The sequence below is a fragment of the Bacillus sp. CH_70 genome (assembly GCF_038007045.1).
Taxonomy (GTDB): Bacteria; Bacillota; Bacilli; order Bacillales; family Bacillaceae_G; genus Bacillus_A; species Bacillus_A cereus.
Genome location: NZ_JBBOWL010000001.1, coordinates 2821246 through 2878916, shown reverse-complemented (window position 1 = coordinate 2878916; position 57671 = coordinate 2821246). Strand labels below are relative to the sequence as shown.

Genomic DNA, 57671 nt, shown 5'->3' with positions numbered 1-57671 from the left:
TTCCATATAATGAGAGGTATAGGGGCTATACAGGGGAGTTATGAATGGATAATACTTTAGTTTGTTAATTATTTTGTTTTAATAAAAAAGTAAATTGATTTGGAGTGAAATACATTGGGACAAAATCAGTTTAGATGGAGTAACAAGCAATTACGAGAACATGTAGAAATAATAGACGGTACAAGAAGTCCACACAAATTATTAAAGAATGCAACATACTTAAATTCCTATATACGTGAATGGATGCAAGCAAATATTTGGATTTATGATGACCGTATTATATATGTAGGAGAAAAGTTGCCAGAGCAACTATATAAATGTGAAGTCATTGATTGTGATGGAAAGTATGTCGTTCCCAGTTACATAGAACCGCATGCACATCCATATCAGTTGTATAACCCAGAGACGCTAGCAAATCATGCGATGCAATTTGGGACAACGACTTTTATTAATGATAATTTAACTCTATTTTTCACATTAAAACGTGAAGAATCATTTCGTTTATTAGAGGAATTTAAAAAGATTCCAGCTACTATGTATTGGTGGTGCCGTTTTGATGAACAGACTGAATTGCAAAACGGGGAATCTTTGTTTAATAGTAAAGAAATAATAGAATGGCTGAAACAAGAAGCTGTTCTTCAAGGTGGGGAGTTAACAGCATGGCCAAAATTATTACATGGTGATGATGAAATGTTAACTTGGGTGCAGGAAACGAAGCGATTGCAGAAGAAAGTAGAAGGCCATTTTCCGGGTGCATCTGAAACGACTTTAGCGAAGTTAAAACTGTTAGGTACAGATTGTGATCATGAAGCGATGACAGGGCAGGAAGCTTTCACTCGTCTTATGCAAGGTTACACCGTTTCTCTTAGAAATTCTTCCATTAGACCGGATTTAGAAGTTTTATTAAAAGAATTGTTGGAATTAGGCGTGAAACAGTTTGATAGATTTATACTTACTACAGACGGCTCACATCCTTCGTTTTATGAAAATGGAATGACAAACGTAATGATTTCTACCGCGATAAAACAAGGAGTGCCAGTAATAGATGCATACCATATGGTAAGTTATAATATTGCTCGCTATTATAATATGGAACATGTACATGGTTCGATTGCGACAGGTAGAATTGCTAATATCAATATTTTAGAAAGTAAAGAAAATCCAGTACCAATTAGTGTCCTTGCAAAGGGGAAATGGGTGAAGCGTGACGGTGTAAATACGCATGAAGCATTACATATAGACTGGAGTAAATATAAAGTAACTCCATTATCATTAGATTGGTCAATAGAAAAAGAGGATATGATTTTCTCTAATAAAACGGGGATACACTTGTTAAATAACGTTATTACAAAACCATATACTAGTGAAATCAATATAGACTGTGATGAATTATCCACAGATCATGATGAATGCTTCCTCATGATGATTGCTCGTGATGGTACTTGGCGAGTAAATACAGTTGTAAAAGGTTTTGCGAAAGAATTAGGTGGTCTTGCTAGTTCTTATTCCGGCACAGGTGATATGATTCTCATTGGAAAAAGTAAAGAAGATATGCTTACAGCTTTTCGTAGAGTAAAAGAGCTCGGTGGTGGAATGGTCGTAGCAGAAAACAATGAAATGTTACACGAAATAGCATTACCATTGCTCGGGATTATGTCTAATTTAAAAATGAGTGAATTAATACAGGAAGAGAAACAGATGGTGAAATTACTACAAGAGCGTGGCTACGCGTATGATGATCCAGCATTTACAATTTTATTCTTTTCTGCGACGCACTTGCCTTTTATACGAGTAACACCTATAGGATTATATGATGTGAAAAGTAGTAAGGTACTGGCTTCGCCGGTGAATTTAATAAAGCAATATTAAAAGGAAAGGCCCTATAATAGTCTAAATTATAGGGCCTTTTACATTATTAGTATAAGAATATTGTAAGCCTCAAATGATATAGTATCTAAATCATTTGAGGTGATATGTAAATATGAAAAAAATATTTTACATTTTAAGCATATTTATTCTGTGTGTATCGATACAACACGTTGTACATTCCCAATCAGATGCACCAAGGTTATCTTCGGATTGTCTCGAAGAAAGAAAAGTTCGAGATGAAAAGTATGTGAAGAATATAATACAGGACATTAAATCCACATTTAATTTAAATATTGATGAACATAGTTTTTGGGAAGTAAGTAAAAGAGATCTGGAGGCTGCCCATTTGATGTATGGTGGAAAGGAAAATGATTCTTATTATAATTCGCTAACTAAAATTTATGATAGTGGTGGATTTAGCGAACAGCCCAGCTTATTTGTGAGGGCGCAAGAAGCATTTTTACTTTATAAAGAAAAAGATAATATCAATGTAATGAAACGCCTAAAACTAGACGTTGAAAAAGGGGAATGGCTCGTTATAAAAACGAAAAAGAAGAAAGGGAAAAAAGTGAAATTCAAGCCTTTGCAATGTGAAAAAGATTATATAAAAAAGAGAAATGAATAACAAAATACTTATTCATGCTGTTTTTATTCAACGATATTTTGCTGTTGATTTGAAATAGAAAAAGGTAAACGAACATATTAGCTTTATGGAATATGTTTGTTTACCTTTTTTTGAGAGATTTAAAAATTGGGGATGTTTTTAGTTGGAAATTATGTACTGGCTAATGAACTTATAACATTCAATGAATTTGTTCTTCATAAACATTAGATTTTGTGTCAAATGATTTATACATTGCCGAACCACCTATGTATATTTTATTCTACAGTATTTATAAAAGAATATTGGCCATGCATAAGAAATATGATTGGCACAGTTTTTGCTTGTATTACATGTAAGGAAGGGAGATTGTATGTAAGGAATCTGTACTCGTAATAGTATAAAACAAGCTACTATTGCAGTATTAATCATAGTTGTATTTATAGCGGAACTGTAAATACATACAAATAAGTAGGTTTTTGGTTTAAAAATTCTGAATTTTCTTTTAAATTATTAGGGGGCAATGGTATGGTTAAATATTCGAAAATTTCTAAGTGGATTCTTGGTGTTGGACTAGTGACAATAACATGTAATGGTTTGCAAATTCAAGCAGAGACAAAAGAGAAAAATGTGAAGAACGTATTACAAATGGAGCCGGTAGGAATACAGAAATCTGTTGATGAATTGGCGCACCCTTCAAAAGTACAAGAAAATGCATCTTTTACAAAACGGTTAAAATTAGCGGATTTATCGCAGCGTCCACTAGCACCAAACGATAATATTAAACCGTTAGCTGAAGAAAAAAAGTATTCAATGGCTGAGTTAAATCAATTAAATAATAAACAATTAACTGATCTTCTTGTGACAATTAAATGGTATCAAATTCCAGAATTATTTCAGTTTAATAGTGATAGTCTTAAATTCTATCAAGATGATAGTCGAATGCAAGCAATTATTAATAAACTAGCAGAACAAGGACAAGCTTATACGAAAGATGATTCAAAAGGGATTGAAACATTAGTAGAAGCTCTACGTGCAGCATTTTATTTAGGTTTTTACCATGATGAATTAAGCAAACTAAATGAGCGTAGCTACCATGATAAATGTTTACCAGCTTTAAAAACAATTGCAAAAAATCCAAATTTCAAACTTGGTACATCAGAACAAAATAAAGTAATTGCATCATATGGAAAATTAATTGGAAATGCATCAGCAGATGTTGAAACGGTTTTATATGCAGGTGAAATTTTTAAACAATATAATGATAATCTTGCAACTTTCATTGAAGATCGAACAAAAGGAGACGCTATATATGAGTTGATGAAGGGAATTGACTTTGATATTCAGACGGATATGTACACGACTGGAAAAGAGCCAAAAGATACGATGTGGTTTCGAAATATTGATAACTTTATTAATGAAGTAAATCGTTTTGCACTACTTGGTACAGTAACAAATAAAAACGGATGGTTAATTAATAATGGGATTTACTATGCTGGACGATTGGGCAAGCTTCATAGCACGCCGACAAAAGGACAACAAGTTGTTACAGATGCAATGCGAATTTATCCATATTTAGGAGAGCAATACTTTGTTGCGGCAGAACAAATTACTACAAATTATGGAGGAATAGATGCAAACGGAAAAACTGTAAATTTAGATCAAATTCGAGAAGAGGGTAAAAAGAAATATTTACCGAAAACGTATACGTTTGATGATGGAGCAATTGTCTTTAAAGCTGGGGATAAAGTTAGCGAAGAGAAAATTAAACGTCTATACTGGGCGGCAAAAGAAGTGCGTTCTCAATTTTATCGTACAGTTGGTAGCGATAAACCACTTGAAAGTGGACATGCTGATGATGTGTTAACGATGGTTATTTATAATAGCCCAGATGAGTATCAATTTAATCGTCAACTGTACGGATATGAAACGAATAATGGTGGGATTTATATTGAAGGGACAGGGACTTTCTTTACATATGAACGTACACCAGAGCAAAGTATTTATAGTTTGGAAGAATTATTCCGCCATGAATTTACGCACTACTTACAGGGAAGGTACGAAGTTCAGGGATTATGGGGACAAGGAGAAATGTATCAAAATGAACGTTTAACATGGTTTGAAGAAGGAAACGCAGAGTTCTTTGCAGGTGCAACGCGATTAGATAGTGTAGTACCGCGAAAAAGTATAATTGGTGGGTTATCTAATGATCCTGCAAAACGTTATACAGCATCACAAACATTAAATGCGAAATATGGAACGTGGGATTTTTATAATTATTCGTTTGCGCTGCAATCATATATGTATAATAAGCGCCCTGAAATGTTCGATAAAGTGCATGATTTGATTCGCGCAAATGATGTTTCAAGTTACGATGCATACCGTGCTACATTAAGCAAAGATAATAAGTTAAATGAAGAATATCAATCTTATATGCAAATGCTTATTGATAATCGCGATAAGTATACAATTCCACAAGTATCAGATGAGTATTTAACTCAGCATGATCCAAAATCGCTTTCCGACATTACTTCAGATATTACAAATGAAGCGAAATTAAAAGATGTGAAAGTAACAAAGAATAAATCACAATTCTTTAATACATTTACACTACAGGGGACATATACAGGAAGTGCGGCTAAAGGAGAAGTTGAGGACTGGAAAGTGATGAATGAAGCAACAAATGATATGTTGAAACGTCTTTCAGGAAAAGAGTGGACTGGATATAAAACATTGACTGCTTATTTTGTAAATTACCGTGTAAATAATGCTGGGCAATATGAATATGATGTTGTGTTTAGCGGAGTGAATACGGAAGAAGGTACGGCTGTAGAAAAAGAACCAAATAATTCATTTGAAACAGCAAACCCACTATCTTTGAATATTTTGTTAAGAGGAACCTTGAGCGATCAAGATCAGGGGGATAAATTTGTTATTGATGTAAAGGATCAAAAAGATTTACAAATTTCTGTTACGAACGAACAAAATCTTGGACTGAACTGGGTATTATATTCTGAATCAGATCTAAATAATTATGTAGCTTATGCAACAAAACGTGATGGAAACAAATTGCTTGGAAATTATAATGCAAAGCCAGGGAAATATTACTTAAGTGTATATAAGTATGGTGGTGGAACAGGGAATTATACGGTACAAGTAAAATAGTTTACTATAATTTATTTTGAAAGGAAACTTATTGAATTTTTAGCAAAATAAAGTATGTAATGTTAAAAATTAAACTATATCAATATATCCCTGTTCTAATTATAGAACAGGGATATATTGGCTTTATATTTTTAAATTAAATAATCTCATTGGATTTTGACAAGAAAATAATTAATATAGATTTGAATTCTCATTCGTAAAGAATACTTTAATCTTCTTAATGCTCTTTCATTTTTGTCTCAATGCTTGTTTTCAAATCAGTTGATACTTGATTGAAATACCCCAAAACGATCTCCCTAATATCATCGGATATAACTTTCAAATCACTAGCTAAGTTCTCAGCGAGATGTTCTTTTTCTATCGGTTTTAACTTCGTATAAAATTCACCAGCCTGCGTAAAGTCATTCTGTTTTGTTATAGAAGTTCTTTCAAGTTTACCTTCAACGTATCTTCCGTCACCGCTTGTAATTTGATTAGCGGGTGTCCAATCTTGCTGTTGGTTAATCGTTAATTTGCGAAATTCGGGACCAATTCTTCTTCTTTGTGAATCACTGTAAATGTTAGCGCGCCCTTGCAGCATTTTATCATCTGATAGTTCTGCACCATCCAGTAAATTAGAAGGGGAGAATGCGACTTTCTCTACTTGTTCCATAAAATTTTCAGGATTTTTATTTAATACCATTTTCCCGACTGGTATGAGAGGATACGTCTGTTCATCCCATACTTTTGTGTCATCTAAAGGATCATAAGATAGGTAAGCTTCATCTTTCGGATCCATGAGCTGGACGTATAAACCATACTCCACTGGTTTACCATTTTCAATAGCATCATATAAATCTTTCCCGCTATAATCAGGATTTTCAGCAGCTAGTTTAATTGCTTCTTTATTAGTAATGTACTGTACACCTTCAAATGGGTACCAATGATACTTTACATACTTTCGATTACCTTCCGCATTTCTCCATACATATGTATTAACACTATGTCCTGGAATGTGGCGAAGACTTTTGGCCGTACCATTATTAGAGTATAAACGGACAACAAAATGAATAGATTCAGGTGCTTTAGCGACAAAATTCCAAAATCTATTAGGGTCTATTAAGTTATTTTTAGGTGAAGGCAATAATGCTTGAATCGTTTCAGGGAAACGCATTGGGTCACGAACAGAAAAAACAGGAATGTGATTACATAAAAGGTCGAAAATTCCTTCTTTTGTATAAAATTTTGTAGAAAAACCGCGTACATTTCTAGCAGTATCCGGTGTTCCTTTCGTACTAACAGCTAACGAAAATCGCACCATAACAGGAACTTTCTCATTAGAATTTTGTAAAAAACTTAATTTAGTATGTTCAGACATCGAATATATCGTTTGAAAATAACCGAACGCACCAAATCCTTTTACATGAACAGGTCTTTCTAAAATTTTTTCATGAATAAATTCTTGTAATGACTCATGCAGTACACTATCTTGCTCTAGTACGGGTCCACGTGAACCAACTGTTTGAGAGTGAAGTTTAGCTTGTTCATTACGTTCGTCATTTTCATTAAAGTCTTTCCCTAGTATAGATTGCCCCTGTTTATCATAGTTTTCATCCATCGATATAGCCTCCAAATCTTTTTTGTCCATTGTTACTAAATATGATTCTATAGCCTTAATTATGTATGACACGCACAGTTCAAAGCAGTAACATACCGCTAGATGAAAAAATCACATATGTAGTGGACCTGTTGAAATAGAAGAAATTATGGAAAAATGAATATCGGGAAGAGAAAGCACACGTTTTACTAAAAATGTGGAAGAAAACCACTATTAAAATTTCAATCTTAAAACTTAATTTATAAACGATTATATAGAGAATGAACGTTAAAAAAGGGAAAATAACTAGGAGGAATTTAACATGTCGGATTGGTTTCAATTAGATAAAGAATATATGATGTCTACATATTGTCGTACAGAGGTTGCAATGGAAAGAGGAGAAGGGTGTAAACTGTATGATGTAGATGGTAAAGAGTATTTAGATTTATTTTCTGGCGTAGGAGTAAATGTATTAGGATACAATCATCCTAAAATTGTACAAATGACAATGGAGCAAGTTGCGAAATCGTTGCATTTACCGTTTCATTTTTTAAACCCAGTTGCAATTGAGTATGCAAAAAAATTAGTAGATTGTACTTTAAAAAGCGGAAAAGTCTTTTTTACAAACTCTGGTACGGAAGCGACAGAAACAACGTTGAAATTAATTGATAAATATAGAGCTAATAAGGGTGAAGAACGTGAAGGAATTGTAGTACTGAAGAATAGTTTCCACGGGCGTACGTTAGGAGCACTTCATTTTACGAGACAGGAAAGTGTATATCAAAATTTCCCTAAAACATCTATTCCTGTATATGAAGTAGAGCGCGAGAATATAGACCAATTAGAAGAAACCATTATTAAAGAAAATCCAATTGCGATTATGCTAGAGCCTGTTTTAGGTAGCGGGGGGATTTATCCTTTATCAAGTAAATATTTACATGGTGTTCAAAATTTATGTGAGAAATATAATGTACTACTGATCGTCGATGAAGTACAAAGTGGTATGGGGAGAACTGGTAAACTATTTGCTTATCAAAATTTCAATATTACACCGGATATTATTCAAATTGGTAAAGGTGCAGGAGGCGGGATACCGCTTGGCGGAATTATTGTAGGTGAAAGGTTATGTGATGTATTTTCACCAGGAGATCACGGGACAACATTTGCTCATTCATCAATGGGAACAGCTTTAGGTTTAACTGTATTAAATACATTACTTGATGATGGGTTAATGCAAGAAGCTTATGAAACGTCACTATATTTGAATGACAAACTGCAAGATATTCAGAAAGAAAATGCTTATTATATTCAGGAAGTACGTCATGCGGGGATGATGTTTGGGATAAGTGTGAATGACACGAATGAAAATGTGAAGAAATTACAGATTGAGTTAATGAATAAAGGGATGTTAGTCGATCTAACACAAGGGAATATTATTCGATTACTTCCGCCGTATATTATTACGAAAGAGGAAATTGACGCATTCACTTATGAGTTTATTTCCTGTGTTCATAACATAGCTGCTACAGCAAGTATTTAAAAAATATAAAAAATATAAAAAGCTGAAGAAGCCGCTATGTTAGCGGCTTCTTCAGCTTTTTAAAATAGTAAATTACTTAACCTAGAGAGCATCTCATTGGACAAATAATTAATTATGTGAAACAATAATAACAGATAAGGAGACGTTAATTTTCCTTAAGTGCTTCGAATTAATTTTATTCAATAAGAGAAGGTGTGCTTAAAGAAGTTAAATTAAAAAGGAGCTGTTTTATTATATGCAACAAAATAATGATTTAAATTTTGAACCTCAAGACGTTAATATTGTCAATCCTAAACAAGCCAGGAAAGCAGTAATTGCTACTGGTATAGGGAACGCAATGGAGTGGTTTGACTTCGGATTATACGCGTATTTAGCGGTTATCTTAAGTCAATTATTCTTCTCAGGTGTTGATAATAGTGGATTGCAACTTGTACTTACATTCGGTACATTTGCAGCAGCCTTTCTCGTTCGACCAATCGGAGGTGTATTCTTTGGTAGAATAGGAGATAAGTACGGCCGAAAAATCGTGTTAAGTACTACTATTATTTTAATGGCACTTTCTACATTATTCATCGCATTACTACCAACCTATGAACAAATTGGTGTATGGGCACCAATACTACTTTTAGTTGCCCGAATGATTCAAGGCTTCTCTACAGGCGGCGAATATTCAGGAGCAATGGTTTATATCGCAGAATCTTCTCCAGATAAAAAGCGTGGTATACTCGGTAGTGGTCTTGAAATTGGAACACTCTCAGGTTACATTGCTGCATCGGTAATTGTTACCATTTTGACGTTATTGTTAACAGATGAGCAAATGCTCAGCTGGGGATGGCGTATTCCGTTCTTAGTAGCTGCACCAATTGGTTTGGTCGGTTTATACTTACGCCGTCATCTAGATGAATCTCCAATCTTTGAAGAGATGGAAAAAGCACAAGAGGAATCTGAAGACAATGAACAATTTTCATTTATGGATATTATTAAATATCACAAAAAAGACTTCTTATTAAGCACAGTAATTGTCGCCTTCTTTAATATTACGAATTATATGATTCTTTCGTATATTCCTTCTTATCTAACTCAAGTACTTAAAGTCAAAGAAACAACGGGCTTATTAATTATTTCTATTACGATGGCACTTATGATTCCACTAGCACTATATTTCGGTAAATTAAGTGATAAAATTGGTAATAAACGCGTCGTGCAAATTGGTTTACTTGGTTTAACTGTATTTGCAATTCCAGCATTTTTACTAATAGGTAACGGACATATTGCAGCTATATTTGCAGGTATTTTCGTACTAGGTTTCTTCTTAAGTGTATATGAAGGAACATTACCTTCATTATTACCATCACTCTTTTTCACTGATGTACGTTATCGAGCACTTTCGATTTCATTTAATATTTCTGTATCGATATTCGGTGGAACAACACCGCTCGTATGTTCATACTTAGTTCATGCAACTGGTAACCCGCTTGCGCCAGCATTTTATTTGACGGGTGTAAGTATTATTGGATTAGTTGTATTTAGTGTATTATTTGTTACGACTTCAGGGCGTGCGCTAAAAGGTTCATATCCTACAGTAGAAACGAAAAAAGAAGCACACCTAATCGCTAAAGAAGACCCTGAAGAAACACTTTGGTGGCATGAAGAGTCATTAGAAATTGAAGCAGGGAAGAATGCTTCAATTTAAAAAGCAACGTAGAAGTATAAAAAGACTCCTATGAATATAGGAGTCTTTTTGTTACGTTATTTCTTTCGTTTCTTCAAACTTTTCTGACAGGCATAAAGCTTATGAATCTCTTCCTTAAATTCATGCAGAAGTACAATGCTTTTACCATTTGAATAACGCACCGTATTATAAGCATCTATAATAATATTACTTTGAATATTTACATCTTCTTCATCATTTATTCTTTCTAGCCAAGCCTCAACAGTTTCTCCCCGTTTTCTATTTAAAGGAGGGGTTAACTTACTCTCTAGCTTGAAAATTTCCTTCCGAATTTCGTTATGCGGCGGTTTATTTCGTTTAAAACGATTTTGGTTCGTTCCTTCTTTATTAGTAATGATAGTAGATTCGAAGGCAGGCATATTTGGTAAACTGAATTGTTTTCGTCTTTTTATTATTTTCCAAACAACGTAAATAGCAATGGTTGTACATACTATTATGGTAATGCTATTTATGAGTGTGGGGTCAAAAGCACGCTGTCCAAACACATCCTTAATTTGAGGATCCTTTAAATTCCCTTTATTCGACCAAAAATCATCAGTTTCTTTTAATTCAGCTGCTGAAAATAACGGATTGATAGCGTATCCGAATCCTAATGCAACTGTTTCTATGATATAGGAAAAAATAAGTCGAATGAAAGGAAACACTTGAACAAGTACTATACTCATTACACCAATCGTAATGATAGAAATGAAACGTAATAACTGTTGATTCCGATTTGCCCCAGTTAACCAAAATGTAATCATAATGTGTATAACTAATAGTAACAGCTTCCACAAAGGTGGAAAGGGCGCATAAAATATGGTTGAAATACTAAACCAAACAATACCGCCTAACGATTTTTGAACTGGATATCCTGGTCCGACTACATGTACGATAAAGAAGAAAAGCGGTAACATAATTGTGCCAAATAGAGAGAATGGGAGAAGGAAAGAACAACCAATTATTTGAGTAATGAACAGTATGACAAATCCTGTTGTTTTTTTCTTCATAAATTTATGAAGAAGAAATACGCCTACATAGCCTGTTGCTAAAAATATGGAAATAGCAACAAGGTCATCCCTTTCTGTTAATAATGAAAGGAGGAGAAGCAAAATAAAGTCATTAACGTGATAGAGCCAAGTTTTCAACCGATTCCACCATCCCTTCGCTATTAATGAGGAACGTTGGCTGCGAGAGAAGAGGGAGTTCATTTTTCTGTAAACCAATGTATATCATTGTAGACGAACGTTCTCTCTTTCTCATTACATAATGAAGGAATCCTTGTTTCGGCAGTAACGTACTATCATCTGAAACACGTGCTAATTCTTCTAAAGCTTTTGCATATTGTGTTTGCCCTTCATGTAACGATAAATGTAATGCACCACCTTCTGCTAATACACTAATAAATAATTCAAACGGTATGTGATGCTTCGTTGCATATTGGCAAATGTATGTTGCGAATGAAATTAAATCTTCAACATTATCTTTCCAACCAAATCCACGATCGGCAGCTAAAGAAAGACAAATCGTCCAACTATAATTTTTTACAGGTTCAAATTGCTTCGCTTGTAATTCTTGCATTTTTGCAGATGCCTTCCAATGAATAGAGCGGAAAGACTCACGCTCATATCGCTTTACACCGATAATAGATGTTTCATCATTGTAAAAAGAAAAATTAGTTCGATAAGAACCAGTTAGAAGTTGCTGAAGTTCTTGCAAACCTGCTACTTCTTTAGGAGAAGGATACACAATAATTTCAGTTTTTAACTTATCGAAAACAGGTAAGTGTACATTTAATAAATGAAAAGGATCTTTTAAAACGCATTCGAACTGTTCAATTTGAAACACACCACGTTTCGTTGCGGTTAATGTTAAATCCCATTTTTGCGCCGAATGTGCAGGTTGTGAAAATGGAAAAGAGAATAACGTTTTTGATATTCGTTCAATTCCTTGATCTTTATGCTGTATAAGAGACGAATCTAAATGAAAATAACAAACACCATTAACGAGAGGGATATGTGCACCGTTTTTCAAATGAATAAAAAACTTTCCAGATTCATCAGGGAAAAGCCGAGTTGTTTGTCTCTCGTTTATAACTTCAAATTTTTTCTCTATGTAAGCGACATATTTATAAATGAAAATCGCAAATAAATAATAGGAGAAAAAGAGAAACATTATAATTCGTTGCGGCATAAAAAAGGTAAATAGTATAGCGCCTGGCACAGTTAGTTGAATAATATGGAGTTGAAAAAATAAAGGTACAGTTACTACACGCTGTCCATTCATGCTTGCTCAATCTCCACAGGTACGTCAACTTCTTTTAAAATACTTTGCATTATATCATTTTTAGTCGTGCGCAGGGCACCTTCCATTGATAAGACAATACGGTGATTCCAAACAGAAGGAGTTAAAAATTGTATATCTTCAGGGGTGCAATATTCTCTCCCGCGTAAGAAGGCTAATGCTTGAACTGCGCGCACTAAAGAAAGTGTAGCACGTGGGCTTACACCGTTAGCGATGTAATCGTGATTTCGAGTAGCTTGTGCAAGTTTAATTATGTAATGTTCTAACGGTTCTGATATGAAAATTTCTTTTATTCGTTTCTGTGATTCTAATATATCTTCTAAAGAGATAACAGGTGTGACACGTTCTAGCGGTATATCGTTACGAAAACGTCGCATCATTTGTAACTCATCTTCAGGAGTTGGATAACCAATTGAAATCGTCATTAAAAAGCGATCAAGCTGTGCATCTGGAAGAGGGAAAGTCCCTTGTGATTCAATTGGGTTTTGCGTTGCAATAACAAAGAACGGTTTTGGGAGAGGAGTAGACTGTTTTTCAAGCGTCACTTGTCGCTCTTCCATTGCTTCTAACAAACTAGACTGTGTTCTCGGCATTGCACGGTTAATTTCATCTGCTAGCAAAATGTTTGTCATAACGGGTCCAATTCTTAACTCAAATTCATTTGTTTTTGGGTTGAAGTATTCAATACCTGTTACATCACTTGGAAGTACATCAGGGGTAAATTGAACACGAGAAAAACTACCGCCAATACTTTTTGATATGGTTTTCGCCAGTAACGTTTTCCCAGTACCAGGCACGTCTTCGAGTAGTACATGTCCATCAGCAAGCAGTGAAACAAGCAGTAGATCAATAACATTTTCTTTACCAACAAACACAGATCCTATGTTTTCTTTCAATTTATTTATCATATGTATCATTCCTTTCGGTATAAAAGAGCTAATATTTCTATATTTTAACAAATTATTCAGAAAATTGGTATCATTTTTCAATTCAAAGAAATGGATATTTAATTATTAAATTACTCTTGCATATTTTGGAATATGATTATACAATATCGGTATATGATATATCGTGAGTCGATATATCATGAGGCGATGTATCGGAGGTAGTTATAATGAATGCGAAGGCGCAAAAATATATTCCGTTAACTGAGGCGACATACTACATATTATTGTCACTTGTAAAGCCAATGCATGGTTATGGAATTATGCAAATGGTAGAAGAGATGACAAATGGAGAAGTAAAACTCGGTCCGGGTACGTTATACGGGAATACGACGAAATTACTTAAAGAAAAATTAATTGTTGAAGTTGCCTCTACAGATAGAAAGAAGTGCTATGAGTTAACGCCGTTTGGGAGAGAAGTACTGGAACTGGAGTACAACAGATTACAGCGGTCTGTAAAGAATGGAAATAGTATATTAGGGGAGTGAATGGAAGATGGAGACAAAAAGGGTATTTAAGTTTTTTACGGCATGGAATTTAGAAAAAGAAGAAGCTTTTTTACGAAAGATGCATCAGCAAGGTTGGGCATTACAAAAATATAATTTAATGTATACGTTTCAAAAAACTGAGCCAAAAGATGTAATATACAAAGCTGATTTTAGATTGGTTTATAGAGATTCGAAAGAACAACAACAAGAGTATTTCGAAATATACGAAATGTCAGGTTGGAAACGCGTAACAAGTTTCACAAGATGGAATTATTTTTGTAAGGAAGTAGAGAAGGGAATTGAGTTACCTGACATATATTCAGAGAAGGACACGAAGGTGCAAAAAATGAAGGAATTATTACAATTTTTCGCATTAATTTCAATAACTATATTACCCTCAATGTATAGCGTATTTTTAAGTTCAACAGAATCAAGAGTGCCAATTTGGGCGAAAGTTATGACAGGGCTTGTAGGTTGTATGTATGCTTATTTCTTCATGAGAATTTTTTGGAAAATCAAGAAATTGAAAAGTGAAATATTATAATAAAGATTAGACTCTAGAAGAAGATAATGATGACAATGACATCATTATCTTCTTCTTTAATTTTTATGTAATTCTATTTTGTTAACTATTTTTTATATAATAAAAATATATATTTAATTCATAGAACTAACAGTTACAAAGATAATACCAGTAACAATACCTAAAAAAATCATAAATGAAGAAGAAATAATTAATAATAAAGAATTAGCAATAAATATCACTTTATTAGATTTTTGATTTTTAAAATGGTAATAAAGTAAAAGACCACAAATAGTAGAAACAATCCATATTGTTAGACCGTAAGGAGTCGTTATTTTTTCAAAATCGAAGATCCAAAAGTAAAAGATGACTATGTGGCAAGTTACTAGTAGAAATGTTGATGGAAGCATTATCTTTTTATTTAAAATCATTTGTTATCCCCCCTTTTATGTAAATATTACCAAAAGGGTGTGGGTTTTAATATATAAAAAGGAAGAAATACATCTTTAATTAACTTATTAAATGGAAAAATCCCTTATAGAAAAATCTATTTCTACAAGGGATAATAATGTTTTTATTAGAAAGACTGATTTTGAGCAGGTTTAATAAATTGTTCAGGGTTTTCAACAAGCCCACATACAGCGCATTGGACGCGGTATGTAGGTCCTTGATAGGCCATATGAAAAGCATTCATCGTTTCATTTGTGTATTCTTCTTCTACTTGACCAGTTTGTGGATTTAATTTGACTGGTTTTACTTGTTGTTCAAGAATATTAAAGCGAGTACGGTTCGTTTTACAGCTTGGACATAGCATTGGTTCCATATGTATACACCTCCATTTGTATCATTTCTTAAAATCTTTAATTTTATGCAAGCAAAAAACTTTCTCAATATAAATAGGTGTTTAATGTATTTAAAATTCAGAAAAAATAAAATATAATAAAAGTACGAACTGGTTATGTCCAAACCAAATCTCCTGTTTTATGCCAATAAGCTGGGGGGCCGAGAAATCGGCCTCATTTTTTTTGCTCATTACTACAAGGAACAAGGTTTTTGTGAGACTTTTGTCGAAATTTTAGAGATAGATATAAAGGGGGATGTAAAATGGATTTGAAAATGAAGTACATCATTTTATATGTAGAAAAGTTTGAGGAATGTTTAAAATTCTATAAAGATATTTTACAGTTACCTATAAAAGCAGAGCACGGTACATATATTGAATTTAATACTGGAACTACCATTTTAGCGATGAATACGCGGCAAGATGTGAAAGAATTAACAGGACTACCGCTTACAGAAGGTGAATTACAGTCTTCTCATTTTGAATTAGGATTCGTTGTTGAGAATGTACAAAAAACGATTGAGCAATTTAGAGAACAAGGAATCAAGATTTTAGTTGAACCTATTGTAAAACCGTGGGGACAAACAATTGCTTACATTGCTGATCCAGATGGAAATTATATTGAAATTTGCAGTTCATTAGAATAGAGGGAGAAAGAGAGATGGGATTTCCAAAACTAGAAACAGAACGTTTACTCTTAAGAGAACTTACACTATTAGATGCAGAAACGATGTTCCAATATTTTTCGAAAGAATCAGTTATACGTTATTTCGGAATGGATTCTTTTGAAAATATTGAGCAAGCGAAAACAACGATTCAAACGTTTAACAATCGTTATGAAGAGGGCAGTGTATTTCGCTGGGGAATCGAGAAAAAAGGGACGGGCCAATTAATCGGAACGTGCGGATTTCATTTAATTAATAATATTCATAAACGAGCTGAAATTGGTTATGAATTAGATGATACATATTGGGGACAAGGATATGCATCGGAAGCATTACAAGCGATTTTAGCTTACGGATTTGAAATGCTGCAACTGATAAGAATCGCAGCGGTTGTATATGTAGAAAATAAAGCTTCTCAAAAGTTGTTAATAAAAGCAGGATTTCAAGAAGAAGGATTACTTCGAAAACATATGATTCAAAATGGAGTTGCTCATGATACCATTGTATATTCTTTATTAAAAGAAGAGTGGAAGAAGTAATGAGTACAAACGAACTTATAACGATTATGAAGAATCATAGGGAAAATAGATTCATTTTAGGTATAGATGGTTTAAGTCGTTCAGGAAAAACAACATTCGTAGCAAATTTAAAAGAAAATATGAAACAAGAAGGCATTCCGTTTCATATTTTCCATATTGATGATCATATAGTAGAGCGTAATCGACGCTATTATACAAACCATGAAGAATGGTATGAGTATTATTGTTTACAGTGGGATATTACATACTTGAGGCAGAAGTTTTTTCAGAAGTTACAACATGAGACAAAATTAACTTTGCCTTTTTATCAAGAGGAAACAGACTCATGTGAAATGAAAAAAGTGCAGATTCCTATTGTAGGCGTAATTGTTATTGAAGGAGTTTTTCTGCAGCGAAAAGAATGGAGAGATTTCTTTCATTATATGGTCTATTTGGACTGTCCAAGAGAGACAAGGTTTCTACGTGAGAGTGAGGAGACACAGAAAAACCTTTCAAAGTTTGAAAATAGGTATTGGAAAGCAGAGGATTATTACTTAGAAATGGAATCGCCGAGGGATAGGGCGGATTTAGTCATTAAATGATTTGAACATAGCAGGTGAATAGAATGAATATTTTATGGGATTTTGATGGGACGTTATTTGATACGTATCCTGCATATACAATGTTGTTTTCTGAAATATTAGGTGATTCAGTAGAAAAACAAGAAATATACAAAAACTTAAAAATATCATACTCTCATGCAATTCAGTATTATAATATTTCATGCGAGCAGGAAGAAAAGATTAAAGTTTTGAAGGGAAAATTCACGTCAAAAGATATGAAACCTTTTGCAGGTGTCGAAGAGGTTTTGAAATTTGCAAATAAAAATGTGATTATGACCCATAAACATAGGGAAGGGGTTATGGGCATTTTAAAATATTACGGCTGGGAAAAATACTTCGTAGATATGGTTACAATTAACGATGGCTTTCCTCGAAAGCCAAACTCTTTAGCTTATAATCATCTGCATAAAAAATACAATATTGATTTAGCTATTGGAGATAGAGAATTAGATTTATTACCTGCAAAAGAATTAGGTATTTCAACATGTATGTTTCAAGGTAATTGTGATGTAGCGGATTATTCTTTATCACATTACTCGGAGTTTTTTAAGGTAGTGAGTGATAGAGAGTTTTCTTTATAAAAAAAGTTATTAATAAAGACTGTATCTTTCATTTTAAAGGTACAGTCTTTATTTTTTAGAACTCTTTCATTTTATTCCGCATTAACGGGTAGCCTGATTGGTTCAACTAATAATCAGTGGAGGGTGAACAAAACCTCCACTGATTAAAGTTTCACTTTATTTTCTGTATATAATAATTACTAGAGGTTAAAGAATGATTGTCCATCTTTATTAAGGAAGTAGCCAAGTTAATTGTTAGATAGAAATAAACCAAAAGATAAAGTGATAGCGTCTACTTTATCTTTTTTATATTTTAACCAAATTATGGTTATTCATGCTAATATAAAATCATAGCTATATAGAAGGGGTGGGATTAGTATGAAAACAGAAATAGTTCCTAAAAAGAAGTACAGTATAATAAGCTATATATCTTTACTCATCGGCATTTTGTGTTTTCTATTCGTTTTTATAACGCCAACAAGGATAGCGAATGCAGGTAATATAGTTGGAGATTATATTACAATTGCCCTGACAGGTGTAGGTATCATGCTTTCAATAATCACAATGACGAAAAGAACAGAGAAGAAGGGAATTGCTATTCTTTCATTAATACTGTCCTCATCATTTTTTATATTTTGGATCATAGCAATTATCCTATTGTTTACTGGTCAAATTAGTTTTGCACCGTAATGTGTAATAAAAAGAGTCCATCTCGTATGAAGGACTCTTTTTACTTGGTATCTTCAGGTTGATATTCTAAAATATCCCCGGGTTGGCATTCTAATGCTTTACATATTGCTTCTAAAGTTGAAAAACGGACTGCTTTTGCTTTTCCATTTTTCAAGATAGAAAGGTTAGCCATTGTAATTCCAACCTTCTCCGAAAGTTCTGTTACACTCATTTTTCTTTTTGCTAACATTACATCAATATTAATAATAATTGCCATATTATTCACCTCAGACCGTTAAATCATTTTCTGATTTTATATCTATAGCATCTTTTAATAGTCTTTGGAGAACGGCAGCAAAGACCGCGATTACCATTGAAGCAAAAATCATAATCATTCCGATAATAATAATGCCAGGGGCATCATCTCTCTCTGCCACGAGATAGAAAAGTGGCATACCTAATACATATAATACACTAATTGCCAATGCGCTGTACTTAATATTTTTTAAAGCTTGAACAGATAACTCTGAGAATGCGTTGTTTTTATCAATATAGTTTAAAAGCTTAAATGTTTGGTACAGTGCGAAGTAATAAGGTATTGCTGTTGCGTATAAATTGATAAACACAAGATATTTAATATATGAAATATCTGGATATAATTCTGCGGCGAAATTTCCTATTTTAGGGACTAAAAAAATGCACATAGCAAGAACGGGGATTCCGATCAGAATCACAACGGTCTTTAAAAAGAGTGTGGATCCTTGTTTCATAAAAAGCACCTCATTTATTTAATATCTTATTAATTTAACATGAAATTTATTGTTTAACAATAAAATTTTATTTCTTTTAATCGAGGATTTATTGTTAAACAAGTAATTAATGAATGAATGCTAAATCTTTTTTATAAGATAGATGACACATACCGATATTTAATTAAGGAAAGAAATAGAAAGTAACTATTGTTAGCTTTATGAGAATTGGGAACTAATAAAACATATGTAGGTTGTGGAATGAGAAAGGAAATAAGGTGTATTGAAATGAATGCAAAGTTTATGGAGGAACAATCATGTTGAATTATGGTGTGAAGATGAAAAAGTTACTATTAGTGGGAGCTATAATAGTAAGCGTATTAAGTACGGAAAGTATGATGAATTATCATGCGGCCAAAGCTAAGGTGAAAAAAGTAGAACACCAGCCTAAAAATATAATTATGATGGTTATGGACGGAACAAGTTCAACGGCGACAACATTGGCTCGCTGGTATAAAGGGGCACCGCTTACGTTAGATCAAATTGTAACAGGAGGTGTTCGTACATATTCTGCAGAATCAGCTATTACAGACTCAGCACCAGCAGCGACAGCATTAGCAACTGGAAATAAATCGAATTCAGGATATGTAGGCGTACTACCTTCTACTGTAAATTCACCTAACTTAAAGCCAATAAAAGAAGAGGACAAGTTACGGCCGGTCGCAAACGTATTGGAAGGTGCAAAACGTACTGGCCGTGCAACTGGAATTGTTGCTACATCTGAAATTCAGCATGCTACTCCGGCGGGATTCTCGGCTCACCATGTTAATCGCAAGCAATTTGACGTAATTGCGAAGCAACAAGTATATCAAAATATAGATGTCGTATTAGGCGGGGGAAAAGCGGCGCTGCTACCTATGAAAAGTAATGGAATCCGAAAAGATGGTGAAAATTTAGTAAAGGTGATTCAAGACAAAGGATACGATTTTGTTGAAACGAAAGATGCGTTATTGAACTCCAAATCTAATAAAATTTGGGGCTCTTTCTCAAATCATGCTCTTGCGTTTGATATAGATCGTATAGCAACAAATCCAGAACAACCAACACTTTCTCAAATGACAGAAAAAGCAATTCAAACATTATTAAAAGACAAAGATGGTTTCTTTTTATTCGTAGAAGGTAGTAAGCCTGATTGGGCAGCTCATGCTAATGATCCAATTGGGATGATTAGTGATGTATTGGCATTTGATGAAGCGGTAGCAAAGGCGTTACAATTTGCGAAGAAAGATGGGGATACGATGCTCATAGCTTTAACTGATCATGGTAACAGCGGTATCTCTATAGGGAATAGAAATACGACAAAAGGATACAATACTACACCGGTTTCTGCATACATTGATTCATTGAAAAAGGCGAAAATGACACTTGAAGGAACTATAAATAAACTGAAATCTGATTTATCAAATGTAGAAGATGTAGCTAAACTATACGGTTTGGATAATCTAACTCATGATGAAAAAGAAAAATTAAAAGCGGCAAAAAAGAAAATGGATGTAGGACGAATTCTTACTACATTATTGGCTAATCGTGCAAATATCGGCTTTACGACAGGAGGACATACAGGTGAGGATGTATTTTTACATTCTTATGGACCTCAAAAACCAGAAGGCTTAATCCAAAATACAGACATTGCGAAGACGATGGCGAAAGCGATGGGCTTTAACTTAGAAGAAGTAACGAATAAAATATTTTTGGAGAGTGAACAAGCCTTTAAGAAAATCGGTGCAACTGTAACAGCCGACAAAACCGAAGGAGCAAACCCGTTACTCGTAGTAAAACATAATAAAGTAGAAGCACAATTATTTGGTAACAAAAATATAATTCGTATCAATGGTAAAGGGTATGAATTAGGAAGTATTATTGTAGAGAGTAATGGAAAGTGCTATGTACCAGAAGAAGCAATTCAACTATTTGTAAAGCATTCTCGTTAAAAAATTGCCAACCAGTTAAGCTAACTGGTGGCAATTTTTTGTGTTTATTCTAAATATAAGGGTTCGGATTGTTTTGGAAAGTTTTCCAGATGAGATTTGTATAAATGTGAAAGGGGAATTATATTTTTTCTTACATTAAAAAATTTCGTTTTGTAGAATAGAGAATTTATACATATAGTAAAGTCTAATGTATTATCAATTAATATTTACGAAAAATATATTAATACTTTAGAATTTCTTTAATTTTCGTTATTTTTTATTTAATATTATTCGTTATATTTATAATGTGTTTATTTCAATTTATCGTATTGAAGCGCAGTTTTATATAATTATAAAGCAATCAACAAAATAAAATCTCCACTAGAGTAAATTTATTATTTTTTTTGCGTCTTATTTATCCCGCTATTTGCCGGACAGTAAGACCCCCACCTCAAAATTAAGCGAAAGCAAAGAAGTTAGGTGGGGGTCAGGCTGCCTGTAAAAACCCGATTGGTGAGGGCTGATTAAAATTTCACTTTATTTACGAAAATTATTATGCAGCTAAGAAAACTGTAATTTATTGAATTAGAGATATATTAGAATTTAGTTGAAGAAAGAGAGAGGGAATAAAATGAATATAGTGCACTTACGTCCTAAACAGCGGTCTAAGTATCGTATTATGCTAGGGAAGTGGTATTACTCTACAAAGAGGTACATTCAGTGGTTAGTAGACGGAAAAACATATGCAAAAAGGCTCCAACAAGAAAAGCTACCTTGTACAGCAATTCAGCACCGAACGATATTACTTCGTAAGCTCAAAGATGTAGATATGTGGTATCAACAGAATAAGGTTGTTAATTTGAAAATTGCTGTTAAAAAACTAAATGGTATCGTCATTAGACCAGGAGAAACATTTTCTTACTGGCGTTTAATAGGTAAGCCTACGAGGAAAAAAGGATATGTAGAAGGTATGGTATTACACTACGGATCTTTTCAAACAGGTATTGGAGGAGGTCTTTGTCAGCTTTCGAATTTAATATATTGGATGACTTTACATACACCACTGACAGTAACAGAACGATATCGTCATAGCTTTGATGTCTTTCCTGATTCGAGGCGAACTCAACCGTTTGGGAGTGGAGCGACTTGTTCCTATAACTATTTGGATTTACAAATTAAAAATGAAACAGACCAACCGTATCAACTTCACCTTTATATGACAGATGAATATTTAGTTGGTGAATGGAGAACAGTCTATCCGCAACTTTATCAATATGAAGTGTATGAGAAAGAACACTCAATTCAACCTGCATACTGGGGCGGTTATATACGACATAATGTGATTCAACGTAAAGTATATAATCAACAGAAACAGTTAATAGAAGATCAATATGTAACGGAGAATCACGCTATAATGATGTATGAACCACTATTAGCTTGTAATAATGAGAATAGTGAGTAATATGATAATCCATAGATTAAATAGTATAGAAAATATTTAATTCTTATTTTTATTAAAAAAATATAAATCTCAGATTTACTGGATTTTGATTGTAACTAAGAACATATAAAAGTTCACTGTTATTTATTGGAGAGCCTGTTTGTTTTTCTATCTTTTGTATTTCACTCTGCATAAAAAAATATTTCTCAACATTTTATTTGTTGAAAAAGATTGAATATTCGTATTATAACGAATATTATGTTGTTATCGGCAAAAAACGATAATTTGCAGACACTGGGGAGGAAATACATTGAAAAAGAAAAAGAAATTAAAACCATTAGCGGTATTAACAACAGCAGCGGTACTAAGTAGTACGTTTGCTTTTGGAGGTCACGCAGCGTATGCTGAGACACCAACATCATCTCTACCAATAGATGAGCACTTAATACCGGAGGAGCGTTTGGCAGAAGCGCTAAAACAACGGGGGGTAATTGATCAATCTGCATCACAAGCTGAGACGTCAAAAGCTGTCGAAAAATATGTTGAGAAAAAGAAAGGGGAAAACCCTGGGAAAGAAATCTTAACAGGAGATAGTCTTACACAAGAAGCTTCTGATTTTATGAAAAAAGTAAAAGATGCAAAAATGAAGGAAAATGAACAGGCACAGCAGCCTGAAGTAGGCCCAGTAGCTGGACAAGGTGCAGCATTAAATCCAGGGAAATTAAATGGAAAAGTACCTACTACATCAGCGAAGCAAGAAGAATACAATGGAGCTGTTCGAAAAGATAAAGTACTTGTTTTACTTGTAGAATTTAGCGATTTTAAGCATAACAATATTGATCAAGAGCCAGGATACATGTATTCTAAGGACTTTAATCGTGAACATTATCAAAAAATGTTATTTGGTGATGAACCATTCACTTTATTTGATGGATCGAAGATTAACACATTTAAGCAATATTATGAAGAACAATCTGGTGGTAGCTATACAGTTGATGGGACTGTAACAGAATGGCTTACTGTTCCAGGAAAAGCATCAGATTATGGTGCTGATGCGGGTACTGGTCATGATAACAAGGGGCCTTTAGGACCAAAAGATTTTGTGAAAGAAGCATTAAAAGCAGCGGTAGCAAAAGGAATCAATTTAGCAGACTATGACCAATTTGATCAATACGATCAAGATGGTGATGGAAATAAAAATGAGCCAGATGGAATTATTGATCATTTAATGGTTGTACATGCTGGCGTTGGTCAAGAAGCTGGCGGCGGTAAATTGAAAGATGATGCGATTTGGTCACATCGTTCAAAACTCGGTTCAAAACCATATGCAATTGATGGCACGAAATCTTCTGTTTCGAACTGGGGCGGAAAGATGGCTGCATACGATTATACAATCGAGCCTGAAGACGGAGCGGTTGGTGTGTTTGCACATGAGTATGGCCATGATTTAGGCTTACCAGATGAATATGACACAAAGTACTCAGGACAAGGTGAACCTGTTGAGTCATGGTCTATTATGAGTGGTGGTAGCTGGGCTGGAAAAATTGCAGGAACAGAGCCAACGAGTTTCTCACCACAAAATAAAGAGTTTTTCCAAAAGAATATGAAGGGGAATTGGGCGAATATCCTTGAAGTAGATTATGACAAACTTAGCAAAGGCATCGGTGTTGCGACATATGTAGATCAAAGTACTACAAAATCTAAACGACCTGGAATCGTTCGTGTTAACTTGCCGGACAAAGATATAAAAAATATCGAATCGGCGTTTGGTAAGAAGTTCTATTATAGTACAAAAGGAAATGACATTCATACAACACTTGAGACGCCAGTATTTGACTTAACAAATGCAAAGGATGCTAAGTTCGATTATAAGGCATTTTACGAACTTGAAGCGAAGTATGATTTCCTTGACGTATATGCGATTGCAGAAGATGGAACGAAGACACGCATTGATAGAATGGGCGAAAAAGATGTAAAAGGCGGCGCGGATACAACTGATGGTAAATGGGTTGATAAATCATACGATCTAAGCCAATTCAAAGGAAAAAAAGTAAAACTGCAATTTGAGTACTTAACAGATATTGCAGTAGCTTATAAAGGATTTGCGTTAGATAATGCAGCCTTAACTGTAGATGGAAAAGTTGTTTTCTCTGATGATGCGGAAGGTCAGCCAGCAATGACGTTAAAAGGCTTTACTGTGTCTAACGGATTTGAACAGAAAAAACATAATTACTATGTAGAGTGGAGAAATTACGCTGGTTCTGACACTGCGTTACAACATGCACGTGGACCAGTATTTAATACAGGAATGGTTGTATGGTATGCGGATCAAAGCTTTACAGATAACTGGGTAGGCGTTCATCCAGGTGAAGGGTTCTTAGGAGTAGTAGATTCTCATCCAGAGGCAATTGTAGGGACATTAAACGGACAACCTACTGTGAAGAGCAGTACGCGTTATCAAATTGCCGATGCGGCATTCTCATTTGATCAAACGCCAGCATGGAAAGTAAATTCACCAACTCGCGGTATTTTTGATTATAAAGGATTACCAGGAGTGGCGAAATTTGATGATTCTAAGCAATATATCAACAGCATCATTCCTGATGCAGGACGTAAGTTGCCGAAACTAGGACTGAAGTTTGAAGTAGTAGGCCAAGCTGAAGACAAGTCTGCAGGTGCGGTTTGGCTTCATCGATAAAATAAGTTAAAACGAAGAGGAGCTGCCACAAGTCGGTGAAACTGACTTATGACAGCTCTTTTCTTCTTGTGAAAAAACTCTCTGTTTTTTTATGTACTTATTGGAAAAATTCGAAGTTTCTTTGATACATAAAATGCTCCGTCTGTCCAATTATAGAAGCTATTTTGGACGTAAGAAATTTGTAAGTAATGAGTAAGAAAAAAGAGATTTTCATAGTATAAAATATTTATTATAGCTACTTTTAACACCTGATACTAATAGTGTGTTATAATATGAATTAGCAACAAAAAGGAAAGGAATTAGAACAATGACCTTAGAAAATACTAAAAATTTAAAAAAACAAGTTGCTCCTTTTGAAAAATCAACGATTAAAAAAAGTGTTTGGCAACTGATCAACACAATCGTGCCATTTATTATTTTATGGTACCTTGCTTATAAAAGTTTGTCAGTTTCTTATTGGTTAACATTAGTTCCAGCACTGTTAGCCGCTGGATTTATGACAAGGATTTTCATTATTTTTCATGATTGCACCCATTATTCGTTTTTTAAAAGTCGACGTGCAAATAGAATAGTTGGAACGTGTATGGGTGTTTTAACATTATTCCCATTTGATCAGTGGGGGCATGAGCATTCTATTCACCACGCTACGAGTGGTAATTTGGATAAAAGGGGTACAGGAGATATTTGGACGCTTACAGTAGATGAATATGTAGCAGCACCATTTAGACTCCGTTTAGCATATCGTTTATATCGCAATCCATTCGTTATGTTTGGGTTAGGCCCGATTTATGTTTTCCTGCTTAAAAATAGATTTAACCGAAAAGGTGCTAGAAAAAAAGAACGTATGAACACATATTTAACGAATATTTTAATCGTTGCTATTATAGGAATGCTTTGCTGGGCAATTGGATGGCAATCGTTTCTTTTAGTACATGGTTCTATATTTTTAATAGCAGGTTCAATAGGTATTTGGTTGTTTTACGTACAGCACACATTCGAGGATTCTTATTTTGAAGAAGATAAAGAGTGGGAATATGTGAAAGCGGCAGTGGAGGGAAGTTCTTTTTATAAACTTCCAAAAATTTTGCAATTTCTAACGGGTAATATTGGATTCCATCATGTTCACCACTTAAGTCCAAGAGTACCTAACTATAAATTAGAAGAGGCACACAACAATACGCTTCCTTTAAAAAATGTACCAACGATTACGCTTGCTACAAGCTTACAATCACTACGTTTCCGTCTTTGGGATGAGAAAAGTAACAATTTTGTTAGCTTTAAAGATGTCAAAAATATAATTAAAAATAATGTTTCTGTTCGAGTGAAATCTGAACTATAATTGCATCGTATATAAAACTCCCCTTAATCATTTTCGATTTAAGGGGAGTTTTTGTTTAAAGAGTAGATGCCAGATAAGAAGAAAATTTACATAATTCAAATTGTAATTGAAGCAGATTAGGAATTGCTCGTACGTAAGTACAAATATAAGATGACAATAAATACACTATGTTAACAAATGGAGTTATCATGAATTTTCCATTACGAAAACTGTTCATAAATCCGAAGAAAATTAATAGCAAAAGGGGAATCGTACAACATTATATCCAAAAATAAGAAAAGACTTGAACGAAAATTCCATTCATTTTTCTTGGTGTTCCGTATTCCATACACTTAAATAGGATGCATATTCTAGTTCATCTGGATTCTCATGTAACATAGAAATGAATTCTAATTTATTTCCATCACAATCTAGAAAGTATACACTTGCAGCGGGCATCCACCTTTGGACAATTGGCTCTTGATTTCCTTTTCCTTGACTTCCTATCACTTCTATTCCGCGTTCCTCTAACCACGCTTTAGAAGTCATTAAAGACTCTAAATTTACACCAAAAGCAAAATGTCTCGGCTCAAAGTCTTCAATGTTATGTACTTCCCATAGTCCAAGCATTTGTTGTTTATTTTCTCCGACCCAAAAGAAAGCCACTCTTCTTTTGGAGAATTTTCTTGCTAACGTTAATCCTAGCTTGTTTTGATAGAAATTTATTGCGTTTTCTAAATTTCTTACATGTAAATGAGTCTCGTATATGTTCTGTATTATTATGATCATTCCTTTCTTTATGGGTAACTACCAATTAAATAGTGAATGTAATTCTAAAGTTGAAATATGTATAAGCCTAGTAATGTACATCTATATCCGATATACCTATTTACTATTATATTGAAATTGGAATGTGATAAATCCCACTGAGGTAGTAAGTGTTTAAATGAACACTCTACTACTTTTGTAGGAGAGGGGATATATCTATTAAATTCAGATGAAATCATATTTAAATAATGAAAAACGCTATTCTTTTCGTAAGAATAGCGTTTTTTTATGTTTTTAAGTTGGTGGCCATAGGGTAGAATTTGAAAAATGAGGATTTACAAAGCTAAGAAGTTTAACTCCAAAAAAAATCGATTTCCTGTGGAGTTAAAGGAATCGACTTTTTTATTTACCTTGATGTATTAACGCAGCTGTTAACTTAATAGTAAATAAGTAGAATCCACTATTTCTCCCAAAGTTCGATCAATCGACCTTCAGGATCCTTAATCCAAATAAACTGTCCAAATTCACTGATTTCTTCTTTCTTCTCAAGAGGTACACCAATATTCTCAAGATGCTTTATAGTCTCGTTTAGATTATGTACTTCGAAATTTAACATCACTTGTTGTTCTTTTGGAAAATAATTGTCATTCTCTGTAAAGAAAGAAAAGATTGTCTCATTTCCTAACTGGGGTTTAATCACAGTTCCATTCCAATCTTCTATATCAAGTTTCAACACTTCACTGTACCATTTTTTTATAACTTCAAGATTCTTAGTTCTCCAAAATATTCCTCCAAAACCTTTTATCATCGTATCTAACTCCTGTCTGTCTTTAAATATATATTAAATATATCAAAACAAAACAGTATTAGTAAGCAGAATTATCAACTTATGAATAGTAAAAATAGTAATTGTTAGTATTATAGTATTTACTACATTAACACTTTCTACAACATCATTAGCAGAACTTGAAATTTCGGGAAAGGTATAGAAATGCTCATTTTTCAACCCAAAGTTCACCTGAGCAATCCAGAACTTAAAGTGTTATAAATAATTCTTTCAATAGTAGGGGGAAATGAGAGAAGGAACGATAAAAGACCACACATGAAGTGAAACGCCATGTGTGGTCTTTTATGTATCGTCAAATATTACGAAGTCTCGCTAATTTTAGTTTCACTATGAGTGTTAGTAGAATTTCTTTTCTTAACTTTAAAGTGATAGTAAGTGTAGCAAAAGATGATAAATGGGACAGTGCAATAGATTCCAAGTCGTTGTTCTGGGATAAAAATAAGACTGATTAATATAATGCCATACAATCCAAAACCAAGAATTGGTACGAGTGGATAAAGTGGCGTTTTAAATTTTAAGTCTTCTAATTTTCCGCCGTCTGCTAAATAATGTTTGCGGAAAAAGAATTGAGAAACACAAATTGACATCCAAACAATAATGGTAATGACTCCGGAAATTGAAATGAGCCATAAGTAAACCGTTTCAGCAGCTACTACGCTTGTCAAAAGAGAAAAAGCAGAAATAGCTATCGTCATGATTAAAGCGTTGAGAGGAATCCCACGTGATGATAATTTCTTTAAAAAGGCTGGAGCCATTTCGTTTTTTGATAAAGACCAAAGCATTCGAGTAGCAGCGTATAGTCCTGAGTTTGCAACAGAAAGAACAGCAGTAAGAATAACAAAGTTCATAATATCAGCTGCATATGGAATACCGATATTATCAAAAACAGCAACGAATGGGCTCTTTGTTAATCCAGCTTCTTCCCAAGGAATTAAAGCAACAAGAACAAAGATTGCTAAGACGAAGAAAAACATTGTGCGCCATATAATATTTCTAATAGAACGAGGTAAAGTTTTTGCTGGATCTTCACTTTCACCTGCTGCGATTCCAACAAGTTCTGTACCTTGGAAGGAATAGTTGACTGTAACCATTGTTAAAAGAATAGCGGCAAGTCCATTTGGGAATAAACCACCATGATTTACGAAATTTGATAATAGCGGAGCGGGTTCGTCACCTTTTAAATCAATAAAACCGAACATAGCGGCGCCGCCAAGAATAATGAAAGCGATAATGGCAGATACTTTTATACTTGAAAACCAAAATTCTGTTTCTGCATAACTACGAGCAGATAATGCGTTAATAGTGAAGATTGTAACGCCAAATATTAAACACCAAACCCAAACAGGAATATCAGGAAACCAGCGCTGCATTGTAATGCCGGCAGTTGTAAATTCAAGACCAGTCGTATTCGCCCAGCTTAACCAATACAACCATCCGATTGTAAAGCCAGTTGCAGGATTGATGAACTTAGTGGCATATTCCTGGAAAGAACCTGAAACAGGCATGGCTACAGCAAGTTCACCAAGACATAGCATAACGAAATACATTAATAATCCACCGGCCATAAAGGCAAGTACGGATCCGCCAGGTCCAGCTTGACTTATAATAAAGCCAGATCCGTTAAATAACCCCGTTCCAATCACACCACCGAGTGCAATCATGAATAAGTGTCTACTTTTCATCGTCCGTTTTAATTCATTGTTTGTATTGCTTACTTGCGCCATTGTTTTCCTCACTTTCATAGTTGATAGAATAAAGTTTGGTGTTTTTCCGTATTATGGAATGTATTCCGTGATGTGAAATCTTGTTATAATTTTCAGATAATTAAAAAGAAAAGTCAATATTTTTTTTGTTTGCGTTTTCAATTCTTTGTTAGTGATATGTTTTTATTATTAGAAAATTAAATAAATAGATTGATTTCATTTCGAATGTTTGCTAAATTGATAGTTAATTAAGCATACTAACATATTACGAGTAAAGTTGAGGCGAGTTATGGTACAGTCCATTGATCGAGCGATAAGTATTATTAAATTATTGAATTCTACAAATGAAAAAGAGTATTGGGCTATTTCTGATATAGCTGATGGAACACATCTCCCGGTTAGTACAGTACATAGATTACTTAACTCTTTAATGGAGCATGGGTTAGTTACACAAATTTCAGAGACAAAACAGTACAAAATTGGACCAATGTGGATGGAAATAGGGTTACGTCAATTGGAGAAGGTAGACTACAGATCTGTTGCAAGAGAAGTGATGAAACGTTTGGCTGCTGAAGTGGAGGAAAGTGTCTATTTAAATATTCCAAACGGAACACATTCTATTATCATTGAAAGAATTGATAGTCCTTTAAAAATTCGAGTTATCGATAATCTAGGGGAACAAATTCCACTTTCAATTGGTGCCGCAAATAAAACGATGCTTGCCAATATGAAAACGAATGAAATGGAACATATTGTAGAAAATTTACTTTCTTCATTACCAGAACAAAAGCAAATTCTTCTTAATCAAATAAAGCAAATAAAAAATGAAGGATATGCTGTCAGTTATGGTGAAAAAACAGAAGGGACAGCTTCAGTAGCTGCACCTATTATCGGATTTAATCATAAAGTAGTAGGAGCATTAAGTGTTGGGTTAATTAGTCATCGTATTAATGATGATCGACTATCTTTTCTTATTAGCAAGGTAAAACAAGCGGCTCATGAAATATCAATAAAAATCGGCAGTACATCAGAACTATAATTTTGATAGCTGTCGTCATTTTTTTATTCATATACTGGAATTAGTTTTCATAATGCGGAAAAATAGGGGGATTTATATGTCAAAGTGGCAATCAAAAGAACAATTGATTCAATTATTAAGCGGTCTTGTTGAAATTCCTAGTATTACCGGTTCAGAAGCTGAAGTAATATTGCCAGACTTTGTTGTGGAACAGTTATCTGATTTACAGTACTTCAAAGAAAACCCGCATCATTTACAAAAAAATCCGACAGGGGACGGACGATATTTTGTTACAGCACTAGTAAAGAAAAGCGATAGTACAAAAAATACTGTAATTCTAGTAAGTCACTTTGATGTTGTAGATGTACAAGATTACGGAGTGTGGAAAGAAGATGCATTTAATCCTAAAAAGTTAACATCTATGTTTTATTCTCATAAAGATGAACTTCCAGACCATGTACGTGAAGATATAGAACATGGAGAATGGCTGTTTGGTAGAGGGACAATGGATATGAAATGCGGCCTCGCATTACAAATGGCAATGATTGAACAAGCATGTGAAGGAAGATTCGATGGGAATGTTCTTTTATTGGCTGTACCAGATGAAGAAGTGAATTCTATAGGGATGAGGGCGGCTGTTCCGAGATTGTTAGATTTAGCAAGAGAGCATAACTTAGATTATAAAACGGTCTTAAACTCAGAGCCTATGTTTTCAAGACATCCTGGTGACCAAAATAAGTATATTTACACTGGCTCTATTGGTAAAGTGTTACCTGGTTTTCTTTGCTATGGAAAAGAGACACATGTAGGTGAACCTTTTGCAGGCTTAAATGGGAGTTATATGGCCTCATTAATAACAGCAGAATTAGAGTTAAACACAGACCTTTGTGACATTGTAGAAGGGGAAGCGAGTCCTCCGCCAACTAACTTACTTCAAAGGGACTTAAAAGAGGATTATTCTGTACAAATTCCGCATCGTGCAGTTACATTATTTAATTTGTTTTTATTAGAAAAATCAATGACAGATGTAGTTTCATTGTTACGTCAAAAAGTAACGAAAGTAGCAGAGAAAATAGAAGAGTCGTATGAAAAACATGCATATCGTTTTTCTAAATATAATCCATTTATACCACCTAATCTCAAAGTAAATGTATTAACTTATGAAGAGCTTATCACATATGCAATTGAGCAACATGGACAAGAAAAAATAAATCATATTCAATCTAATATTATAAAAAATAGAGAAGATAAAGATGATCGTGCGGTAACGATTGATTTAGTAGATAAATTAGCGATTTTATGTAAAGAAAAGGCACCGATGATTGTACTTTTCTTCGCTCCTCCGTACTATCCAGCTGTGAGTTCACGCAACAATCCTTTAATAAAAGAGGTAGTTGTAGAAATGGAAAAGTATGCACACTACAATCATAAGATTACATTTGAAAACCAAAATTATTTTGGGGGGATTTCAGATTTAAGCTATGTAGGCTTGCAGTATCCACTGGATTCAATGAGTTCGCTTGTAGACAATATGCCATTATGGGATAAAGGTTATTCAATTCCGCTTCAGGAATTAGAAGAGTTTGATGTTCCAGTATTAAATATGGGGCCGGTAGGAAAAGATGCACATCAATGGACAGAACGTCTAGATGTAAACTACGCATTTGAAACACTAATAGATATGTTACCGAAATGCATTGAAAAATTATTAGTTTCTAATAAAATTACACAATCATAGTAGGGAATAGGTAAGGGATAAAACAGAACCTTTAAAGAAGATTTGAATTAAATTATTTTAATATAATTAAAAAGCGGAACGGCCAAGCTCAATTTTATATGAGTTTGGCCGTTTATCATGTAGTGAATTTTTAATTAAAATTATGTAAATTCATAGCTAACGTAATCTCTTTTATAGTTTTATTTTTTAGTTTGACCAGATAGTTCAACAGACTTTTGCGTACAACGTTGCATAGCTGAAATAATCGCTGTTCGTAATCCTTTTTCCTCTAATGTTGCTACAGCTTCTATTGTCGTTCCACCAGGAGAACAAACCATATCTTTCAATTCACCTGGATGTATTCCTGTTTCTAGTACCATTTTTGCAGAGCCTAACACAGCTTGAGCAGCGAATTTATATGCTTGATTTCTTGGCATACCATCTAGTACAGCAGCATCTGCCATCGCTTCTATAATCATATATACATAAGCTGGTGAAGAACCACTTACGGATGTGACAACATCCATTAATTTTTCACTTACGATCTCTGTTTGACCAAAACTATTGAAAATGTTTAGTACATCTTCTAAATCTTTTTCTGTCACCATTTCATTCGGGCATAATGCAGACATTCCTTCTCCAACAAGAGCAGGAGTATTAGGCATTACCCTTACAACCTTTACTTTTTTATTAAAGGCATTTTCAGTACTTTCAATACTTTTCCCAGCAGCGATCGTAACGATGATAGCATCGTTTTTGATTACTTCTTTTATTTCATTAATTATTGACGCGTATAGGTCTGGTTTGATTGATAAAATTAAAATATCAGCATTTTTAGCTACTTCATTGTTGTCGGTAGTTGTAGTTAGCCCATATTTTTCACTAGCATTTTTTAAATTAGCAGTGTTTAAATCTGAACAAATAATTTGATTTGAAGACACTATATTTTTGTCTATCATTCCGCCAATCATAGCCATTCCCATATTTCCGCAACCGATGAATCCAATTTGTTTATCCATAATAACTCAATCTTGCTCCTTTTATAATCAATTATATCGGTTTGATATTATTTTCTTAGAATAAGAATAACATCCCTGTGCAATATAAAGAAACATTCTAAGAGAATATATTCCTTTTTGCAACACTAAAAGATAAAAATTAATTATATTCGACATTATGTAAATATATACACTATAATTTAAGGTTTTATGTTTATGAATAGGAGTTAAACTTATATCAATTTGTATTTTCATTCAGTAGGGCAATAATTTCATACAAGTAACTTGTGGCTCTATTTATTTTTTAAGATACCTCTTGACACCGAATCGAACTATATCGCATAATATAAAAAAATTAGATTGAAAATCGTTGAAGGGAATTAGTACATATGTCTTCTTGCGAAAGAGAGTGGAATTCACCGGCTGAAAGATTCCTCGTATAGAATGTATCGAACCTATCCCTGAGTCTTAAATGAAAGTTTAGGCGTTCGCCTGCGTTATAGGCACCAAGTGGATATCTATGTATATCAATTAAGGTGGTACCGCGGAACAATGACCGTTTCGTCCTTTTTATTTTATTAAGGGCGAAGCGGTCATTTTTATTTTGCTCTTAAATAATTCAGTGCAGCATTGATGAGAATAGATATAGTTGCAAAGTGAATGAAGTGTAAATTATAAAAACTTTGATTTTAGACTTGGGGGATAAAAAAGTGAAAAAACAACGAATTGTTGTAAAGATTGGAAGTAGTTCCTTGGCAGATAGTCATGTAGGCATCTCTACAGAACAGCTTTCAGATCACGTTGCCGCATTGGCTCGGTTGAAAGCTGATGGGCACGAGGTTGTGTTAATTACATCTGGAGCCGTTGCTGCAGGGTTTTCAGCGCTAGGATATCCTAGCAGACCTGTAACGATTAAAGGGAAACAGGCTGCAGCAGCTGTCGGACAAAGTTTGTTAATGCAGGCGTACACGGAGGAATTCCGTAAATATGGCATCGTTACTGCGCAACTTTTGTTGACGAGAAGTGATTTTTCTAGAAAAGAACAGTATAGTAATGCTTACGCTACGTTAGGAGAATTATTAAACCGTTCCGCTCTTCCAATTATTAATGAAAATGATTCCATCTCTTTAGAGGAGCTGACGTTCGGTGATAATGATATGCTGTCAGCTTTAGTAAGCGGGCTTGTTTCGGCGGATATGCTTATGATCTTTACAGATGTGAACGGGTTATATGACAAAAATCCTCAGAAAAATGCGGATGCAAAAAAATATTATTTTCTTCCTGAAGTTACGGAAGAAATTTCTTCTCTTGCAGGAGATGCTGGCTCAAAACTTGGGACTGGCGGTATGAAATCAAAAATCGATGCTGCAAAGACAGCACTCTCTCTTGGTGTGAGTGTATTTATCGGAACAGGACGTGGGCAGGAAAAGTTTGTAGATGTTTTGAAGGGTAAGGGTGACGGAACGTATGTCGGTAATGCTCCTCAAAAAGAAATGAAGATGAACAAGCAATGGATTGCCTTGCATTCGCTTGTTAGCGGACAAATTGAAGTAGATGCTGGGGCAGCTACTGCCATCATTCAGCATGGTAAGAGTTTACTTCCAGCTGGTGTTACGAATGTATCAGGATTTTTCCAAGTGGGTGAAGTTGTAGAGGTTGTAACGCAACAAGGGCGCGTAATAGGAAAAGGACAATGCACATATAGTGCAGAGGAACTAAGAGATGTAAAAGGTATGCAAAGCCAAGATATTCAAGTAAGAGGCGAGAGACATAGTTATGAAGTCATCCATAGGGATCATTGGGTTTCACTTTAAAAAGGAGGAAATAAAAATGAATGAAGTGTTGGCAAAGGGGATAAAAGCAAAAGAGGTTGTTAGGGAACTTGTACTAAAATCTACAAATCAAAAAAACGAAGCACTTGCTGCAATTGCAAATCAATTAATAAGTGAAACAGCTTATATTTTAGAGGAAAACAAACGGGATATAGAAGAAGGTAAGGCAAAAGGGTTTTCTGATTCTCTCATTGATCGCCTTATGCTGAATGAACAGCGTATTGTTGATATGACAGAAGGGATTAAGCAGCTAATTGAATTACGTGATCCTGTAGGAGAATGTGTAAGTGCATGGGAAAGGCCAAATGGACTATCTATTCAGGAAATGCGCGTACCACTTGGTGTTGTTGGGATGATTTATGAGGCAAGACCGAATGTAACAGTGGATGCTGCTACAATTTGTTTGAAAACAGGAAACGCAGTCATATTACGTGGTAGTTCTTCTGCTATTCATTCTAATAAAGCGATCGTTGCCGTTATTCACAGGGCGCTCAAACAAACAAGCTTACCTCAAGAAAGCGTCCAGCTTATAGAAGATACAACGCGAGATAGCGCAAAGCAGTTGTTTACAATGAAGGATTATCTAGACGTTCTTATTCCAAGAGGTGGCAAACAATTAATCGATACTGTTGTGAGAGAAGCGTCTGTTCCAGTACTTGAAACAGGTGCGGGAAATTGTCATATTTTCATTGATGAAACAGCGGATAAACAAATGGCATTGGATATTATTATAAATGCAAAAACGCAGCGTCCATCTGTATGTAATGCGATTGAAACGATTGTTCTTCATGAGAAGTGGGCAGAGAAATATGGTAGCGAGTTGTTTTCTTCTTTGAAGGGTAGAGGCGTGGAGCTACGTGGTGATCAAAAAGCATTTGCAATGGATTCTTCAATTGTACTTGCTTCAGAAGAAGACTGGGGGACAGAATTTTTATCTCTTACACTAGCAGTGAAAGTGGTTTCCACTGTTGAAGAAGCGATTCATCATATAAATACGTATGGATCTATGCATTCTGAAGCAATTATTACTGAAAACGAGGAAAACGTCAGCAAGTTTTTTACTTCTGTAGATGCCGCGGCACTTTATCATAATGCATCGACTCGTTTTACAGATGGATCCGAATTTGGATTCGGAGCGGAAATTGGTATCAGTACACAAAAGTTACACGTAAGAGGACCAATGGGGCTTCCAGCATTAACTTCTACAAAATATGTGATTCGTGGAAATGGACAAATTCGAAAATAATAATAAAAGACACTCAATTGGCCTGAGTGTCTTTTATTATAAAAATTATTTACCATACAAATAGCCCAACGAGCATAGCACTTAATAAAGAAACAGCCATCCCGCTAACAAGAAGCTTCCAAACATTTTTACCGATGACTGATGATTTTTCTCCGCCAAATAATGAATTGTAAGTTCCGTAAATCATACCTACTGTACTAAAGTTAGCAAAAGAAGCTAGAAATGTCGTTGCAACCGCAACCGTATGCGGTTGTAGCGACTTTAAGTTTGATTTTAAATCCATCATTGCAACAAATTCATTCGTCGTTATTTTGATCCCCATTAATTCAGCTACGTACATAGCATCACTGCCTGATAAACCGAGTAAAAATGCAAAAGGACTAAAGATAATGGAGAAGATTTTTTGAATTGTTAACCCCGTTACAAAAAAGCCTAAAATCCCATTTAAACATGCTGTTAAAGCTACATATCCAATTACCATGGCTAAAATAACGATAACCATATTCATCCCGACTAACATACTGTTTGAAATAGTAGAAAAGAAATCCTTTTTTTCATGTTTGGAAGGTGTGTAAACAACGTCTTCTTCTTTCGAAACTTCCACAGGATTTAATACATTGGCTAAAATTAATGCGTTAATACAGTTTAATGGGATTGCACTGAAAATATATGTTGCTGGAACCATTGATAAATAAGCGCCAAGAATGGATCCGCTAACGCTACTCATACTCATAATTCCAAAAGTTAATAATCGATTTTCTTTTAAAACAGATAATTGATCACGAACAACTGCAAGTGCTTCGGTGTTCCCTAAAAACATCATTTGAATGGAAAAGAAACTTTCTAACTTTGGCAAACGAGAAATCTTTGAAATAACTGCACCTACTTTATCAATAATCCAAGTTAAGATTCCGAAATAAGATAGAATATCGAAAAAAGTAATAACAAAAATGATAGGAAGTAATGCACTAAAGAAGAAATCAATGTGTGGACTGTCCATAGCGGAAGGAAATGCAAATCGAATACCTTCGTTCGCGCATGCCAGTAGCCAACTGAAAAATGACGCTATTTTATTAATGATAATACTGCCTAGCTTTGTGCCTAACATAAACCACGTAATAAAAAGCTCCAATATGATGAGAATTACAATTGGTCTCCATTTTATATGTTTTTTATTAGGCGAACATAAGAAAACGATTAATATGACAACGAAAATCCCTAACATATTTAATATGAAATGCATGTCAACCACTCCTTGAGCTTTATTATTTGTATATAAAAAAGCTCTTATTCTTCTTAATTTAGAATGAATGTGGTTTAATTTATATTTTTGTAAATTCTAAAAGAATAGAAGGTAAAATTCGATAAAAATAGAATTTAATACATAGCAAACAAGGAGGGGATAAAAATGGAGGTCTATCACATAAAGAGTAAAAAGAGGGAAACATACAACGTTCAGGTGAAATATTCGATACTTTTCGAATGTGCACTTGGCATTGCAGCAATTACTCATAAAAGGTTAATTGATACTCTTGAAAAGACTGAAAGTGAATGGAAAGGAATTAGACAATCATTAACAGATGAGATGGAAGAACACTTGCAGTTTGTAGAAGAACATAATACGTGGAAAGCATTGCTTCAGTTATTGTATGAAGAGGATTTTCAAGAGTTATCGCAGTTTAATTTTAAAATTGATTTACTTTCAGAAGAAGATTTGAAATTTATATGTTTACCGTTTTTAGGGGAGAAGTATGAAGAGAAAAGACGTTTAGCCGCAAGTAGAGATGTAACTGCAATACATGAACTAAAGGAATTAACGCAGGATCATCCGTTTTTTTCTACTTATATTAGCTTTATATGTGATGTAGATGTACAAGTGCTGAAATCTCATTTAATCACTGTAATGACAGGTTGGTATGAGAGCATAATTAAGAAAGAGGAAGAAGAAATACTTTCTATATTAAAACGAGATTATGAAGCAAAAAATGAAATGAATAAAAAGATGAAACCGGAAGAGTTTGTCGAGTGGGCGACTGGCGGAGTGAACTATATGCCAGAGCCAAGTGTTCATCACGTACTTCTTATTCCGCAAATGACGTACAGACCGTGGAATATTGAAGCAGATATTGAAGATACGAAAGTATTTCATTATCCAGTTGCGAATGAAAGCATTCATCCCGAAGATCCGTATGAGCCGAATTATTTTTTAGTTCAAAAACATAAGGCTCTTGGGGATGAGGCGAGATTGCGAATTATAAAAATGTTGTTTGAAAAAGAACGTACTTTACAGGAAATAACGGAAAGATTGCAGCTTGGTAAATCGACAGTACACCATCATTTGAAATTGTTACGTGCAGCGAAGTTAGTTGATATACATGACGGAAAGTATGTATTAAGGAAGAAAGCAGTGCAGTCGTTAGCGAAAGAATTAGATGTATTTTTAAATAGATAATTTACAACGAGAATGTACATAAAGGGAGGAATTTAAGAGAAAAGTTGGTGAGCTATAGTGAAGAGTGTATTGAAAAATCGTTCTTTCTTTTTTATGTGGATTGGTAGTGCAATCTCAGAATTAGGAGGGGCTTTCGGAACGTTATGTAATTCAATTCTAGTATATGAGTTAACAGGATCGGAAATGGCTTTAAGTAGTATGTGGCTATTATATTTCATCCCATCACTCATACTGCAATTAATAAGTGGCCCATTTATTGATAAATGGAGCCGAAAGTGGATTATGATTTTTTCACAATGGATACGATCATCCGTATTCTTATTACCTTTGATGATGCTAGTTACAGGTAGTATAGAAGTTTGGCATATTTATGTTGTTCAAATTGTAGTGGGACTTATTACACCTCTTTATACACCTGCGAGTCAGGCAATTACACCGAGCATTGTAAGTAAAGAACAACTTCAAGACGCAAATGCGTATATTGATGGAATGACTCGTCTCATGATGTTTCTTGCGCCAGTATTAGGTGGAGTAGTAATTCATTTCATTGGAACAGAACTTACATTATCTTTCGTATGCATATGTTTATTTGTTAGTGGCACTTTCTTATTTTATATAAAAGAAATTAGAACGTCGCAACCTATTCGGAAAACGTGGCTAGAACAATTTCTTCACGGTTTTACATATTTTTTCACAAAACCAATCATCGTTTGGCTCGGTATATTTCTTACTTTCGTGCAGTTTGGAGTAGGGGTAACGATGGTCACAAATCTTCCTTATATAAAAGACGAGCTGTCAGCGGGATATGCAGAGTACGGTTATTTCATGGCAGGTTTTCCACTTGGCTACGTAATTGGCTCAGTATTAGTCGGAAAAGTAACATATAAAAGCCGGCGTATACTTATGCTTGGAGGATTGTTTATAGGGGGACTCACATACATTTCATTAGGATTCAATCATAGTATTATCATTGCAATAATAATTGAAGTAATAGCAGGGATTTGTATTGCATTTTTCAATGTTCATAACACGACAATATGCCAACAAACCGTCCAAAATAATATGATAGGACAAGTATTTTCAGTGCGTTTATTTTTTATACGATCCGCTATGCCATTAGGTGTGTTAGTAGGGGGAATATTAAGTGAAATGTGGGGAGTAAGAGCACTATATGTAATCATCGGTGCAATTATATGTGTTACCTCTTTAATAGGAATGTTACTTCCGTATTTCAAATTTTTAGATGAGGCGATAGAAAAGAAATCAGCATAATTCAAAAAATTAAAACTTTACAATTGAAAATAATTATCATAATCAATTATAATAGAAGCATACTAGTATTCGTATTACAAAGAGGGAGTGGGATATATGTTTATCGAAACGAAAACATTTACAGTAAAAGAAGGTACATCAAATATAGTTGTAGAACGTTTCACTGGAGAAGGTATTATTGAAAAATTTGAAGGCTTTATCGATTTAAGTGTTCTCGTGAAAAAAGTAAGACGCGGCGACGAAGAAGTTGTCGTAATGATTCGCTGGGAATCTGAAGAAGCATGGAAAAACTGGGAAACAAGTGAAGAACACTTAGCTGGACATAGAGCAGGCCGTGGTAAACCAAAACCAGATCATATTATTAATGTGGATCACGCAGTTTATTATGTGAAATCGTCGAAATCGGCTTATCAACAGTCGTAATATATAAGTAGAGGATACATGTTGTAGAAGCAAACATGTATCCTCTTTTTTATTACTGGGGGGATGTAAATGATAGGAAATCTTTCATTCATTAAAAAAATGTTCTAGGATATAGAAAAAAATATTAGACTTATAAAGCATAGTCTTAGATGGAACGCTTGAATATCTTGCCTTACATATTTAAGGGTTATGAAAATGAGTCTATATCCCTTCTGTTTAAAAGGAGATGAGTACATGAAGCTGAATCATTTAAATTTATGTGTTGATGACTTATCAGAAGCGAGACATTTCTTTGAAACATTTTTTGATTTTCAATTTTTGGAACAAAAAGGGAAAGCACTTGTAGTTATGAGTGATGAGAGTGGATTTATACTTGTGCTAAGTGATCCAAAAGCATTTAAAGGGAATAAGGAAGTTACGTATCCGGAAGCTTTTCATATTGGTTTTTTAGTGGATACTTCAAATGAAGTTGATCAAGCGTATAATCGTTTAGTAGCAGGCGGCATTGAAATAGATAAGGAACCTTATTCGATGCGAGGTAGTAGTTATGGTTTTTATTTTACAGTATTTAATGGCTTATTAATTGAAGTGTCTTGTCTTGATTATAGAGAAGGTAAGAAAGTTTCAAAGCTTAATAGTAATCACCAAGAGTAATCATTTGAAGGTGTATAAAATTTAAGTATGTATCATATTAGAAGACGAATTAAGAAAGTTTCACTGTAAAGTAAAAAAGACAGACTAATAAATAGTCTGTCTTTTTACATTAATTCTTCACATCATCATAAAGTTCAAGCGCCTCTTTCACATTCAATCTATTCTTCACAATACCATGTATTGCTTGAATCATCGCAGCTGGGTGCTCCGATTGCCATATGTTTCGGCCCATGTCTACTCCGATAGCGCCTTCTTGCAATGCATTGTACGTAATGTTTAATGCGTCTTCAATTGAATCTAGTTTTGGGCCGCCCGCGATGACGACTGGGGCAGGGCATGTGCTCGTTATTTTTTCGAATCCTTCGCAGTAATACGTTTTAATAATATCAGCACCCATTTCAACACATACGCGGGAAGCAAGTGCTAGAAAGCGAGCTTCACGTTTTTGTAATTCCTTTGCGACTGCGGTAATGCCGAGTACTGGTAGGCCGTAATCATGAGCTTCAGAAACTACATTTGCGAGATTTGTAACAGTTTGTGTTTCATAGTCTGATCCGACAAAAACAGAAACGCCAACGCCAATTGCGTTTTGCTTCACTGCTTCCTTCACAGGTGTAACAATTGTTTCATTCGCTAAATCTTTACCGACGACAGTAGCGCCACCGGATACACGCATAACCATCGGTGTGCTGCAGTTTTCAGGAATGCAGGAGCTAAGTACACCGCGTGTTAAAAAGAGGGAGTCTGTATAAGGAAGTAAGTTTTTAACTGTTTCAAGTGGTTGTTCTAGCCCGTGAATTGGCCCTAAAAAGTAGCCGTGATCTATTGCTAACATAACCGCTCTACCATCAGGTAAAATTGTATTTAATCGATTTTTAAATCCCCAAGTCATTCAAAATCACTCCTTCGTTAATGTTGGATTTTCCGTTTGTACCGTATCTTTATTTGGTAAATGTGGTGACTTTATAAAAACAGCTTTAAAAGGTTTGTCAGAATGGTTAATCAGATAGTGAGATTCATGAGGGCGAACTTGCAGGACATCACCTTGTTTAATCGGAACTCTTTCGTTATTTACATAGAAGTCTATTTCACCTTCTAACGCATAAAAAACTTCTTCACACGTTGTATGGTAATGATTTTGAAATTCTTGCCCAGGCTGAATGACAACAAGGCCAAGATCAATATTTGGACCTTGTATTAAATATTTCGGCCCGTTATCACCGAAGCGATAGGAGAAGTCATTTTCATTCGCTTTTAACATACAGTTCACTCCTTTATGTAATGTGTTACAGTGCACCAGGTGCAATCCACATATGTGTTGTAAGTCCTTTATCAGCTAAAGCGAGCTGACTGCTATACACGGTTTTCCATGTTTCATAGAATTCTTTGTATAGCTCGTGATTTTCAGTGACTGGTTCAAATGTATTTTCCCACTGTACAAATTGTTCGGCAGTCTCTTCCATAGATGAATATATGCCAGCGCCAACTCCAGCAGCAATTGCAGTTCCTAAAGCAGCCGCTTCTTTCACAACTGGTACTTTTACAGGAATGCCGAGTACGTCTGATAGAATTTGTGGCCATAGTTTCCCTTTAGCGGCACCGCCAGCAAAAACAACTTCAGAAGGGAATGTACCAGTAAGATTTTCAATTAGTTTTAAGTTTCCAAGTGTAACGAAGGCCGCATTTTCTTCAATAGCACGGAACATTTCCTTTTTTCCGCATTTGTCAGCGTCTAAACTTAAATTTAAGAATGAAGGTGCGGCATGACGCCAAGAAATGTAGTTCATAACGTTTGAAAAAGTAGGGATAATACCATATGAACCGACAGGTACGTCTTTCGCTTGTTCTTCTAATAATTCATAAGCGTCTACACCGAGTTTTTCAGCGAACTTTTTTTCTTCTTGGCAAAAAGCGTCTCGAAACCAACGCATAACGAGGCCAGGGAAAAAGGCAATCGTTTCATATTGCCAAAGGTTCGGAACGACGTGACAATTTACTCGAATTGCAGCATTTGGATCCGTTGTTGACTCTGTAATATTCACTTCCTGTTGCCAAAAGCTGCCGCCGCATATTAAAGTTTGATTTGGCTTTACGACTCCAGTCCCGAGTGCTGCCATTTGAGCATCACCGCCACCAGCGACGACAGGAATCCCTTCAAGTAAACCAGTTAGTGCTGCACACTCTTTTGTAACATTACCAATTACAGTGCCAGCTTCATTTATTTTTGGTGAAAATGGCAACGTTATACCACATTCTTTAGCGACTTCGTTATCCCAATTTCTATTTTGTAAATCAAAGATTCCGGACGTACAACCGTTGGAAGGATCGATTTGCAGTACGCCGCTTAATTTATACAAAATCCAATCATTTAACATCGAAAAGGATTGAATATTGTTGTAGATGTCTGGTTCATGTTTTTTAATCCAAAGTAGACGTGGTAAAGCACCTAATGAAAAAGTTTGCCCAGATTTTCTGTATAAATCTTCTTCAAGATGTGAGCGGATTTCTTTTAGCTCACTAACTTCAGCGGATGCACGGCCATCAACATTTGCACATGCCCATATTTCTTGCCCATTTTTATCATATAAAACAAAACCTTCTCGCATACTTGTAGCGCTAATAGCTTGAATAGAAGAGGGAAGTATATTACTTTTTTGTAGAACTTCTTTCGTACACTGTTGTACAAGTTGCCAGTTTTCTTCTACATCAAAATTCATAGAACCGGGGTAACGAGGATCAGTTTTATGAACCCATTCTTTTTGACTTACTGCAATTTGATTGCCATGTAAATCAAAAAGAACAGCTCGAATGCTTCCTGTACCAGCATCGAAAGCTAATAAAGTAGACATTAAGAATCACCTTCCTTTCTTAATAAGGAGAGCGCAGTTTCTTCATCAGTAATTAATGTATGAATAAATTTCCCTTTTAAAGCCCCATAAATGGCATCTATCTTTTGAGTACCTCCAGCCACACCAATGACATGATTCATGCTGCGAAGAATCGTAAGTGGTGTGCCAATTAGACGATTATGATGCGAGAGCTCTAATAACTCACCATTCGTATTATAAAACTGTCCTAAAATATCGCCCGCTCCGTTTTGACTTCGAATATATGTCATTTCACGTAGCGTTAATTTTTCTTCTTTTACAATCGTAGCGTCTTGAGATAACCCGCCAATACCGACAACTGCCGTATGTGCAAGTGAAGCGACATGAAGCATATCTTTCACACTTGGTTCTGATAAAATACTTTGTGCCATTTCAGTAGAAGATGCTAGAAAAGGAGTAGGAATAATATGAAGATCACCTTGCATGTAGTGTAAATAGTTTTGTTTTCTTGGAAGATAGTGGTTTACTCCGCCTGTTAGCGTTACGAATGAAAGATTAATAGAACTTTCAAAATGAATGTTTTCTAGCATTTTACTTATTGTTTCACCCCAGCCGATGCCGAGTAAATCACCTTGTTGGAGATGAGTCTCTAAATATTGTGCAGCGGCTTTTCCGAGAGAAGTAGCATAATTGTCTATTGGAGTAGGGATAATAAAGGCATCTTTCAAGTGGAACTTTTTCATTAAGTCACGTTCAATGCTCAAGCAATGCAAACCGGTTCCTTTTACGTGAAATGTAACGATACCTTCACTGCGTGCCTTATCTAATAACCGGACGACTTTATTTCTTGAAATATGAAGAAGTGAAGCAATCTCTTGTTGTGTTAATTGATCTTTATAATAGTACCAGGCTACTTTAGTTAATAAATTTTCTTCAAAGTTCAGCTGTGACATACTCTTCATCCCTTTCAACAATTGACCAATGCTTAAACATATGTAGCATATATTTTGTTTATTCCAGTTGAAACGATTAATAGCACATTGAAAAAAGTGTTCTAGATATGAAAAAAGGAATATACAATGCTACAAAACAAGTAGAACAAATAATCATTTTCTCAAAAAATGTTCTGGATAGAGGCAGGTGACATCATGTGGAGAATGTGCCCTTATTACAAGTGAAGAAAATGAGTAAGGCGTTTTCGAATCAACTTGTGCTAAAGGAAGTGAACTTACAAGTAGAGCATGGTGATATATACGCTTTAGTTGGTGGCAATGGCGCCGGGAAATCGACATTAATGAAAATATTAACGGGGTTATATTCGTATGATAGTGGAGAAATGTATGTGAAAGGAAAGAGACAGCAGTTTGTAAATCCAAAAGAAGCACACCAAGAAGGGATTTATTTAATACCACAAGAACCGCTCATTTTTCCGCATATGACCATTGAAGAAAATATATGTATCGGGTTAAAAGAAAAGAAAAAGAAACTAAAAGTACAGATTCAGCAATTGATTAGCAGCTTAGGATGGGATATTGACCTTAATAAACTAGGAGGAACATTATCGATTGCGCAACAACAGTTAGTAGAAATCGTTAGAGGATTAATAAGAGAAGCTGAGATTCTTATTCTAGATGAGCCAACATCGACATTAACAACACACGAAATTAAGAGTCTTTTTGTGTTGATGAAAAGTTTACAAGAAAAAGGAATTGGGATGATTTATATTACGCATCGTTTTCCAGAAATCTTTGAAATTGCCAACAAAGTAGCAATACTACGTGATGGAATGGTTGTAAGCCAAGGTGATGTATGTGACTATACATATGACATGCTGATGGAGGGACTATTGCCAAAAGGATATAAACAGAAAGAGAAAATAGAAGTAGTTCAAGAGACAGCAAGGACGAAAAAAATATTAGAAGTGGTTGATATAAATGGTCACGCATTCGAAAATATATCATTCACTGTACATGCGGGTGAGGTTGTAGGTGTTGCTGGCATTATAGGATCTGGCAGAACGGAATTAGCGGAAGCGATATTCGGATTGAAAGCTATAAAATCAGGTTCTATTTTATTAGAAGGAAAATCAATTGATACATGTTCTTTGCATAAAAGACTAAGTGAAGGGCTCGTTTATGTGCCGGAAGATAGGGCGAGAAATGGAATTTTCTCAATTGCTTCTGTTAAAGAAAATATTACAGCAGCAAGTTTATATCAAAATAATCGCTTTTTTATAAATCAAGAAAAAGAAAGCGCTTTAGTGAAGTCATTTATAGAAAAGTTCCAAATTGTTGTATCAAGTATGAATGAAGAACTTACATCTTTATCGGGAGGTAATCAGCAAAAAGTCGTACTTGCGAAATATCTCGCGTGTAATCCAAAAATCATTATTCTTGATGAACCAACTCGCGGAATTGATGCAAAAGCGAGGCTTGAAGTGTATGAGACGATAGAAAAAATGAAAAGGGAAGGACTCGCCATATTATTAATTTCTTCAGATGTTGAGGAAATTGTCCAATTAGCTAACCGTGTATACGTCATGCGAAATGGTCAATTTGTTTCTCATTTGGAGAAAGAACAAATAAGTGTAGAAGAAGTTACACGTCTTGCATACGGAGGTGTAATGGAATGAAACGTATGTATAAAGTGCACGAAACGTCTATCATACTGTTACTACTAATTTATATAGCTATTGTCGGGATGATAAATCCTAATTTTGTTCAGTTTAACTCATTATCATTAATGATGAAATCAAGCGTTATTTTAGTCGTTCTAGCAATTGGCCAATCGTTCGTTTTATTTACGAAAAATATAGACGTATCAGTTGGCTCAATTATGGGATTAAGCGCGGCAGTTTGCGGGATGTTGTTAACGAACGGGTATAATGCATTCATGTCAATTCTTGCTGCGATAATGCTTGGTGCTATTATTGGTTTCATAAACGGGATTGGCGTTGCAAAGTTTCGGGTACCAGCCATTATTATGACATTAGGGATGCTAGGAATTGTTAGAGGTGCAATGTTAATCTTCACAGGCGGGAAGTGGATTGAAGATATTCCAAACGATTTTAAGCAGCTGTCATCTATCATCATTCTTGGTTTACCTATAACTGTATGGTTCGTCTTTATTATTTTACTACTACTATACTTCTTTTTAAGAAAAGTGCCATTGGGAAGATACTTTTATGCGGTAGGTGATAATGAAGATGGCGCGAGGCTTATTGGTATACCTGTTAATAAAGTGAAGATATATGCGTTTATGATTTCAGGCATAAGCGCTGCGCTCGCTGGTTGCATATTTGTTATGAATATCGGGTTCGTCCCAAATCAAACAGGTACAGGATTAGAATTACAAGTAATCGCAGCCGCTGTACTAGGAGGAATTCATTTAAAAGGAGGAACAGGTTCTATATTTGGAGCCGCATTAGGAGCATTGTTTCTAGAAGTGATAAGCAGCTCACTCGTCTTTTTAAAAATACCAGCATTTTGGAATAATGCCATTTCAGGCTTTTTATTATTACTCATCATCATATTAGATAGTGTTATGAAAAAGTGGAAGGCAAAAAGGAGGATGAATCTATGAAGTATTTATATAGATGGGAAGGGGTTCTAATTGTATTACTTCTTATAGAATTCATCCTTTTTAGTTTTATAAATAGTGATTTCTTAAATATTAGTAATCTCCTTTTTAGTACAAATGATTTCCTATTTATCGCAATTGCGGCGATACCAATGACTTTCGTTATTGTAACAGGAGGAATTGATGTATCGGTCGGATCAATAATGGGGCTCACTTCGATCTTGATTGGTGTACTTTGGATGAACGGAATACCTATTTTGTTTGCTGTCATAATCGCCCTAATAATTAGTTGTTTAGCAGGAGCTTTAAATGGACTCATTATAAAAATGACAGATGTAGAACCACTCGTCGTTACACTCGGAACGATGTTTTTATACGGAGGAATTGCACTCGTCATTTCAGGAGGAGCAGGTGCTTCTGGGTATGAAGGAATAAGCGGTTTACCTGACACATTTGTACAACTGGCAAACGGTAGTTTTATAGGAATACCGAATTTATTATGGCTACTGATCGTATTAACAGTTTTATATACTGTATTATTTCACCGAACTATATACGGGCGCCATGTAAAATTAACAGGTGCGAACGAAAATACAGCAAAATACACCGGGATTAAAACGAAAAAAGTAGTCATTATCGCTTACATACTTTCTGGGTTAGGAGGTGGATTAGGAGGTGCTTTCTTAACTGCATATTTCGGTTCTGCACGTGCTGATATAGGAAGTGAAACAATATTACCAATCATTACAGCAGTCGTATTAGGCGGGACACTTATTACAGGTGGAAAAGGAAGTATTTTCGGTACTGTACTTGCAAGTATTTTTATAGGCCTTATGCAATATGGCCTACAAATGACAGGCTTAACAAATGAACAATCAAATGTCGTAATAGGTATTATCCTTATTCTTTCAGTTATTATGAGACATTTCAAATTACATCAATTTTTAGCGGGGAAAAGACAGAGTTGGCATAAGGGGGAAATGTCATGAAGAGAAAACTGGGGATTGTATTGATTGTATGTATTTGTTTAATAGGTTTAATCGCTTGTTCCAGTCAAACGGCAGATAAGAAAAAAGCGGATGATGTGAAATTTGCATTTATCCCGAAATTAACTGGAGTTGGCTTCTTTACATCGGGCGGTGAAGGAGCAAAGGAGATGGGAGATAAGCTAGGCGTACAAGTGAAATATGATGGGCCGTCTGAAGCGAGTGTATCAGGGCAAGTAAAGTATATAAATAATTTTATTAACCAAAATTATGATGCACTTATGGTTTCCTCTACATCAGTTGATGGTTTATCGCAATCATTGCAACGTGCTAAGAAAAAAGGAATGACTGTCTTAACGTGGGATTCTGATGTGAATCCCAAAGACCGTTCTTTTTATATAAGTCAAGGGACACCAGACCAACTTGCTAACTTATTAATTGAAATGACTTCCAAGCAAATTGGAGATAAAGGGAAAGTAGCGTTCTTTTATTCTAGTCCAACAGTAACGGATCAAAACCAATGGGTAACGAAAGCGAAAGAAATTATTAAAAAGAAATATCCGAACTGGGAAATTGTAACGACGCAGTACGGTGAAAATAATGCACAAAAATCTTTATCCGTAGGGGAGAACATATTAAAAACGTATCCAGATATTAACGCAGTTATTTGTCCAGATGCAACAGCACTCCCAGCCATGGCGCAAGCAGCTGAAAACTTAAAAATGGATAAAAAAGTAGTGGTAACTGGATTTTCTACACCGAACGTTATGCGTGATTATGTAAAACGAGGAACAGTACAACAATTCGGATTATGGGATGTCAAACAGCAAGGTGCGTTGGCAACTTATGTAGCAAATGAGATTGTTGTAAAAGGAAAGAAGTTAAAAGTAGGGGATAGCTTTGAAGTAAAAGGAATCGGAAAAGTGAAAGTAGAGCCAAACTCCATTCAAGGATATGATTATGAGGCAGAAGGAAACGGAATTATCGTATTGCCAGAACGAGTTGTATTTACGAAAGATAATATTGATAAGTATAATTTTTAGTAGACAAAAAAAACGTCCGAATATATCGGACGTTTTTTTTATTTCTTCATTAATTATGAACAGTTTCTTTTTCGTTTAATCCAAGTGTACGACCAGTCGAAGTGTGAAGATCTTGGAACAATCTTGGATTTTCAGTTAGTGAAATGCCATATGAAGGAATCATTTCTTTTATTTTTTCTTCCCATTCTACCATGCGGCTTGGGAAACATTTTTCTAATACTTCAAGCATGACGTGAACAGCAGTAGAAGCACCTGGTGATGCACCTAGTAATGCGGCGATTGAGCCGTCAGCTGCACTTACTACTTCTGTACCAAATTGAAGTGTTCCTTTACCGCCAGCATCAGTATCTTTAATTACTTGTACACGTTGTCCAGCAACTACAATATCCCAATCTTCACTTTTCGCGTTCGGAATGAATTCGCGTAATTCTTCCATACGTTTTTCGTGCGATAACATAACTTGCTGAATTAAGTATTTTGTAAGTCCCATTTCTTTTACACCAGCAGCTAACATCGTTAAGACGTTATTCGGTTTTACAGAACCGATTAAGTCAAGGTTTGAGCCAGTTTTTAAGAATTTAGGTGAGAAGCCTGCGAATGGTCCAAACAGTAAAGCTTTTTTATTGTCTATATATCTCGTATCTAGATGAGGTACAGACATTGGCGGAGCGCCAACTTTAGCTTTACCGTATACTTTCGCATGATGTTGCTCTACAACTTTTTGGTTTTTACATACCATAAATAGTCCACTTACCGGGAATCCTCCGATATGCTTTGATTCAGGGATACCAGTCTTTTGAAGTAGAGGTAGACTACCGCCACCACCGCCAATAAAGACGAATTTAGCAGTATGATGCTCAATTTTACCACTATTCATATCGTGTACTTTTACTTCCCACAAACCATTTTTCGTGCGCTTAATATTTTCGACACTATGCTTGTAGTTTAGCTCGACATTTTTTGTTTTTAAGTAATCAAACAACATACGTGTTAATGCACCGAAGTTAACATCTGTTCCAGAGTCAATCTTCGTTGCCGCCATCGGTTCATTAGATGTGCGGCCTTCCATAATGAGTGGAAGCCATTTTTTTAATGTTTCAGGAGCATCAGAAAATTCCATTCCTTGAAACAGTGGATTTTTTGAAAGCGCTTCAAAACGGTTTTTTAGAAATTCAACATTTTTTTCCCCTTGTACTAAACTCATATGAGGTAGTGGCATAATAAAATCTTGTGGATTACGAATTAATTTGCTCTTTACAAGATATGCCCAAAATTGTCTTGAAAGCTGGAATTGCTCATTCACTTTTACAGCCTTACTAATATCTATAGATCCGTCAGATTTTTCGGAAGTATAGTTCAGTTCGCATAGCGCAGAATGCCCTGTACCTGCATTATTCCATTCGTTAGAGCTTTCTTCCCCGGCACTTGCGAGTTTTTCAAAAACTTTAATTTCCCATTCTGGTGCTAATTCTTTTAGTAATGAGCCTAACGTTGCACTCATAATTCCTGCACCAATTAAGATAACGTCTGTTTTTTGCTGCATGTTGCTCATGATAATCTCTCCATCCCCTATATTGGCAAAAAAGTGTAGGTGTTTTCTATGTCTAAGCCGTAAAAGAGAAACACCGCCTAGGCCCCACCTAGGTGTATACCTTTTTTGTCTCAATTATATAACCATCTCATACTCTATTATAATAATTAATAGACTAAAATATCTAGTGTTATCTGATAATTTTAAACTATTTAACGTTTTATTCGCTAAAAATCTTATTTAACAAGCTCTTTTAAGGTGATAAATAGAAAAAAATTACAGTTTGAAATTATCTCGAAAAAGCTTACGTATCCTTAAGTGACTAAATCGAGTACATTTTTATGGGATTATTCTTTCTGTAATGGTAAGATTATTCTGAAAAATAAAAAGGAGGGACTCTAATGTGTACAAAAGAACAAATTTCAAACTTATTTCGAAACTTTTCAATAAAGGAATGTAAAGGGTCAAGTGATTTATATGAATATTTATCAATGAAAATTGCTGAAGATGAGGAAGTACTTACACTATCGTCCTATGCTCAGGTAGGTCAACCAGTCCCAAACTTACTATTAGGTGCAGTACATTATTTATTGTTAGCAGGGAAAGAACATCATTTAAAAACGTATTATAGTAGTTTAGTTGAAAATGCCGATACAAATTTAAATAAAGCTTTTGATCATTTTAAAGATTTCTGTAAAGAGTACCGAGAAGAAATCATTACATTGTTACAAACGAAACTCGTTCAAACGAATGAAGTAAGACGGTGTGCATACTTATACCCAAGTTTCTGCTACATATTTAACAAAGTGAAGAAGCCGTTAGCGTTAATTGAAATTGGGACAAGTTCTGGGTTGCAACTGTTCTGGGACCAATATAGTTATTCGTACGGGACGGATGAAATGTACGGAAATATAAATTCAAATGTGCATGTAACTTCTGAAATAAGAGGGGAGAATGTACCGCATTTTCTAAAAGAAAGCCCATCTGTCGTAGAAAGAATCGGACTGGACTTACATGTGAATGATTTACATAATGAGGAAGATTATTTATGGTTACGTGCTTTAATTTGGCCAGAACATAAAGAAAGGCTTGAGATGTTTGATCAAGCTGCATCTTTAGTGAAAAATGAATCTGTCCAATTCATAGAAGGAGACGGTGTAGAGCTATTATCATCTATTATTGAACAAATAAGTGAAGAAGCTGTTATTTGTATTTTCCATACACACGTCGCAAATCAAATACCAGAACAAGTAAAACATAAGTTAGAAAAACAAATACAAGAAATTGGCGCAAAACGTGATGTATTCCACCTTTATAACAACATGTGGGATCGTGACCTTCATATTGATTATTATATTAACGGAAACGAATATCGTGAAACGGTTGGAGAAACAGAAGGGCATGGGAGATGGTTTAGCTGGAAGATTGGAAATGAGACGCTTATTTAGATTAATATGGGTGCTCTCACTTGTAAAAGGTTCAAGCATTGACTAAATGACTAAGGAATAAATTTATTAGTACCATACAAAAAATGCTTGGGAGAAATCCTAAGCGTTTTTTGTATTACATTTAAACCCCATAATGGATTATGTACTTCTGTTCTGCTGCGGCTTGTACAATTTTTGAAGCTAACTCATTCAGCTCATCAGAATTTATGAAGAACTTTGAAGATGTAACTGCTTCATAAAATATCTTCGGTTCTTCTTCGTGAAGACAGTTTATTTATCGATAAACTCATCGGGAGCCCAAGTGGCGATTTCATTCCCAGGTGCAGCGACTACAAGCCATTGCTCACATAGAACACCAGATTGCCAACATTCATAATAATCATGAAAACCATTTACAAAAATAATTTGTCCACTCTCTAATGTAATAATTAAATGAGGGCTTTCTAAGCCGAGTCGTATATCGGTAACTTTTTGTCTTCTTATCTTAAATATTCTTTCATATTCTTCTTCCTCAGAATAAACTTCAAATTCATCTTCATTTAATGGGTATCTTTTTTGAGGTTTATTAAATAAACACCATTTGGATTCGATATTGATATATAATTGTCCGTCATAATCAACTGAGTCGTGAAAGTTTGTGAAATGAATCTTTATAGCGGCTGGAGAAATACCAAATTGTAATCCATCAACTTGTGATCCGATGAATAGATTTTTCAACACTTTTTCAGCGTAAATTTTATCCTCTTGATTCATTCTTGAAATCCTCCTTTTCTTAAAAATATACCTTATATTTTTATTGTAATAAATAAATTTTCATGTAAAATAAACCTTTTGTGAAAAACGAGCGAATATAGTGTGAAAGATTACGAGAGGGGAACGAAACTTTGGATGAAGTACAATTAAAAGAATGGCTATATAAAAGAAAGTATGTTGCCCAAAAAAGAGTTTGAGAAAGTATTACTTTGGATTGTTGAATAGAAAAAAAAAAAAAAAAGTAACTAATAATTATATTATGTAAACTTAGTTTATAAAACACCCATTTAAAAAATGGATGTTTTATATTTTGATATATTAGGTGGAATATATAGTTTAAAAAAGCGGAATACTTTGCGGAAAGTTAAAGACATTTTTCGGATCATATTTTGCTTTTACTTCCATTAATCGGTCAAAGTTGCAACTGAAGTATGCATCTGGCCAATTTTTAATGGATAGGTCAGGAGTATTAACATAGACACCTTTTGTAAATGGAAGCATTGCCAAACGGAAGTCTTCAACCCATCGAATACTTCCGCCAGCACCTTCTGGTTGCTCCCAAGTAGCGAATATTGACATGTTTGATAGTGCTTTTCGGTAAAAGTAAGCAGTCGCCTCATTTGGCACCTCAGCAACAGCACCGCCTAATCCGTGGAAAAATACGGAGGTGGTGGAAAAGGGAGGTGCATTATTAATAAAGTGATCGATAATGGATAGTCCTTCTTCTGGTAATAGTTCATATACATATGGACCAACACTTTTAAATGGTAAAGGTGTTGCAGGTTGCTTCTCAGCTATTTTCGTTGCTGCTTCTGCCCATGGTATTTCTTCGATAGTTACTTGCATTGGTGAACCGGCTTTTAGTAATGGCTGTAGTAGCATCTGCAATTCTTGAACAGAACCGAGAAATACACCTTGCATTAATAATGATGGTTCTAATCCTGCAGACATAAAAAGAGTAGTTGTAAGTCGTTTATTAGCGCAAGGTAGCGTATATTCTTGCCAAGAGGTTAATACAGGTTTTAAATCTGATATCCCCCAGCTTATTTCTGCAAATCCTACCGTATTAATTTTATGTGTTCGAAACTTAAACGAAGTACATATTCCAAAGTTACCACCACCAGCACCGCGCGAAGCCCAATAGAGATCGGAGTTACACTTGGCGTTAGCGCGTATTATACAACCATTCGCGTCTACCATTTCTAATTCAAGTAAATGATCGAGAGTTAATCCAAATGGACGAGAGAGAATACTATGTCCGCCACCTAAAGTAACACCTGCAATCCCGGGAGTAGGACAAACACCACTCGGCACAACTAATCCTTCAGCTGCAAGTGTTTCAATTAAAGAAATATTTCTCCATCCAGTCCCGATAGTTACAGTTCCATTATTGTGATCTATTTCTAATTGCTTCATTTCACTTACATCAATTACAAGACCAGCATTACTGACGGATAATGCCTCATAATTATGACGTCCAGAGCGCATGCGTATAGGAACGTTATGTAGCCTTGACCAGCGAACAGCGTTTACTACATCCTGCGTATTTTGAGCAAAAATAATGATTAACGGAAATTTGTTGAAGAATGTATTGAATTCTTCACGCGCTGAATTATAATCAGGATCATTAGGTGTAACGATACGACCAGTAAGTTCAATTTTTTGATTATTCATTTCAGTCATCTCTCCTTGACGTGAAATATTTATAATGTGGAAATACAGAACATAAAGAAGAACTGACAATACTTTATAAGTAAATGAATAAAGGAAAAGGATTATTCCAATAAAGAAAAAGGCAGTGCTACATAAGTAGCACTGCCTTTTTGTAATTATATGTATGTGCTCAAAATTTCCCCAGGTAATCCATCAATCTCACAAACTTTCTCCGATGTAAAACCTACGCTTAGTACAATTTTGCGAGAAGGGATATTATTTGGATCGGTCATTGCTTTTAGTACGTTTACATCTGTTTGCTTCACTATTAAAGCTAGATGTTAATTTTTGATTATGTACGTACATACAATGTGTAATTAAGTGAATGATTAACATAGTAATTACAGAAAAGGGTGAATGAAGCATATGAATCAATTTGAGCAAATGATGTACGTTGGTGTCATCATGTCTATTGTACTATCCGTAATGATTTTAGGGTCCTTATATTATAATCCTCGACTTTCATTAACTGATTATCCGAAAGATATTCAAAAAGTAGTTTTTCCAAAATCGATTCATGAAAAAAAGCAAACCATTTACTTTAATATTGTATACAATGCTATTCTTTTCGGTTGTCCTTTCGTTTCTACATATATATTACATAAGCATGAAAAATTAATGTATATGGATGCTTATTTACATACTTTTGGTATTTTAATGATTTTCAATTTAGTAGATTTACTTATAATTGATTGGCTAATTTTTTGCTGGATTACTCCAAGGTTTGTTGTGATTCCTAGTACGGCAGGTATGAAAGGATATAAAGATTATAAGTTTCATTTAAGAGGGGCTATAGTCGCTACTCAAATTTTAGCAATCGTAAGTTTATTTTTGGCGGGAATTGCAACAACTATTTAGTGTGAAGAAGGGCATGAAGCTTTTATAAAAGATAAGGAGATTTATAATATATAGAATTAGAAATAAGAATTTGTTAGTATTGAAGTGAGGAGTTTTAATAACAGTATATTAAGTCGTATTAATATACTGTTGCAAATGTTTTGATATTATGTAAAATTATACAATTTTACAGAGGCATTTGATAAAATTCAAAAAAATATAATGGAGGCTAATATGAAAAAAGTAATTGGCGCAGCAACAGCAACTATTTTTGGATTGGGGGCGTTTACCACAACTGCTACCGCAGAAACAATCGTAACAGCAGATGTACTTAACGTACGTGAAAAACCGACTACAGAATCAAAAGTGGTCGAAAAAGTAAAGAATGGGCAAGAGTTAAAAGTCATCAATACCGAAGATGGCTGGTCAAAAATTGAATTGAACGGTAAAGAAGTGTTTGTAAGTTCGGAGTTTACAAAAGATGTGTATCATGTAACGGCGAATTTGTTAAATGTACGTACCGAAGCAAACACAGATTCAGAAATTCTTGGCAGACTAAAAAAAGATGATGTAATTGAAACAACGCATCAAGTAAAAGACGGATGGTTGGAATTTGAGTATAAAGGAAAAATTGCTTATGCAAACGTTTCTTTCCTATCAAGTACAGCACCAACTGAAAAGAAAACTGAAGAGAAAACGAAGCAAGTAGCGAAAGTACAAAAATCAGTTAAAGAAAAGAAAGAAGTAAAGACGCAGAAAGTAGCAAAAGCGAAAGAAACAACGAAAGCACAAGAAATAGTAAAGCCTAAAGAAGAAGTAAAAGTTAAAGAAGAACCGAAAGCACAAGAAATAGTAAAGCCTAAAGAAGAGGCAAAAGTTAAAGAAGAAGTAAAAGTTAAAGAAGAAGTAAAAGTTAAAGAAGAAGTAAAAGCACAAGAAATAGTAAAGCCTAAAGAAGAGGCAAAAGTCAAAGAAGAAGTAAAAGTTAAAGAAGAACCGAAAGCGCAAGAAATAGTAAAGCCTAAAGAAGAGGCAAAAGTCAAAGAAGAAGTAAAAGTTAAAGAAGAACCGAAAGCGCAAGAAATGGTAAAGCCTAAAGAAGAAGTAAAAGCTAAAGAAGAAGTAAAAGCTAAAGAAGAAGAAAAAGCGCAAGAAATAGCAAAAGCTAAAGAAGAAGAGAAAGCAAGAGAAATAGCAAGAGCTAAAGAAGAAGAGAAAGCAAAAGAAATAGCAAAAGCAAAAGAAATAGC

51 protein-coding genes, 1 pseudogene and 1 other annotated feature (1 of these 53 running past the window's edge) are annotated in these 57671 nt (G+C 34.7%); of the genes and pseudogenes, 31 read left to right on the top strand and 21 right to left on the bottom strand.

The annotated features are described in order from the left end of the window. The first annotated feature begins 114 nt into the window (after positions 1-114). The 3 genes from N2V79_RS14640 to colA all read left to right on the top strand — a co-directional run bounded on the left by N2V79_RS14640 (position 115) and on the right by colA (position 5635). Positions 115-1869, top strand: coding sequence for an adenine deaminase C-terminal domain-containing protein (locus N2V79_RS14640; protein WP_340719986.1), 1755 nt, complete (start codon positions 115-117; stop codon positions 1867-1869). 112 nt (positions 1870-1981) lie between these two features. Next, complete coding sequence (locus N2V79_RS14635) at positions 1982-2494, top strand: hypothetical protein (RefSeq protein ID WP_000719366.1); 513 nt, start codon at positions 1982-1984, stop codon at positions 2492-2494. Between the two features lie 504 nt (positions 2495-2998). Continuing rightward, positions 2999-5635 carry a collagenase ColA gene (gene colA, locus N2V79_RS14630; protein WP_088022747.1) on the top strand — a complete coding sequence of 879 codons (2637 nt, stop codon included), beginning with the start codon at positions 2999-3001 and terminating at the stop codon, positions 5633-5635. Positions 5636-5852: 217 nt separating this feature from the next. On the opposite strand, the gene N2V79_RS14625 is transcribed toward colA, so the two are convergent. Then, positions 5853-7232, bottom strand: coding sequence for a catalase (locus N2V79_RS14625; protein WP_063547730.1), 1380 nt, complete (start codon positions 7230-7232; stop codon positions 5853-5855). 301 nt (positions 7233-7533) lie between these two features. Here N2V79_RS14625 and N2V79_RS14620 point away from each other — a divergent pair, with 301 nt between their 5' ends. Both N2V79_RS14620 and N2V79_RS14615 read left to right on the top strand, forming a co-directional pair. Next, positions 7534-8751, top strand: a complete 1218-nt coding sequence (locus tag N2V79_RS14620) for an aspartate aminotransferase family protein (protein WP_242806677.1) — start codon at positions 7534-7536, stop codon at positions 8749-8751. A gap of 235 nt (positions 8752-8986) precedes the next feature. Next, on the top strand, positions 8987-10444 hold the full coding sequence (locus N2V79_RS14615; RefSeq protein WP_001186932.1) for an MFS transporter: 1458 nt from the start codon (positions 8987-8989) through the stop codon (positions 10442-10444). Between the two features lie 56 nt (positions 10445-10500). Here N2V79_RS14615 and N2V79_RS14610 read toward each other — a convergent pair whose 3' ends face one another. Genes N2V79_RS14610 through N2V79_RS14600 form a run of 3 tightly spaced genes read right to left on the bottom strand, consistent with a single transcriptional unit; the run spans position 10501 to position 13674 of the window. Next, positions 10501-11610 (bottom strand): DUF4018 domain-containing protein, encoded by a 1110-nt coding sequence (locus N2V79_RS14610; RefSeq protein WP_340719985.1) that lies wholly within the window; start codon positions 11608-11610, stop codon positions 10501-10503. Beyond that, positions 11585-12748: a DUF58 domain-containing protein gene (locus tag N2V79_RS14605; protein ID WP_078400967.1), complete on the bottom strand. Its 1164-nt coding sequence runs from the start codon at positions 12746-12748 to the stop codon at positions 11585-11587. Before N2V79_RS14605 ends, N2V79_RS14610 begins: the two co-directional genes overlap by 26 nt. After that, positions 12745-13674 carry an AAA family ATPase gene (locus tag N2V79_RS14600; RefSeq protein ID WP_078400968.1) on the bottom strand — a complete coding sequence of 310 codons (930 nt, stop codon included), beginning with the start codon at positions 13672-13674 and terminating at the stop codon, positions 12745-12747. The genes N2V79_RS14605 and N2V79_RS14600 overlap by 4 nt, the downstream gene beginning before the upstream one ends. 206 nt (positions 13675-13880) lie before the next feature. Between N2V79_RS14600 and N2V79_RS14595 the strand changes: the two genes are divergently transcribed. Both N2V79_RS14595 and N2V79_RS14590 read left to right on the top strand, forming a co-directional pair. After that, positions 13881-14198 carry a PadR family transcriptional regulator gene (locus N2V79_RS14595; RefSeq protein WP_000991890.1) on the top strand — a complete coding sequence of 106 codons (318 nt, stop codon included), beginning with the start codon at positions 13881-13883 and terminating at the stop codon, positions 14196-14198. Positions 14199-14205: 7 nt separating this feature from the next. After that, the gene (locus N2V79_RS14590; RefSeq protein ID WP_242806683.1) at positions 14206-14742 is read left to right on the top strand and encodes a DUF2812 domain-containing protein; all 537 of its coding nucleotides are present in this window, start codon (positions 14206-14208) and stop codon (positions 14740-14742) included. Positions 14743-14855: 113 nt separating this feature from the next. Here the strand turns inward: N2V79_RS14590 and N2V79_RS14585 are convergent, their stop codons facing one another. Together N2V79_RS14585 and N2V79_RS14580 are read right to left on the bottom strand one after the other, a co-directional pair. Then, positions 14856-15152: a hypothetical protein gene (locus N2V79_RS14585; protein ID WP_098853149.1), complete on the bottom strand. Its 297-nt coding sequence runs from the start codon at positions 15150-15152 to the stop codon at positions 14856-14858. 146 nt (positions 15153-15298) lie between these two features. Then, the gene (locus N2V79_RS14580; protein WP_000433609.1) at positions 15299-15544 is read right to left on the bottom strand and encodes a hypothetical protein; all 246 of its coding nucleotides are present in this window, start codon (positions 15542-15544) and stop codon (positions 15299-15301) included. A 281-nt stretch (positions 15545-15825) separates the two neighbouring features. Between N2V79_RS14580 and N2V79_RS14575 the strand changes: the two genes are divergently transcribed. From N2V79_RS14575 to N2V79_RS14555, 5 genes are all read left to right on the top strand, one after another. Beyond that, the gene (locus N2V79_RS14575) at positions 15826-16209 is read left to right on the top strand and encodes a VOC family protein (protein ID WP_000364502.1); all 384 of its coding nucleotides are present in this window, start codon (positions 15826-15828) and stop codon (positions 16207-16209) included. A 14-nt stretch (positions 16210-16223) separates the two neighbouring features. Next, positions 16224-16766 (top strand): GNAT family N-acetyltransferase, encoded by a 543-nt coding sequence (locus N2V79_RS14570; RefSeq protein WP_340719984.1) that lies wholly within the window; start codon positions 16224-16226, stop codon positions 16764-16766. Then, on the top strand, positions 16766-17347 hold the full coding sequence (locus N2V79_RS14565; RefSeq protein WP_000106123.1) for a kinase: 582 nt from the start codon (positions 16766-16768) through the stop codon (positions 17345-17347). Before N2V79_RS14570 ends, N2V79_RS14565 begins: the two co-directional genes overlap by 1 nt. A 23-nt stretch (positions 17348-17370) precedes the next feature. Continuing rightward, positions 17371-17949 carry an HAD-IA family hydrolase gene (locus N2V79_RS14560; RefSeq protein ID WP_088022733.1) on the top strand — a complete coding sequence of 193 codons (579 nt, stop codon included), beginning with the start codon at positions 17371-17373 and terminating at the stop codon, positions 17947-17949. Between the two features lie 357 nt (positions 17950-18306). Continuing rightward, positions 18307-18618: a hypothetical protein gene (locus N2V79_RS14555; RefSeq protein ID WP_000845550.1), complete on the top strand. Its 312-nt coding sequence runs from the start codon at positions 18307-18309 to the stop codon at positions 18616-18618. Between the two features lie 40 nt (positions 18619-18658). Here the strand turns inward: N2V79_RS14555 and N2V79_RS14550 are convergent, their stop codons facing one another. Continuing rightward, the gene (locus tag N2V79_RS14550; RefSeq protein ID WP_000974620.1) at positions 18659-18874 is read right to left on the bottom strand and encodes a helix-turn-helix domain-containing protein; all 216 of its coding nucleotides are present in this window, start codon (positions 18872-18874) and stop codon (positions 18659-18661) included. A gap of 10 nt (positions 18875-18884) precedes the next feature. Beyond that, positions 18885-19367 carry a DUF2975 domain-containing protein gene (locus N2V79_RS14545; RefSeq protein ID WP_000809125.1) on the bottom strand — a complete coding sequence of 161 codons (483 nt, stop codon included), beginning with the start codon at positions 19365-19367 and terminating at the stop codon, positions 18885-18887. Between the two features lie 296 nt (positions 19368-19663). Here N2V79_RS14545 and N2V79_RS14540 point away from each other — a divergent pair, with 296 nt between their 5' ends. The 4 genes from N2V79_RS14540 to N2V79_RS14525 all read left to right on the top strand — a co-directional run bounded on the left by N2V79_RS14540 (position 19664) and on the right by N2V79_RS14525 (position 26794). Next, positions 19664-21337, top strand: coding sequence for an alkaline phosphatase (locus tag N2V79_RS14540; protein ID WP_242806686.1), 1674 nt, complete (start codon positions 19664-19666; stop codon positions 21335-21337). A gap of 610 nt (positions 21338-21947) precedes the next feature. Continuing rightward, complete coding sequence (locus N2V79_RS14535) at positions 21948-22778, top strand: VanW family protein (protein ID WP_001028244.1); 831 nt, start codon at positions 21948-21950, stop codon at positions 22776-22778. Positions 22779-23067: 289 nt separating this feature from the next. Then, positions 23068-25455 carry an immune inhibitor A domain-containing protein gene (locus tag N2V79_RS14530; RefSeq protein WP_000727446.1) on the top strand — a complete coding sequence of 796 codons (2388 nt, stop codon included), beginning with the start codon at positions 23068-23070 and terminating at the stop codon, positions 25453-25455. A gap of 307 nt (positions 25456-25762) precedes the next feature. After that, positions 25763-26794, top strand: a complete 1032-nt coding sequence (locus tag N2V79_RS14525; protein ID WP_106081960.1) for a fatty acid desaturase — start codon at positions 25763-25765, stop codon at positions 26792-26794. A 300-nt stretch (positions 26795-27094) separates the two neighbouring features. On the opposite strand, the gene N2V79_RS14520 is transcribed toward N2V79_RS14525, so the two are convergent. The 3 genes from N2V79_RS14520 to N2V79_RS14510 form a co-directional block, all read right to left on the bottom strand. After that, complete coding sequence (locus N2V79_RS14520; protein WP_242806704.1) at positions 27095-27553, bottom strand: VOC family protein; 459 nt, start codon at positions 27551-27553, stop codon at positions 27095-27097. 448 nt (positions 27554-28001) lie between these two features. Continuing rightward, on the bottom strand, positions 28002-28349 hold the full coding sequence (locus N2V79_RS14515; protein WP_000589591.1) for a VOC family protein: 348 nt from the start codon (positions 28347-28349) through the stop codon (positions 28002-28004). 338 nt (positions 28350-28687) lie between these two features. After that, positions 28688-30112 (bottom strand): amino acid permease, encoded by a 1425-nt coding sequence (locus tag N2V79_RS14510; protein ID WP_000079995.1) that lies wholly within the window; start codon positions 30110-30112, stop codon positions 28688-28690. 268 nt (positions 30113-30380) lie between these two features. Between N2V79_RS14510 and N2V79_RS14505 the strand changes: the two genes are divergently transcribed. Both N2V79_RS14505 and N2V79_RS14500 read left to right on the top strand, forming a co-directional pair. After that, positions 30381-31130: an IclR family transcriptional regulator gene (locus tag N2V79_RS14505; RefSeq protein ID WP_000250751.1), complete on the top strand. Its 750-nt coding sequence runs from the start codon at positions 30381-30383 to the stop codon at positions 31128-31130. A gap of 52 nt (positions 31131-31182) precedes the next feature. Continuing rightward, complete coding sequence (locus N2V79_RS14500) at positions 31183-32847, top strand: M20/M25/M40 family metallo-hydrolase (protein WP_003274521.1); 1665 nt, start codon at positions 31183-31185, stop codon at positions 32845-32847. Between the two features lie 179 nt (positions 32848-33026). Here N2V79_RS14500 and proC read toward each other — a convergent pair whose 3' ends face one another. Then, positions 33027-33845, bottom strand: a complete 819-nt coding sequence (gene proC, locus N2V79_RS14495; RefSeq protein WP_340719983.1) for a pyrroline-5-carboxylate reductase — start codon at positions 33843-33845, stop codon at positions 33027-33029. Positions 33846-34185: 340 nt separating this feature from the next. Then, positions 34186-34396 (top strand) — a binding site (T-box leader). Between the two features lie 138 nt (positions 34397-34534). Here proC and proB point away from each other — a divergent pair. Continuing rightward, on the top strand, positions 34535-35638 hold the full coding sequence (gene proB / locus N2V79_RS14490; protein ID WP_097822376.1) for a glutamate 5-kinase: 1104 nt from the start codon (positions 34535-34537) through the stop codon (positions 35636-35638). A gap of 16 nt (positions 35639-35654) precedes the next feature. Beyond that, complete coding sequence (locus tag N2V79_RS14485; protein ID WP_001006624.1) at positions 35655-36902, top strand: glutamate-5-semialdehyde dehydrogenase; 1248 nt, start codon at positions 35655-35657, stop codon at positions 36900-36902. 49 nt (positions 36903-36951) lie between these two features. Here N2V79_RS14485 and N2V79_RS14480 read toward each other — a convergent pair whose 3' ends face one another. Further along, on the bottom strand, positions 36952-38145 hold the full coding sequence (locus N2V79_RS14480) for a NupC/NupG family nucleoside CNT transporter (protein WP_000545482.1): 1194 nt from the start codon (positions 38143-38145) through the stop codon (positions 36952-36954). Between the two features lie 165 nt (positions 38146-38310). On the opposite strand from N2V79_RS14480, the gene N2V79_RS14475 reads away from it, so the two are divergent. From N2V79_RS14475 to N2V79_RS14460, 4 genes are all read left to right on the top strand, one after another. Then, positions 38311-39354 carry an ArsR/SmtB family transcription factor gene (locus N2V79_RS14475; protein ID WP_053564147.1) on the top strand — a complete coding sequence of 348 codons (1044 nt, stop codon included), beginning with the start codon at positions 38311-38313 and terminating at the stop codon, positions 39352-39354. A gap of 57 nt (positions 39355-39411) precedes the next feature. Continuing rightward, positions 39412-40626 carry an MFS transporter gene (locus tag N2V79_RS14470; protein WP_197242621.1) on the top strand — a complete coding sequence of 405 codons (1215 nt, stop codon included), beginning with the start codon at positions 39412-39414 and terminating at the stop codon, positions 40624-40626. A 96-nt stretch (positions 40627-40722) separates the two neighbouring features. Then, complete coding sequence (hmoA, locus tag N2V79_RS14465) at positions 40723-41049, top strand: heme-degrading monooxygenase HmoA (protein WP_000469498.1); 327 nt, start codon at positions 40723-40725, stop codon at positions 41047-41049. A gap of 234 nt (positions 41050-41283) precedes the next feature. After that, positions 41284-41703: a VOC family protein gene (locus N2V79_RS14460; RefSeq protein WP_000773084.1), complete on the top strand. Its 420-nt coding sequence runs from the start codon at positions 41284-41286 to the stop codon at positions 41701-41703. Positions 41704-41812: 109 nt separating this feature from the next. Here N2V79_RS14460 and lsrF read toward each other — a convergent pair whose 3' ends face one another. From lsrF to N2V79_RS14440, 4 genes are read right to left on the bottom strand one after another with little or no spacing between them, the layout of a single operon-like run. Further along, positions 41813-42595, bottom strand: a complete 783-nt coding sequence (lsrF, locus tag N2V79_RS14455; RefSeq protein WP_000219785.1) for a 3-hydroxy-5-phosphonooxypentane-2,4-dione thiolase — start codon at positions 42593-42595, stop codon at positions 41813-41815. Between the two features lie 6 nt (positions 42596-42601). Next, complete coding sequence (locus tag N2V79_RS14450) at positions 42602-42964, bottom strand: cupin domain-containing protein (RefSeq protein WP_000909986.1); 363 nt, start codon at positions 42962-42964, stop codon at positions 42602-42604. A 25-nt stretch (positions 42965-42989) separates the two neighbouring features. Beyond that, positions 42990-44552: an autoinducer-2 kinase gene (gene lsrK / locus N2V79_RS14445; RefSeq protein ID WP_242806687.1), complete on the bottom strand. Its 1563-nt coding sequence runs from the start codon at positions 44550-44552 to the stop codon at positions 42990-42992. Continuing rightward, the gene (locus tag N2V79_RS14440) at positions 44552-45502 is read right to left on the bottom strand and encodes a sugar-binding transcriptional regulator (RefSeq protein WP_242806689.1); all 951 of its coding nucleotides are present in this window, start codon (positions 45500-45502) and stop codon (positions 44552-44554) included. Before N2V79_RS14440 ends, lsrK begins: the two co-directional genes overlap by 1 nt. A 179-nt stretch (positions 45503-45681) precedes the next feature. Here N2V79_RS14440 and N2V79_RS14435 point away from each other — a divergent pair, with 179 nt between their 5' ends. The 4 genes from N2V79_RS14435 to lsrB are packed head-to-tail and all read left to right on the top strand — an operon-like array spanning position 45682 to position 50139. After that, positions 45682-47163, top strand: coding sequence for a sugar ABC transporter ATP-binding protein (locus N2V79_RS14435; protein WP_242806691.1), 1482 nt, complete (start codon positions 45682-45684; stop codon positions 47161-47163). Beyond that, entirely contained in the window at positions 47160-48113 is a 954-nt protein-coding gene (locus N2V79_RS14430; RefSeq protein WP_053564152.1) for an ABC transporter permease subunit, read from the top strand. The genes N2V79_RS14435 and N2V79_RS14430 overlap by 4 nt, the downstream gene beginning before the upstream one ends. Next, the gene (locus tag N2V79_RS14425) at positions 48110-49099 is read left to right on the top strand and encodes an ABC transporter permease (RefSeq protein WP_071732043.1); all 990 of its coding nucleotides are present in this window, start codon (positions 48110-48112) and stop codon (positions 49097-49099) included. The genes N2V79_RS14430 and N2V79_RS14425 overlap by 4 nt, the downstream gene beginning before the upstream one ends. Next, on the top strand, positions 49096-50139 hold the full coding sequence (lsrB, locus tag N2V79_RS14420) for an autoinducer 2 ABC transporter substrate-binding protein LsrB (protein ID WP_000823652.1): 1044 nt from the start codon (positions 49096-49098) through the stop codon (positions 50137-50139). The genes N2V79_RS14425 and lsrB overlap by 4 nt, the downstream gene beginning before the upstream one ends. Before the next feature lie 49 nt (positions 50140-50188). Here the strand turns inward: lsrB and N2V79_RS14415 are convergent, their stop codons facing one another. Further along, a complete protein-coding gene (locus tag N2V79_RS14415; protein ID WP_000069161.1) occupies positions 50189-51691 on the bottom strand; it encodes a malate:quinone oxidoreductase in 1503 nt (500 codons plus the stop codon). Between the two features lie 380 nt (positions 51692-52071). Here N2V79_RS14415 and N2V79_RS14410 point away from each other — a divergent pair, with 380 nt between their 5' ends. After that, positions 52072-53118: a DUF2332 domain-containing protein gene (locus N2V79_RS14410; RefSeq protein ID WP_069355817.1), complete on the top strand. Its 1047-nt coding sequence runs from the start codon at positions 52072-52074 to the stop codon at positions 53116-53118. 270 nt (positions 53119-53388) lie between these two features. On the opposite strand, the gene N2V79_RS14405 is transcribed toward N2V79_RS14410, so the two are convergent. The 3 genes and pseudogenes from N2V79_RS14405 to N2V79_RS14395 all read right to left on the bottom strand — a co-directional run. After that, the gene (locus N2V79_RS14405) at positions 53389-53871 is read right to left on the bottom strand and encodes a hypothetical protein (protein WP_043924677.1); all 483 of its coding nucleotides are present in this window, start codon (positions 53869-53871) and stop codon (positions 53389-53391) included. A 336-nt stretch (positions 53872-54207) separates the two neighbouring features. After that, complete coding sequence (locus N2V79_RS14400) at positions 54208-55545, bottom strand: FAD-binding oxidoreductase (RefSeq protein ID WP_088022200.1); 1338 nt, start codon at positions 55543-55545, stop codon at positions 54208-54210. 155 nt (positions 55546-55700) lie between these two features. Next, a pseudogene (locus tag N2V79_RS14395) lies at positions 55701-55853 on the bottom strand (GNAT family N-acetyltransferase); the annotation flags it as partial. Positions 55854-55950: 97 nt separating this feature from the next. On the opposite strand from N2V79_RS14395, the gene N2V79_RS14390 reads away from it, so the two are divergent. Together N2V79_RS14390 and entB are read left to right on the top strand one after the other, a co-directional pair. Continuing rightward, positions 55951-56442, top strand: a complete 492-nt coding sequence (locus tag N2V79_RS14390) for a hypothetical protein (protein WP_001071236.1) — start codon at positions 55951-55953, stop codon at positions 56440-56442. A gap of 213 nt (positions 56443-56655) precedes the next feature. Beyond that, positions 56656-57671, top strand: the 5' portion of a protein-coding gene (gene entB, locus N2V79_RS14385) for a cell wall-binding protein EntB (RefSeq protein WP_340719982.1). Its footprint extends 475 nt past the window's final position; 1016 of the gene's 1491 nt are visible here — the first part of the coding sequence; the start codon lies at positions 56656-56658; its stop codon lies beyond the right edge, outside the window.

Excerpts from the sequence above, each read along its gene's own strand:
- N2V79_RS14635 (WP_000719366.1), top strand. The coding sequence starts at position 1,982 with ATGAAAAAAATATTTTACATTTTAAGCATATTTATTCTGTGTGTATCG.
- colA (WP_088022747.1), top strand. The coding sequence starts at position 2,999 with ATGGTTAAATATTCGAAAATTTCTAAGTGGATTCTTGGTGTTGGACTA.
- N2V79_RS14625 (WP_063547730.1), bottom strand. The coding sequence starts at position 7,232 with ATGGATGAAAACTATGATAAACAGGGGCAATCTATACTAGGGAAAGAC.
- N2V79_RS14620 (WP_242806677.1), top strand. The coding sequence starts at position 7,534 with ATGTCGGATTGGTTTCAATTAGATAAAGAATATATGATGTCTACATAT.
- N2V79_RS14615 (WP_001186932.1), top strand. The coding sequence starts at position 8,987 with ATGCAACAAAATAATGATTTAAATTTTGAACCTCAAGACGTTAATATT.
- N2V79_RS14605 (WP_078400967.1), bottom strand. The coding sequence starts at position 12,748 with ATGAATGGACAGCGTGTAGTAACTGTACCTTTATTTTTTCAACTCCAT.
- N2V79_RS14600 (WP_078400968.1), bottom strand. The coding sequence starts at position 13,674 with ATGATAAATAAATTGAAAGAAAACATAGGATCTGTGTTTGTTGGTAAA.
- N2V79_RS14595 (WP_000991890.1), top strand. The coding sequence starts at position 13,881 with ATGAATGCGAAGGCGCAAAAATATATTCCGTTAACTGAGGCGACATAC.
- N2V79_RS14590 (WP_242806683.1), top strand. The coding sequence starts at position 14,206 with ATGGAGACAAAAAGGGTATTTAAGTTTTTTACGGCATGGAATTTAGAA.
- N2V79_RS14585 (WP_098853149.1), bottom strand. The coding sequence starts at position 15,152 with ATGATTTTAAATAAAAAGATAATGCTTCCATCAACATTTCTACTAGTA.
- N2V79_RS14580 (WP_000433609.1), bottom strand. The coding sequence starts at position 15,544 with ATGGAACCAATGCTATGTCCAAGCTGTAAAACGAACCGTACTCGCTTT.
- N2V79_RS14575 (WP_000364502.1), top strand. The coding sequence starts at position 15,826 with ATGGATTTGAAAATGAAGTACATCATTTTATATGTAGAAAAGTTTGAG.
- N2V79_RS14570 (WP_340719984.1), top strand. The coding sequence starts at position 16,224 with ATGGGATTTCCAAAACTAGAAACAGAACGTTTACTCTTAAGAGAACTT.
- N2V79_RS14565 (WP_000106123.1), top strand. The coding sequence starts at position 16,766 with ATGAGTACAAACGAACTTATAACGATTATGAAGAATCATAGGGAAAAT.
- N2V79_RS14560 (WP_088022733.1), top strand. The coding sequence starts at position 17,371 with ATGAATATTTTATGGGATTTTGATGGGACGTTATTTGATACGTATCCT.
- N2V79_RS14555 (WP_000845550.1), top strand. The coding sequence starts at position 18,307 with ATGAAAACAGAAATAGTTCCTAAAAAGAAGTACAGTATAATAAGCTAT.
- N2V79_RS14550 (WP_000974620.1), bottom strand. The coding sequence starts at position 18,874 with ATGGCAATTATTATTAATATTGATGTAATGTTAGCAAAAAGAAAAATG.
- N2V79_RS14545 (WP_000809125.1), bottom strand. The coding sequence starts at position 19,367 with ATGAAACAAGGATCCACACTCTTTTTAAAGACCGTTGTGATTCTGATC.
- N2V79_RS14540 (WP_242806686.1), top strand. The coding sequence starts at position 19,664 with ATGTTGAATTATGGTGTGAAGATGAAAAAGTTACTATTAGTGGGAGCT.
- N2V79_RS14535 (WP_001028244.1), top strand. The coding sequence starts at position 21,948 with ATGAATATAGTGCACTTACGTCCTAAACAGCGGTCTAAGTATCGTATT.
- N2V79_RS14525 (WP_106081960.1), top strand. The coding sequence starts at position 25,763 with ATGACCTTAGAAAATACTAAAAATTTAAAAAAACAAGTTGCTCCTTTT.
- N2V79_RS14515 (WP_000589591.1), bottom strand. The coding sequence starts at position 28,349 with ATGATAAAAGGTTTTGGAGGAATATTTTGGAGAACTAAGAATCTTGAA.
- N2V79_RS14510 (WP_000079995.1), bottom strand. The coding sequence starts at position 30,112 with ATGGCGCAAGTAAGCAATACAAACAATGAATTAAAACGGACGATGAAA.
- N2V79_RS14505 (WP_000250751.1), top strand. The coding sequence starts at position 30,381 with ATGGTACAGTCCATTGATCGAGCGATAAGTATTATTAAATTATTGAAT.
- N2V79_RS14500 (WP_003274521.1), top strand. The coding sequence starts at position 31,183 with ATGCGGAAAAATAGGGGGATTTATATGTCAAAGTGGCAATCAAAAGAA.
- proC (WP_340719983.1), bottom strand. The coding sequence starts at position 33,845 with ATGGATAAACAAATTGGATTCATCGGTTGCGGAAATATGGGAATGGCT.
- N2V79_RS14485 (WP_001006624.1), top strand. The coding sequence starts at position 35,655 with ATGAATGAAGTGTTGGCAAAGGGGATAAAAGCAAAAGAGGTTGTTAGG.
- N2V79_RS14480 (WP_000545482.1), bottom strand. The coding sequence starts at position 38,145 with ATGCATTTCATATTAAATATGTTAGGGATTTTCGTTGTCATATTAATC.
- N2V79_RS14475 (WP_053564147.1), top strand. The coding sequence starts at position 38,311 with ATGGAGGTCTATCACATAAAGAGTAAAAAGAGGGAAACATACAACGTT.
- hmoA (WP_000469498.1), top strand. The coding sequence starts at position 40,723 with ATGTTTATCGAAACGAAAACATTTACAGTAAAAGAAGGTACATCAAAT.
- N2V79_RS14460 (WP_000773084.1), top strand. The coding sequence starts at position 41,284 with ATGAAGCTGAATCATTTAAATTTATGTGTTGATGACTTATCAGAAGCG.
- lsrF (WP_000219785.1), bottom strand. The coding sequence starts at position 42,595 with ATGACTTGGGGATTTAAAAATCGATTAAATACAATTTTACCTGATGGT.
- N2V79_RS14450 (WP_000909986.1), bottom strand. The coding sequence starts at position 42,964 with ATGTTAAAAGCGAATGAAAATGACTTCTCCTATCGCTTCGGTGATAAC.
- lsrK (WP_242806687.1), bottom strand. The coding sequence starts at position 44,552 with ATGTCTACTTTATTAGCTTTCGATGCTGGTACAGGAAGCATTCGAGCT.
- N2V79_RS14430 (WP_053564152.1), top strand. The coding sequence starts at position 47,160 with ATGAAACGTATGTATAAAGTGCACGAAACGTCTATCATACTGTTACTA.
- N2V79_RS14425 (WP_071732043.1), top strand. The coding sequence starts at position 48,110 with ATGAAGTATTTATATAGATGGGAAGGGGTTCTAATTGTATTACTTCTT.
- lsrB (WP_000823652.1), top strand. The coding sequence starts at position 49,096 with ATGAAGAGAAAACTGGGGATTGTATTGATTGTATGTATTTGTTTAATA.
- N2V79_RS14415 (WP_000069161.1), bottom strand. The coding sequence starts at position 51,691 with ATGAGCAACATGCAGCAAAAAACAGACGTTATCTTAATTGGTGCAGGA.
- N2V79_RS14410 (WP_069355817.1), top strand. The coding sequence starts at position 52,072 with ATGTGTACAAAAGAACAAATTTCAAACTTATTTCGAAACTTTTCAATA.
- N2V79_RS14405 (WP_043924677.1), bottom strand. The coding sequence starts at position 53,871 with ATGAATCAAGAGGATAAAATTTACGCTGAAAAAGTGTTGAAAAATCTA.
- N2V79_RS14400 (WP_088022200.1), bottom strand. The coding sequence starts at position 55,545 with ATGAATAATCAAAAAATTGAACTTACTGGTCGTATCGTTACACCTAAT.
- N2V79_RS14390 (WP_001071236.1), top strand. The coding sequence starts at position 55,951 with ATGAATCAATTTGAGCAAATGATGTACGTTGGTGTCATCATGTCTATT.